This window comes from Streptomyces sp. NPDC046831, assembly GCF_040645305.1.
GTDB lineage: Bacteria > Actinomycetota > Actinomycetes > Streptomycetales > Streptomycetaceae > Streptomyces.
Map to the genome: position 1 here is coordinate 57672 of NZ_JBEYXZ010000021.1, position 56592 is coordinate 114263.

The following is a 56592-nucleotide window of genomic DNA, read 5'->3' on the forward strand; positions in this document are numbered from 1 at the left end:
GCGGTGAAGGGGTTGTCCCAGCCTCTGGGCACCGCCGTGCGCGCGGCGGCGTACGACGGCGACACCCCGTTCGAGGAACGGGAGTGGATCCGCCAGTACGCCACCTACGTGCTGACCAACCCGGACATGCTGCACCGCGGGATCCTGCCCTCGCACCCCCGCTGGTCGTCCTTCCTGCGCGCGCTGAAGTACGTGATCGTCGACGAGTGCCACACCTACCGGGGCGTCTTCGGCTCGCACGTCGCCCAGGTGCTGCGCCGCCTGCGCAGACTGTGCGCGCGCTACGGCGCCTCGCCCGTCTTCCTGCTGGCCTCGGCGACCGCGGCGGAGCCCGCCGTCGCGGCACGCCGGCTGACCGGCCTGCCCGTCGTCGAGGTGGCCGACGACGCCTCGCCGCGCGGTGAACTGGTGTTCGCGTTGTGGGAGCCGCCGCTCACCGACCTCCACGGCGAGCGGGGCGCACCCGTCCGCCGCACCGCCACCGCCGAGACGGCCGACCTGCTGACGGACCTGACCCTGCAGGGCGTGCGCTCGGTCGCCTTCGTCCGCTCCCGGCGCGGCGCCGAGCTGATCTCGGTGATCGCCCAGGAGCGGCTGAGCGAGGTCGACCGGTCGCTCGCCCGGCGCGTGGCGGCCTACCGCGGCGGCTACCTCCCCGAGGAGCGCCGCGCTCTGGAACGCGCCCTGCACTCCGGCGAACTCCTCGGCCTCGCCGCGACGACCGCCCTGGAACTCGGCATCGACGTGTCGGGCCTGGACGCCGTCGTGATCGCCGGTTACCCGGGGACCCGCGCGTCGCTGTGGCAGCAGGCGGGCCGGGCGGGCCGCGCCGGGCAGGGAGCCCTGGCGGTGCTGGTCGCCCGCGACGACCCGCTGGACACCTTCCTCGTCCACCACCCCGAGGCCCTGTTCGACCAGCCGGTGGAGTCCACCGTCCTCGACCCGGACAACCCGTACGTCCTGGCCCCTCACCTGTGCGCGGCCGCCGCCGAGCTGCCGCTGACGGACGAGGACGTCGAGCTGTTCGGGCCGGCCAGCAAGGAGCTGCTGCCGCAGCTGGAGGCCGCGAAGCTGCTGCGCCGCCGCACGAAGGCCTGGCACTGGACCCGCCGCGAGCGGGCCGCGGACCTCACCGACATCCGGGGCGAGGGCGGGCGCCCGGTGCAGATCGTCGAGGCCGGCACGGGGCGGCTGCTCGGCACGGTCGACGAGGGCGCCGCGCACGCGACGGTGCACGAGGGCGCGGTCCACCTGCACCAGGGCCGTACGTACCTGGTGCGCCACCTCGACCTGGACGACTCGGTCGCACTGGTGGAGGAGGCCAGCCCGCCGTACACCACGGTCGCCCGCGACACGACGGCGATCTCCGTCCTGGAGACGGATGTCGAGATCCCGTGGGGCGACGGCCGCCTGTGCTACGGCTCCGTCGAGGTCACCAACCAGGTGGTCTCCTTCCTGCGCCGGCGGGTCATCACCGGTGAGGTGCTGGGCGAGACGAAGCTCGACCTCCCTCCCCGGACGCTGCGCACGCGCGCGGTGTGGTGGACGGTCACCGAGGACCAGCTGGACGAGGCCCGGATCAACCCGGAGATCCTCGGCGGCTCCCTGCACGCCGCCGAGCACGCGTCCATCGGCATGCTGCCGCTGTTCGCGACCTGCGACCGCTGGGACATCGGCGGTGTCTCCGTTCCGCTCCATCCCGACACGCTCCTGCCGACGGTGTTCGTCTACGACGGCCACCCCGGCGGCGCGGGCTTCGCCGAGCGTGCCTTCCACACCGCGCGGGCCTGGCTCAGCGCCACTCGCGAGGCCATCGCCTCCTGCGAGTGCGACTCCGGCTGCCCGTCCTGCATCCAGTCCCCCAAGTGCGGCAACGGCAACGACCCGCTGCACAAGCGAGGGGCGGTGCGTCTGCTGACGGTGCTGCTGAAGGGGGCGCCGCAGGAGAGGGACGAAGCCGACGGGACGAAGGAACAGCAGAAGTCGGAGGGCCAGAAGACGGAGGGCCAGGAGGCGGAGGCTCGCGCGGAGGGCGTCACCGGGGCTGCCGAGAGGAGCGGGCGCTGAGGACGGCGACGCCGGGCGCCGCCGCACCGGCGGACGGCCACCGGGGACGGCGTGCGCCGGCGGGCGCGGGCGGAACGCAGGTCAGCCGGCGAGGGACGGTGCCGACCGTCGGCCTCTGAGTGCACACCCCCTCCAGGGTGATGTCCGTGGCCGGCTGTCCTACGGAGGCGGCGCGGGCGGAGGTGGACCCGGTGACGGAGGCGCCAGCGACCCCGGGGAGCCGGGTGAAGGCGGGACCGATGAGCCAGCCGGCAGCAGTCCCGGTGGGCCGGGCGGAAACGAACCCGATGAGCCAGCCGACAGCGGCCCGGGTGGGTCGGGTGGGCCGGGCGGCGGAAGCGGATCCGGTGGACCGGCCCGTGCCCTCACCTCCGCCGAGAACGGCCCCCTGTCCGACACCGCCGTGACGTCCGAGGTCTCCCCCACGACGGCGCACCGGAGGAGCCGCGTCCCCTGCGCCCACGCCACCCGGTCCGCCCGGGCGCAGGCCGCGGCGCCGCCCTCCGCCCAGTGGTCCGCCGCCGCGAGCGCCGCGAGATCGGCGGCGCCGGCCGCACGGTGCCGGGTCACCACGGCCTGCCCGAGGGCCAGCCCGACGCCGAACACCACACACAGCACGGCGATCGCGCCGACACTCCAGACGGTGGCGGAACCGCGGTCCGTGAAGCGCTGCCTCGCGCCGGCCGTGGCCGCCTCCGGACGGCCTCCCGGGGTTGCACCCTTCCCGACGGAGCCCTTCATCGCCCGGCCCCCACCGTCTCCTCTGCGTCCGCCACCGCTTCCTCCCGCAGTTCGAAGGGCAGGACGCCCATCCCCGGCGGGGTGGCCTCGACGACCACCCGGACGTGTCCTCCGCCCCTGGTCACCGTGACCCTCGCCCCATGCGGCGCAGCCTCGCGTGCCACCCGCGTGACGGCGCTGTCCGGGTCCTGGCGGGCGGCGGCCCGGGCACCCACCCGGGCCGCGTCCACGCACTGGATCTGCGCGAGTACGACCAGCAGACCCCACACCAGCGTCGTGACGACCAGTACCAGCACGGGCAGGGCCGTGGCCGCCTCCGCCGTCACGAAGCCGCTGTCTGCCCGGCGTTCATGTCCGGGCACTGAGCGCTCGCTTCACGATGTTCTGCAGTTCCGTCTTGACCTGTCCGCTCGTCACCACCTCGTACAGCAGCACGGCGAACGCCACCGCCGCGATGATGCCCATCGCGTACTCGGACGTGACCATTCCCGCGTCGCGGCGCAGCAGGGCACGCAGCCGTGCCCCCACCTTCCTGTACATCTGAACTCCCCTGAGGTCTCGTTTCGGTCGATCCGTCTGCCGGTGCGTCCGTCGACACTCGTCGTCGCGGATTTGTCACCGTCGTGCGCGGCCGGTCTCTCCCCGGCTCGTCCCGTCCCGATCAGCCCACTCAGCCACCCCCTCCTCGCAGCACCCCACCCGCCAGGCCGATCACCACGGGCAGCACGCCGACCGCGACGAAGGCGGGCAGGAAGCACAGCCCCACCGGCGCGGTGACCAGGACGGCCGCGCGGCGGGCGCGGGCCGTCGCGGCGCGCGCCCGGTCGGCGCGGGCGTCGGCGGCGAATCTCGCCACCGGACCGGCCGCGGGGAGCCCGGACTCGTCCGCGCGCTGCAGCAGCCGCGCCAGCGCTTCGGCGCCCGGCAGCGAGGCCAGCCGCCGCCAGGCTTCGGCCGGTTCACCGCCGAGCCGTACCTCCGCGGCTCCCCTGGCCAGCCCGTCCCCGACGGGCCCCGCCAGCGCCTCGCCGACGGCCTGGGCGGCGATCACCGGGCCGGCACCGGCCGCGATGCACGCCGCCAGCAGGTCGGCGGCGAGCGGAAGCATCCGGGCGGCCTCGGCCGCGTCGCGTGCTTCCCCGGCGCCGGCTGCCGTCCGGCGCAGACTCCACCACCTCAGCCCGGCCGCGGCGGCCAACCCGAGCGCGACCCCGAGGAACCCGCCGACGAGCACCCATCCGGTGCCCACCGCCCCTGCCGCGGACAGCCATCTCCGGGCACCGGACCGCGCCCGGCCCCACGCCCCCGGGCACGGCCCGCCACGCGCGGGCCTCGTCGGCCGTCCGCTCGCCCCCGGCGCGGCACCCGGCGCCGACCCGGTCCGTCTCGCCCCGGCTCGCAGCCATGGCCACGTGCCCGGCCCCGCCCCGGCCCGTGGCGTCTCTGCCGCCGATGCCCGCCCCGGGCCCGGTACCGCCCCGTCCGCCGACGTCCGCCCCACGGCGGGCACCACGCCCGCCGAGCCCGGCCGCGTCCCGGCCGCCGCGCCCGTCGTCACCCCTCGCGCCGCGGCCGTCACCGGCCTCCCGTCCGGGAGGGATTCCGCCCCCGCCGGCACCCCCGGCAACAGCAGGCCGCCCAGCCGGCGCCGCGCTCTGCGCTCCCGGCGGGCCGCCGCCAGCCAGCGTGCCGGCAGCCCCAGGGCGAGCAGCAGGCCCAGCATCGTCCCCAGCCTGTGGACAAACTCCGCACTCATGCCGCCTCCGCCCTCCGTACGACCGCCAGGGCCCACCACAGGCCCGCGCCCTCCAGCACCCCTCCGACCACCAGGCAGCCCAGCCCCGCTCCCGTGTGCAGCAGCACGCGCAGAGGATCGGCTCCCATGGCCGTGCCGAGCAGCAGGCCCAATGCGGGCAGGCCCGCGAGCATCACCGCCGTGGCCCGGGCGCCCGCCAGTTGGGCGCGCAGATCGGCACGCTGGTCCCGTTCCGCCCGCAGCGCCGCCTCCAGCCGGTCCAGTCCGGCCGCCAGGCCCGCGCCCTGGTCCACGGCGACCCGCCAGCAGGCGGCCAGGCCCAGCAGTCCTTCGGCTCCCGGCTGCCGGGCGGCCGCCGCGAGCGCACCGGGCACGTCCCCGCCGAACCGGGCCGCAGCCAGCACCGCCGCCTGCCCGTCCCCGAGGCCGCCCGCGTCCCGGGCCGCGTGCCGCAGCGCCTCACCCGGTTGCCGGCCGGCCCTCACCTGCCCGGCGAGCGCCCCGCACAGCGCGATCACCGCGTCCACGCGCCGCTCCGCCTCCCGTCGCGCCGCCCGCGCGAGCCGTGCCCGGCGCAGCCACGGCACACCGGCCACCCCCGCCACGGCCGGCAGCACCGAGGCGCCCAGCACTGCCAGGACCAGCCCGGCGGCCGGCGCCCACCACTCCGCCCCGCACCGCCCGCGAACCCACCGCAGCGCGCCGGGGACCCGGTCCCGCCAGGGCGGCCCGGTGGCCACCGACCCGCCGCCTGCGCACAGCAGCCGGGTCCGCCGCGCCGCACCGTGCCCGCCGCCCAGCCAGAGCACCGCCCCGGCACAACCCACCGCCGCCGCCAGGAGCAGCCGGCCCCAGGACAGGTCACCCATCGCGCTCACCGCCGCCTTCGGATCCGGCATCAAGGAGCTCCCGCAGCCGCTCCCAGCCCCGCTCCCGCACGAACGACTCCGCGCCCCAGCGCAGCGCCGGCACCGTGCGCACCAGTCCGGACGCGTCCCGCTCCAGCACCCGCACCTCGGCGATCCGACGGCGTCCCGAGCGGTCGCGCACCAGGTGCAGCACCACCGACAGGGCGGCCGCGAGCTGGCTGTGCAGCGCGGCCCGGTCCAGGCCGCCGGCCGTTCCCAGCGCCTCCAGGCGGGCGGGGACGTCCGCGGCCGCGTTGGCGTGCACGGTGCCGCAGCCGCCCTCGTGGCCCGTGTTCAGCGCGGCCAGCAGATGGACGACCTCACCGCCGCGCACCTCGCCGACGACCAGCCGGTCCGGCCGCATGCGCAGCGCCTGCCGCACCAGGTCCTCCAGGGTGACCAGGCCCGCGCCCTCCTGGTTGGCCGGTCTGGTCTCCAGCCGGACGACATGGGGGTGGTCGGGCCGCAGTTCCGCGGAGTCCTCGGCGAGCACGATCCGCTCGCCCGGTCCGGCCAGCCCCAGCAGCGCACTGAGCAGCGTCGTCTTGCCGGTGCCGGTCCCGCCGCTGACCAGGAAGGACACCCGCGCCTCCATCAGCGCGCGCAGCACCCGGTCGCCACCCGGCGGAACCGTGCCCGCCGCGACCAGTTCCTCCAGCGTGAACGCGCGCGGCCGGACCACCCGCAGGGACAGGCAGGTGCAGCCGACGGCGACGGGAGGCAGCACCGCGTGCAGCCGGGTGCCGTCGGGCAGCCGCGCGTCGGCCCACGGCCGGGCGTCGTCGAGCCGTCGTCCGGCCACCGCGGCCAGGCGTTGCGCAAGGCGTCGCACGGCCGCCGCGTCGGGGAAGACGACGGTGGTCCGCTCCAGGCCGCCGCCCCGGTCCACCCACACCTGGTCCGGGGCCGACACCAGGACGTCGGTCACCGAGGGATCGGCGAGCAACGGCTCCAGCGGCCCGCTGCCGATCAGCTCGGACCGCAGCTGCTCGGCCGCCCAGAGCACCTCCGCGTCACCCAGCACGCGCCCCTGCTCCCGCAGCGCCTGGGCCACCCGGGCGGGCGTCGGATCGGCCCCGCTCTCGGCGAGCCGGCGCCGCACGCCGTCGAGCAGATCGGCGCGCATCCCCGGCCCGGCGGACCCGGGCCCGGCCCATTCAGGCCGCACGGGTCCGTTTCCGGCGCCCACCGGCGTACGGAAGACAGCAGTCCCGTTCCCACGGCTGCCCGCCGGGCCGGGCCCCGCGGCCCCCTCACCACGCCCACCGGACCACCCGGCCGGCACCGGCCCGACTCCCCGCCCGCCCGACCACCCTGATCCCGCCGTCCCGTTCGCCGGGCCACCGGTCGATCCAAGCCCCACAGACCCACCGCCCGAGCCACCCGCCCCCTCGGATTCTGCGGACCCACCTCCAGGGCCGCCCGGCCACCCAGTCCCCATGGACCGGCCGCCTGAGCCACCCCACCACCCCGATCCCACAGGCCCACCGCCCGAGCCACCCGCCCCCTCGGACCCCGCAGACCCACCTCCAGGGCCGCCAGGCCACCCGGGCCCCGCATCGTTCCGGGGGTCGCCCGACGGCCCATGTCCCACAGCCCCGCCCCCGGAGTCGTCCGCCGAGCGGGGACCCGCAGGTCCGGTTCCGGGACGGCCCGGCGACCCGGGCCCCGCAGCCCCGTACCCACGGCCACCCCGCCACGCGGGCTCCCCGGCGCGGGCCGGTCCGGCCGGCGCCTTCATGCGGCACCCGCCTCGGTCAGCGCCCGCTCCCAGAACGCCGTGCAGAACCGGGCCAGCGGTCCGCGCGCGGCGGCGCCGGGTGGCCTCCCCCCGTCTCCCGAGCGCCGCAGCCCGGACTCCACGGGCACCTCGCCGGCCAGCGGCAGCCCCAGCAGCCGGGCCACCTCACGGTCGTCCAGTCCCGGCGTGTACGGCCCGCGCACCGCCACCCGCAGGTCGCGCAGGACCATCCCGACCGCGGAGGCCACCCGCCCGGCCGCCGCGACGGCGCGCAGCTCCGCCGGCACCACGAGCAGTCCGACGTCGAGTTGGGCGAGGACCTCGGCGATCCCCTCGTCGACACGGCGCGGCAGGTCCACCACCACCGCACCGCCGCGCCGGCGGGCGGCGGCCAGCACCGCCCGGACGGCCTGGGGCGGGACGGCGACGCAGTCGCCGCGGTCCCAGCTGAGCACCCGCAGCCCGTGCAGTTCGGGCAGCGACTCCTCCAGGGCGCCGCCGCCGACCCTCCCGCGCGAGGCGGCGAACGCGGGCCAGCGCAGCCCCTCGGCCGCCTCCCCGCCGAGCAGGACGTCCAGGCCGCCGCCGAGCGGGTCCGCGTCCACGAGCAGAGTGCGCAGCCCCTCGCGGGCGGCGGTGACGGCGAGCGCGCAGGCCAGTGTGGACGCCCCGGCGCCGCCGCGGCCGCCGATGACGCCGACGGTGAGCGCGGGCCTGCCGACGCCCTCGGCGACGTCGGCGATGCGGTCGACCAGCCACTGCTCGCCGTCGGGCAGCACCAGCACGTGGTCGGCGCCGATCTCCACGGCACGCCGCCAGACCCCGGAGTCGTCCTGGTCGCGGCCGACGAGCACCACGCCGTTCCGGCGCACGGCGCCGCGCACCCGGCGCGCGGCGTCGTCCCCGACCAGGACCAGCGGCGCGGCCTCCCAGGCGCCTCTGCGTTCGGGCACCCCGTGATGGACCTCGGGTGTGGCGCCCGCCGCCGCGCACAGGCGCAGCAGGTCGTCGAGGAGTTCGGTGTCCTCCGTGACGATCAGCGGTCCGCCCTGCCGGCCTCCGGCGGCGGGCGGTGGGTCGTGTGTGACGGTCCCGGGCACGGGCTCCCCCTTCGCTGCTCGGCTCGCACGGCCCCTGCGGCCCCGCGAATCACGACCATGTGAAGAACCGGCAAGCGGCCTTCATATGGACGGCCGATACGAATCGGCCATACGCGCCCGGCAATCGGGAAGCGGCTGAAAAGTCGCCGGAAGCGGAGCGCGCAGGAATCACCGTGCAGCGCTGCGGGAAATCATGCGGATCTTGGTCGAAATCTGTGGACAACCCCAAGGCTGTGAATATCGCCATCACCCATACCGGTGACCCCCGGACCACTCGCCACTGGTATCCACAGAGCAGCACATCGACTACCCACCGTGACCATCGAGGGTCAGGAGGCAGGCGGCGTCCACGGCCGTCGCACAACGGGGCGCGGCCGCACAGGCGGGAGGGGAAATGTGTCCGGACATGCGACGACCCCCGCCGGGGGGGAGAGCGGGGGTCGTCTCCACGGCCGACTCGGGGGGGGAGGAGTCGGACCGGGTTAGCACGGTCGCGAACGATCCGTGACTTCCATGGTGTACCCGAGAGCCCTCTCAGGCAAACCCACACGCCCACCTTACGCCGAATGGGCTGCCCCTATGCTCAGGGGCGTGGAAAACCACTCCTCGCCCCGTACGGCGGCCTTCTTCGACCTGGACAAGACGGTCATTGCGAAGTCGAGCACGCTCACCTTCAGCAAGTCCTTCTACCAAGGCGGACTGATCAACCGAAGGGCCGTCCTGCGCACCGCTTACGCGCAGTTCGTGTTCCTGGCCGGCGGCGCCGACCACGACCAGATGGAACGCATGCGCGCGTACCTGTCCGCGCTGTGCCGTGGCTGGAACGTGCAGCAGGTCAAGGAGATCGTCGCCGAGACGCTGCACGACCTGATCGACCCGATCATCTACGACGAGGCCGCGTCCCTCATCGAGGAGCACCACACGGCCGGACGCGACGTCGTCATCGTGTCCACGTCCGGCGCCGAGGTGGTCGAGCCGATCGGCGAACTGCTGGGAGCCGACCGCGTCGTCGCCACCCGGATGGTGGTGGGCGAGGACGGCTGCTTCACCGGCGAGGTGGAGTACTACGCCTACGGTCCGACGAAGGCCGAGGCGATCCGGGAGCTGGCCGAGTCGGAGGGCTACGACCTCGGCCGCTGCTACGCCTACAGCGACTCGGCGACCGACCTGCCCATGCTGGAGTCGGTCGGCCACCCGCACGCCGTCAACCCGGACCGCGCGCTGCGGCGCGAGGCGCTCACCCGCGGCTGGCCGGTCCTGGACTTCCACCGGCCGGTGCGGCTCAAGCAGCGGCTGCCCGCCTTCTCCGTGCCGCCGCGGCCCGCCCTCGTGGCGGTCGCGGCGATAGGCGCGGCGGCGGCCACCGCGGGGCTCGTCTGGTACGCGAGCCGGCGCCGGGGCGCGGTGCTGTAGACCGGCCGTCAGGCCGGTCGGCCGCCCCCTCACCATCCTTTTCCTGCCACTTCGCACCAGAAAGTAAAGAAGTGCAGGCAGGGGTTCCCCTTGCTCCGCCCGTGCAGTACAAAGGAGTCAACGGCCCGCGAGACCGGAGGGACATCCGAGAGGATCACCTTCAAGACGCATCAGGCCCCACGGACCGAGCGTGAACATCGGGCACCCACGCGACGTCGACCCGTCGATTACGGGCCAGCCGCACCAGGTGACGGGCATCGATCCCGACCTGATGGGCGACATATCGAGGACGCCTGGTAACTCGGTGATCATGCCAGCGGCGGTACGAGAACTCGTACCGCCGCATCTCTGCGCAGCTCACGCAGCGCCCTTCGCGCAGCTCACGCAGCGCCCTTCCACGCAGCGCCCTTCGCGCAGGTCACGCCGCGCCGCGCTGCAGCGCCTCGCACACCGCCGTGGACTCGCGCGCGCCGAGTTCCACGGCGCGGCCGCAGTGGGCGATCCAGGCGGCCATGCCCTGCGGGGTGCCGGAGACGTAGCCGTCGAGCGCCTTCCGGTAGGCCGCGCGGCCGAGTTCGGCGTGGCCGACCTCCGCCGGGCAGACCGACTTCGGGTCCAGACCGCTGCCCACCAGTACGACGCGCTCGGCCGCGCGCGCGACCAGGCCGTTGTGGGAGGTGAAGGGACGCAGGGCCAGGATCTCGCCGTGCACGACGGCCGCCATGACCAGCGCGGGCGCCGAACTGCCCGCGAGGATCAGTTCCGACAGGCCCTCCAGCCGCCCGGAGACCTCGGCCGCGCCCGGCAACGGCAGTTCGATCAGCGGCTCGTCGGCCTGCTCGCCGTCCAGGCGCGGACGTCCGACCGCGTCCGCCTCACCGGCCGCGGCCACCAGGTGCAGCCGGGCCAGGACCCGCAGCGGCGACTGCCGCCAGATGGACAGCAACTGCCCCGCCTCGGCCGTGAGCCGCAGCGCCGCGCCCATCGCGCGCGCCTCGCCGTCACCGCTGAAGTCGGTGCGCCGGCGCACCTCTTCGAGGGCCCAGTCGGCGCCGGACAGCGCCGCGGAGCCGCGGGCGCCGCGCAGCGCCGCCTCGGAGGTGATCTCGTTGCTCCGACGCCGCATGATCCGGTGGCCGTAGACCCGGTCCACGGCCTTGCGAACGGACTCCACGGACTCGGCCACACCGGGCAGCGAGCCCAGCGCCGCAAGGGGGTCCTCCTTGCGTGAGCCCGCGCGAGAGCCCGGGGAAGGATCAGCGGTCCCGCCTGTCGTACTCATGAGTACGACCCTACGCGCCCGCACCCGGCACGCGGACCCCTCCCCCGGACGCCCACGCCCGCTTCCGGCGCCCTGCCTCACGAAGGAGTGGTCTTTCGCCACGGTCGGTCACTTCACGCGACGCCTCCACTACTGTTGGTGAACATGAAAATTGCTTTCGTCGGGAAGGGCGGCAGCGGCAAGACCACTCTGTCGTCCCTGTTCATCCGCCATCTGGCCGCGGCCGGCGCACCGGTCGTCGCGGTCGACGCCGACATCAACCAGCACCTCGGAGCCGCCCTCGGCCTCGAGGAGGCTGAGGCCGCCGCACTGCCCGCGATGGGCGACCGGCTGCCGATGATCAAGGACTGGCTGCGCGGCACCAACCCGCGCATCGCCTCCGCGGAGACGATGATCAAGACCACCCCGCCCGGGGAGGGCTCGCGGCTGCTGCGGGTCCGGGAGGGCAACCCGGTGTACGAGGCCTGCGCGCGCGAGGTGGAACTCGACGGCGGCCCCGTCCGTTTGATGGTCACCGGCTCCTTCACGGAGGCCGACCTGGGGGTCGCCTGCTACCACTCCAAGACAGGAGCGGTGGAGCTGTTCCTCAACCACCTGGTGGACGGCCGCGACGAGTACGTCGTGGTGGACATGACGGCGGGTTCGGACTCCTTCGCCTCCGGGATGTTCACCCGCTTCGACATCACGTTCCTCGTCGCCGAGCCGACCCGGAAGGGGGTCTCCGTCTACCGCCAGTACAAGCAGTACGCCCGCGACTTCGGCGTGATCCTCAGGGTCGTCGGCAACAAGGTGCAGGGCCAGGACGACGTCGACTTCCTCCGCGCCGAGGTCGGCGAGGACCTGCTGGTGACGGTCGGGCACTCGGACTGGGTGCGCGCCCTGGAGAAGGGCCGGCCGCCCCGGTTCCCCCGCCTGGAGGACGCCAACCGCCGCGCCCTGCGGACCCTCCAGGTCGCCGCCGACGCGACCTACGAGCTGCGCGACTGGGAGCACTACACCCGCCAGATGGTGCACTTCCACCTGAAGAACGCCGCCTCCTGGGGCAACGAGCGCACCGGGGCCGACCTGGCGGCGCAGGTAGACCCCGGTTTCGTCCTCGGCGAGGGCGTCACCGCCTCCGTCTGACGACGGCCGCCCGGGCCCGGCCCCCGACCGGTCCGGACGGGCCGCGGCGTCCGGCGCGGCGCCCCAGCGGCGCCGGACCGCCCGCGGACCCGGCCGTACCCGGGTGGCGCACTCAGGGCCTGGGCGCCCCGGGGACCCCCTTGGGCGCCGGGGCGGGGCCGTCCGGCAGGAAGGACGCCCAGCCCTGCTTCGGGGCCTCACCGACCCCCAGGCCGCGCAGTCTCTCCAGCGTCTGCGGGTCCTGGGCGTCCAGCCAGTCGGCCAGCTGCCGGAAGGAGACGCAGCGCACGTCGGGCTTGTTGCACACCTCCTTCACGACCTCCTCGACGGCCCGCATGTAGGTGCCGCCGTTCCAGGACTCGAAGTGGTTGCCGATGATCAACGGCGCCCGGTTGCCGTCGTAGGCGCGGTAGAAGCCCCTGAGCAGGCCGTCCCGCATCTGGTCACCCCACTGGCCGAACTTCGCGGGGTCGCCCTGGGTCTTGGTGCCGGACTGGTTGACCATGAAGTTGTAGTCCATGGTGAGCTGTTCGAAGGTGCGGCCGGGGAAGGGCACCAGCTGCATCGACAGGTCCCACAGGCCCTCCTTCTTCCCGGGCCACACCTGGTTGTTGACGCCGCTGGTGTCGTAGCGGAAGCCCAGTTCAGCGGCCGCCCGCAGGAAGTTCTGCCGGCCCTCGAGGCAGGGCGTGCGGGCGCCGACGAGCTCCTTGTCGTAGTCGAAGGGCAGCGGAGCCGCGCTCTTCATGCCGGTGTTGGTCTTCCAACGCTTCACGAATTCCTTGGCCTGCGCGATCTCGCTCTTCCAGTCCTCGACCGACCACTGGCCGACCCCGCCGTTCTCGCCGCAGAAATGGCCGTTGAAGTGGGTGCCGATCTCGTTGCCCTCCAGCCACGCCAGGCGCAGCTGTTCGACGGTGTCGGCGATGCCCTTCTCGTCGTTGAAGCCGATCTCGGAGCTGCCCGCGGTGTGCTGGGGCGGCTGGTAGAGGTCGCGCCTGTCCTCGGGCAGCAGGTACACGCCGCTGAGGAAGTACGTCATCGTGGCGTTGTTGGCTTTTGCGACCTCGCGGAAGCGGGAGAAGAGCTTCTGGCTGTCCTCCCCCGCGCCGTCCCAGGAGAAGACCACGAACTGCGGGGGTTTCTGACCGGGCCGCAGCCGCTCCGGTCTGGGCAGGTTCGGCTGCGCTCCGGTGTAGGCGGTGGAGCCGTCGCCGATCAGGCGGACGATGCCCCTCGGCGCCTGGGGGGCGTTCTGGGGTCCGTGCACTGCCTGTGGGGAACCGTCGGTGCCGCTCGCGCACCCGGCGAGCGACGAGGCGCAGGCCGCGGCGACGACGGCGCCGACGGCGAACCTCTGGGTGGCGGCCATGCTCCGCCCACCTTCTTCCTTCTCTCGTCCAACGCCGAGACGGCGTCTGCTGGGGGTGCCGGGGCTGACCGGCAGCGCCGTCAACGTCGCACGGGGCGGAGCAGGAATTAGTACGACAAGCCGACAAAACGATCGCTTCACTCGTCGAGGTGAAGCGATGCCCCATTCGCGCCGATAATCCATGCATGGCCTTTACTCGGCATTACGATCGTTTTACCGAGCGTTGATTCAGTTGATCCATCCCGCCGCTGCACGCCGTGACCCACGGCCGCGACCCGACCCCGCCACACCGCGGGGACCACCTGTTCCGCGACCGCGCCGCCCCGGAGGAGACGGGAACCATGTCAGCCTGCGTTCCGACCCGCGCCGCCGACTCGCCCCGGCACCAGCGCCCCCACCAGCCCGATGGCGCGCCGCCCGGCCGCCGCCGCTTCCGCGTCGCGGGCGCCGACGTGTCCGCCGCCATCGCGGTCTTCCTGATCGCCCTGCCCCTGTCCCTCGGCATCGCCCTCGCCACCGGCGCCCCGCTCCAGGCCGGCCTCGTCGCCGCCGCCGTGGGCGGACTGGTCGCCGGCCGGCTCGGCGGCTCCCCGCTCCAGGTCAGCGGCCCCGCCGCCGGCCTCACGGTCGTCACCGCCGACCTGATCCACCGTTACGGATGGCGTACGACGTGCGCCATCACCGTCCTCGCGGGGCTCGCCCAACTCGGGCTCGGCTGCCTGCGGGTGGCGCGCTCGGCACTGGCGGTGAGTCCCGCCGTGGTACACGGGATGCTGGCCGGCATCGGCGTCACCATCGCCGTCGCCCAGCTCCACATCGTCCTCGGCGGCAGTCCGCAGAGTGCCGTGATCGACAACCTGCGTGCCCTGCCCGCCCAGTTGGCCGGGCTGCACCTCGACTCCGTGTCCGTGAGCGTGCTGACCCTGGCCCTGCTGCTGCTCTGGCCGCGGCTTCCCGGACGGACCGGACGGCTCCTGACCAAGGTGCCGGCCGCGCTCGTGGCGGTCTCCGGGGCCACCGCCGCCGCATCGCTCCTGGGGCTGACCCTGCCCCGGGTCGACCTGCCGTCGTGGAGCAGCCACGCCCTGGCCGGCCTGCCCGAAGGACCGGCGCTCGGCCTTGTCACCGCCGTCCTCACCACCACGCTGGTGTGCAGCGTGCAGTCGCTGCTCGGCGCCGTCGCCGTGGACAAGCTGGCCGCCGGCCGTGCCGCGCCGGCCGCCGGCGTCGGGCGCTCCGACCTGGACCGGGAACTGCTCGGGCAGGGCGCCGCCAACGTCGTGTCCGGGTCGCTGGGCGGGCTGCCGGTGGCGGGGGTGGCCGTCCGCAGTACGGCGAACGTCCGCGCGGGCGCCGTGAGCCGCAACTCCACGATGCTGCACGGCGCTCTGGTGGCCGTCGCCACGCTGCTGCTGGTGCCGGTCCTGGAGTTCATCCCGCTCGCCTCGCTCGCCGCCCTGGTGATGGCCGTCGGCATTCAGATGGTGTCCCTGCACCACATCCGCACGGTGACCCGGCACCGGGAGGTGCTGGTCTACGCGGTCACGACCCTCGGCGTGGTGGCCTTCGGCGTCCTGGAGGGCGTCGCCCTGGGCGTCGCCGTGGCCGTCGGCGTCGCCCTGAACCGCCTCGCCCACACCCGCATCACCCACGAGGAGAGGGAAGGAGTCCATCACGTCCACGTCCGCGGGCAGTTGACCTTCCTCGCGGTGCCGCGGCTCAGCCGGGTCCTGCACCACGTCCCCCAGGGCGCCGACGTCGTCGTGGCGCTGGACGGCTCGTTCATGGACCACGCGGCCTACGAGTCGCTGCAGGACTGGCGCCGGACGCACACCGCGCAGGGCGGCTCCGTCGAACTGACCGGCCGCCGGGCCGGAGTGCGCCTCGCCGAGCCGGCCGACTCCGGCGGCTGCCGTTGCCGGCCGTGGACGCCCTGGCGCAACCACCAGTGCGGACGCCCGCTGCCGGCGGCGCCCGAGGGCGGCACGGACGCGCCCGGGCCGGCCGTCTCGGGTCCGAGCGGGCAGGCACTGGCGCGCGGCATCAGCGCGTTCCACCGCAACACCGCGCCGCTCGTGCGGGACGAGCTCGCGCGACTGGCGCGAGAGGGCCAGCAGCCCTCCCAGCTCTTCCTCACCTGCGCCGACTCGCGGCTGGTGACGTCGATGATCACCTCCAGCGGCCCGGGCGACCTCTTCGTCGTGCGGAACGTGGGCAACCTCGTGCCGCCGGCCGGCGAGGAGAGCGGCGACGACTCGGTGGCGGCGGCGATCGAGTACGCCGTGGACGTGCTGCGGATCCGGTCGGTCACGGTGTGCGGGCACTCCGGGTGCGGGGCCATGCAGGCGCTGCTCGGCTCGGCTCACGAGCAGCCCCGGTCACCGCTCGGACGCTGGCTGCGGCACGGGCGGCCCAGTCTGGAGCGGCTGGCCGACGACGGCCGCCCCCGGCCCCGCCTGTCGGGGCGCCCGCCGGCCGACGAGGTCGAGCAGCTGTGCCTGACCAACGTCGTGCAGCAGCTGGAGCATCTGCGCGCCCACGACTCGGTGGCACGGGCCCTGCGGGCCGGGACGCTGGAGCTGCACGGCATGTACTTCCACGTGGGCGAGGCGCAGGCCTACCTGCTGGCGGGGGCGGAGGACGGCCAGGAGGTGTTCACCGACGTGGAGGCGGCTGAGGGCCTGCCCAGCCCGGCCTGAGGGCTCCGGTGCGCCCGTGCCGGTGGCCCGTGCGGACGAGCCGGAGCGTGCGCCGCCCGTGCGACGCACGGCGGCGCCGTCCGCCCGCCGCGCGCACCCCGGCGACACGCCCGGACGCGCGCGGCGCCCGCCGGGCCGGCCGGCGGGCATGCTGAACTGGGGCGGCCCGCCGTCCGTGGGAACGGATGACACCGACCGTCGGAGCCGACGCACGCGCCGCTCACGGGCACCGGTACGCCCGTGAACGCCGTGTTCACGACCCCGCAGAGGTCTAAACCAATTTCCCGTCGACCCTTGTCATCGGGCCCCCGGGTCTGATGAGCTGTGGCCGGGACACAACGGACACCCTGAGAAAGGGAGATGTCGTGAGCAACGAAAGCCTGGCCAACCTCTTGAAGGAGGAGCGACGCTTCGCGCCGCCCGCTGACCTGGCCGCGAACGCCAACGTCACGGCAGAGGCGTACGAAAAGGCCAAGGCTGACAGGCTCGGCTTCTGGGCCGAGCAGGCCCGCCGCCTGACCTGGGCCGAGGAGCCCACCGAGACCCTCGACTGGTCGAACCCGCCGTTCGCCAAGTGGTTCAAGGACGGCACGCTGAACGTGGCGTACAACTGCGTCGACCGGCACGTGGAGGCCGGTCACGGCGACCGCGTCGCGATCCACTTCGAGGGCGAGCCCGGCGACAGCCGCGCCATCACCTACGCCGAACTCAAGGACGAGGTGTCCAGGGCCGCCAACGCGCTGCTGGAGCTCGGCGTGCGCAAGGGCGACCGGGTCGCGATCTACATGCCGATGATCGCGGAGACGGCGATCGCGATGCTGGCCTGCGCCCGGATCGGCGCCGCGCACTCCGTGGTCTTCGGCGGCTTCTCCGCCGACGCGCTCGCCACCCGCATCCAGGACGCCGACGCCCGGGTCGTCATCACCTCCGACGGCGGCTACCGCCGCGGCAAGCCGTCCGCGCTGAAGCCGGCCGTCGACGAGGCGGTCGAGCGCGTGGACAACGTCGAGCACGTGCTCGTCGTCCGCCGCACCGGCCAGGAGGTCGCCTGGACCGAGGGCCGGGACATTTGGTGGCACGAGCTCGTCGACCGGCAGTCCGCCGAGCACACGCCCGAGGCGTTCGACGCGGAGCACCCGCTGTTCATCCTGTACACCTCCGGCACGACGGGAAAGCCGAAGGGCATCCTGCACACCTCCGGCGGCTACCTCACGCAGGTGGCCTACACCCACTGGGCCGTCTTCGACCTGAAGCCGGAGACCGACGTCTACTGGTGCACCGCCGACGTCGGCTGGGTCACCGGGCACTCGTACATCGTGTACGGCCCGCTGGCCAACGGCGCGACGCAGGTGATGTACGAGGGCACGCCCGACACCCCGCACCAGGGGCGGTTCTGGGAGATCGTGCAGAAGTACGGCGTGACCGTCCTCTACACCGCGCCGACGGCGATCCGGACGTTCATGAAGTGGGGCGACGACATCCCCGCGAAGTTCGACCTGTCCTCGCTGCGCGTCCTGGGCTCGGTCGGCGAGCCGATCAACCCCGAGGCGTGGGTCTGGTACCGCAAGAACATCGGCGCCGACCGCACCCCGGTCGTCGACACCTGGTGGCAGACGGAGACCGGCGCGATGATGATCTCGCCGCTGCCCGGCGTCACCGAGGCCAAGCCCGGCTCGGCCCAGCGTCCGCTGCCCGGCATCGCGGCGACGGTCCTCGACGACGAGGCCAACGAGGTGCCCGACGGCGGTGGCGGCTACCTGGTGCTCACCGAGCCGTGGCCGTCGATGCTGCGCACCATCTGGGGCGACGACCAGCGCTTCATCGACACCTACTGGTCCCGTTTCGAGGGCCGGTACTTCGCCGGTGACGGCGCCAAGAAGGACGAGGACGGCGACATCTGGCTCCTCGGGCGCGTCGACGACGTGATGCTGGTGTCCGGCCACAACATCTCCACCACCGAGGTCGAGTCCGCGCTGGTGTCGCACCCGTCGGTGGCCGAGGCCGCCGTCGTCGGCGCCGTGGACGAGACCACCGGCCAGGCCATCGTCGCCTTCGTGATCCTGCGCGGCACGGCCGCGGAGACCGAGGAACTGGTCGCCGAACTGCGCAACCACGTCGGCAGCACGCTCGGCCCGATCGCCAAGCCGAAGCGGATCCTGCCGGTGGCGGAGCTGCCGAAGACCCGGTCCGGCAAGATCATGCGCCGCCTGCTGCGGGACGTGGCGGAGAACCGGCAGCTCGGTGACGTCACGACGCTGACCGACTCGACGGTCATGGACCTCATCCAGTCCAAGCTCCCGTCGTCGTCCAGCCAGGACTGAGCACGGGGCGAGGGGGCACCCGGTGACCGCCGGGTGCCCCCTCCCGTGTCCACCCCGAGGATCACGGGGCAGCGCCGGCTCCTCCCGGGTGAACCGGGAACAACGTCATACGAGAAGATCGTCCAAGGGTGCGCCGGGAAGTCTGGTCGGCATGCGATGCGTGCTGCCCACCGACCGGAGGTCTCCGACGTGACCACCCCCACCCCCACCCCCACCCCCAACGCCGCCCGCAGGGCTCTCGGACGCCTGTCCCTGCCCGAGCGGACGTTCGTCGCGGACGCGCTGCGCACCGAGACCGTCGGCGGGGTGCTGCTGCTCGTCGCCGCGGTCGCCGCCCTGCTGTGGGCCAACGTCCCCGGACTGCATCACAGCTACGAGACGGTCTCCCACTTCGCCTTCGGCCCTTCCGCCCTCGGCCTGCGGCTGTCCGTCGAGCACTGGGCCGCCGACGGACTGCTCGCGATCTTCTTCTTCGTCGCCGGCATCGAACTCAAGCGCGAACTGGTCGCCGGTGACCTGCGCGATCCCAGGGCGGCCGTCCTGCCGGTGGTCGCCGCGCTCGCCGGCATGGCGGTCCCCGCCGTCGTCTACGCGGTCACGAACGCCGCCGCGGGCGGATCGCTCGCCGGCTGGGCGGTGCCCACGGCGACCGACATCGCGTTCGCGCTCGCCGTGCTCGCCGTCATCGGCACCTCGCTGCCGAGCGCCCTGCGCGCCTTCCTGCTGACGCTCGCCGTCGTCGACGACCTGTGCGCCATCCTGATCATCGCCGTCTTCTTCACCGAGCGGCTGGACTTCGCCGCGCTCGGCGGGGCGGTGGCCGGCCTGGCCGTCTTCTGGCTGCTGCTGCGCAGGGGCGTGCGCGGCTGGTACGTGTACGTCCCGCTGGCCGTGGTCGTCTGGGGGCTGATGTACACCAGCGGCATCCACGCCACCATCGCCGGTGTCGCCATGGGCCTGATGCTGCGCTGCACCCCGCGCGAGGTCGCCGGGCCGGACGGGCCGCGCCCGGAGGAGCACTCCCCCGGCGAGCGCGTCGAGCGCCTCGTACGGCCGCTGTCGGCGGGCCTCGCGGTGCCGCTCTTCGCGCTCTTCAGCGCCGGCGTCCCCCTCTCCGGCGACGCGCTGTCCGACGTGTTCACCAGGCCCGAGACGCTCGGCGTGGTCCTGGGTCTCGTCGTCGGCAAGACGGTCGGCGTCTTCGGCGGCACCTGGCTCACCGCGCGCTTCACCCGGGCCTCGCTCGGCGAGGACCTGGCCTGGGCCGACCTGTTCGCGGTGGCCACGCTCGCCGGGATCGGCTTCACCGTCTCGCTGCTCATCGGCGAGCTGGCGTTCGAGGGCGACGCGGTGATGACGGACGAGGTCAAGGCCGCCGTCCTGACCGGCTCCCTGATCGCCGCGACGCTGGCCACGGTCCTGCTGAAGCTGCGCAACGCCCACTACCGCCGGATCTGCGAGGCCGAGAACCGGGACGAGGACCTCGACGGCGTCCCCGACGTCTACGAGGAGGACGATCCCGCGTACCACCTGCGGATGGCCGAGATCCACGAGCGGAAGGCCGCCGAGCACCGCCACCTCGCCGCGGTCAGGGCCGCCGAACGGGAGAGACGGCTTGCCGAAGTACCGGGCGGGGCAGGCGAGGAGAACCACGGTCCGGCATGATCTGACGGGACGGTACAAACGTCAGGACCGTTTCCAGCCGGACAGACGCAGACAGATGAGGGAGACCGCGATGAGCGCACCCGACGGCGGCCCGGTCGGTGCCGAACGCAGCATCGGCCAGCTGGTCGCTTCGGCGACGACCGAATTGTCGGCGCTGGTGCATGACGAGATCGCCCTGGCCAAGGCCCAGCTGAAGCGGGACGTCAAGCGCGGCGCGACGAGCGGCGGCGCGTTCAGCGCGGCGGGGGTGCTGCTGCTGTTCTCCCTGCCGATGCTCAACTTCGCCCTCGCCTACGGCATCCGGACCTGGAGCGGCTGGAACCTCGCGGTCTGCTTCCTGCTGTCCTTCGCCGCCAACGTCCTCGTCGCCGCCTTCCTCGCGCTGATCGGCGTCGTCTTCGCGAAGAAGGCCAAGAAGGGCAAGGGGCCGCAGAAGGTCGCCGCGTCCGTGAAGGAGACGGCCGGCGTGCTGCAGAAGGCCAAGCCGCACCCGCGCCCCGAAATCCCGGCTTTGGAGGAGCGGGCCCCGGAGGCAGTCGAGGCTGTGGCACGCTCGTCGTCATGACGGACCCAGCCACCCCTTCGGCGCATCCCACCTCGGTCGTCCGGATCGACCTTCCCGGCGGGACGAAGGTGACCCACCGCGACGTCGCCGCCAACGGCGCGCGCTTCCACATCGCCGAGCTCGGCGACGGACCGCTGGTGCTGCTGCTGCACGGCTTCCCGCAGTTCTGGTGGACCTGGCGCCACCAGCTCGTCGCACTCGCCGACGCGGGCTTCCGGGCCGTCGCCATGGACCTGCGGGGCGTGGGCGGCAGCGACCGCACACCCCGCGGCTACGACCCCGCCAACCTCGCCCTCGACATCACCGGCGTGATCCGCTCGCTCGGTGAGCCGGACGCCGCCCTGGTCGGCCACGACCTGGGCGGCTACCTGGCGTGGACGGCGGCCGCGATGCGCCCCAAGCTGGTCCGCCGCCTCGCGGTCGCGTCGATGCCGCATCCCCGGCGCTGGCGCTCGGCGATGCTGACCGACGTCCGGCAGACCGCCGCCGGCTCCTACATCTGGGGGTTCCAGCGGCCCTGGATCCCCGAGCGGCAGCTCACGGCCGACGACGGCGCGCTCGTGGCCCGCCTGCTCCGGGACTGGTCGGGACCGCGGCTGCCGGACGACGACGCCGTGGAGATGTACCGCCGCGCCATCTGCATCCCCTCCACGGCGCACTGCTCGATCGAGCCGTACCGCTGGATGGTGCGCTCCCTGGCCCGCCCCGACGGCATCCAGTTCTACCGGCGGATGAAGCGGCCCGTGCGCGTGCCCACACTGCACCTGCACGGCTCGCTGGACCCGGTGCAGCGCACGCGCAGCGCGGCCGGTTCCGGGGAGTACGTCGAAGCGCCCTACCGCTGGCGGCTGTTCGACGGACTGGGCCACTTCCCGCACGAGGAGGACCCGGTCGCGTTCTCCACCGAACTGGTCAACTGGCTGAAGGATCCCGAACCCGACCGGTGACGGCTCCGACGCGGGCGGTGCCCTGACGCGAACACCTGTGCCCTGTTCGGCCATGTGCCCGGCGCATAGGCCAATTGGGGAGCCGGCGGGCGGTTATCGACCTTCGGGCAGGGGCACAGGTCCGGGTATGGGCTGGACGCACGACTACAGTGACGCGGCACGCGACCACCGCTCGACGGGTGGTCTCAGTTCCCACCGGCGGGGGGCACCGCAGATGCCGGGCACGGACCGGGTGGGGATCCCGCACATCCTGCGCCGCCGGGCACGCTGGGTCTCGGTACGGCTCCGCCACGCGCGCGACTGACCTCCCGCCCCTGTCGCGGAAACGGGCCGCCCGGGCGTCACGCGCCCGGCTGAACCTCGTGGCGGCGGGCCGCTCGCGCCTCACAGAGCGCAGGCGTCGCTGCCCACCTGCCGGTTCGCGGTGCGCCCCTCGGCGATGTCCTGCCGGATTTCGTCGGCCGTGAGCGCGTAGCCGGTCTCCGCGTCGTCGAGGGACTTCGCGAACACCACGCCGTAGACCTTGCCGTCGGGCGTGAGCAGCGGGCCGCCCGAGTTCCCCTGGCGGACGATGGCGTAGAGCGAGTACACGTCACGGCGGACGGTGCCGCGGTGGTAGATGTCCGGGCCGTTGGCCGTGATGCGTCCCCGCAGGCGCGCGGCGCGGACGTCGTACGCGCCGTTCTCCGGGAAGCCGGCGACGATCGCGCTGTCGCCGCCGCTCGCGTCGGCGGAGGCGAACTTCAGCGCGGGCGCCTTCAGGTCCGGCACGTCGAGGACGGCGATGTCGCGCCGCCAGTCGTAGAGGACAACCTTCGCGTCGTACTTCTCGCCCTCGCCGCCTATCTGGACGGTGGGCTCGTCGACGCCGCCGACGACGTGCGCGTTGGTCATGACCCGCCGGTCGTCGAAGACGAAGCCACTGCCCTCGAGGACCTTCCCGCAGCTCTCGGCGGTGCCCATCACCTTGACCACGGACCGCTTGGCCCGGGCGGCGACGACGCTGTTCGCGAGGGCCGCGTCCGGCGGGCGGACCTCGTTGATCGGCTCGTTCGCGAACGGGCTGAAGACCTGCGGGAAGCCGTTCTGCGCGAGGACCGAGGAGAAGTCGGCGAACCAGGTGTCCGCCTGCGCGGGCAGCGCCCGCGAGACGCCGAGCAGCACCTTGGAGGTGCGCACCTCCCTGCCCAGCGTCGGCAGCGTCGTGCCGGCCAGGGCGGAGCCGATGAGCCAGGCGACCAGCAGCATGGCGACGACGTTGACCAGGGCGCCGCCGGTGGCGTCCAGGGCACGGGCCGGGGACCAGGTGATGTGCACGCGCAGCTTGTTGCCCAGGTGCGTGGTGAGCGCCTGGCCGACCGACGCGCACACGATGACGACGACGACCGCGACGACGGCGGCGGTCGTGCTGACCGCCGAGTCGTCCGTCAGGGCGTCCCAGATGACCGGGAGGGCGTAGACGGCGACGAGGCCGCCGCCCAGGAAGCCGATCACCGACAGGATGCCGACCACGAAGCCCTGGCGGTAGCCCACGACCGCGAACCACACAGCGGCGACCAGCAGCAGGATGTCCAGCACGTTCACCGCTTCGAGCCTCGCCTCATCTTCTTCCGTCTCACCACGGGCCGGCCGGGGACCTGGGATGCGTCCCTCCGGCGGGACGGCACGGACCCCACCCTGTCATGACCGCCAGTCGAGTGGGACCTGCTTGCCCCGGTCCCAGGGCAGCTCCCAGCCCGCGAAGTGGAGCAGGCGGTCGATGATCCCGGCCGTGAACCCCCACACGAGGGCCGATTCGACCAGGAATGCCGGGCCGCGGTGGCCACTGGGGTGGACGGTCGTGGCGCGGTGCGCCGGGTCCGTGAGATCCGCCACGGGCACCGTGAACACCCGGGCCGTCTCGGCCGGATCGACGACGCCGACCGGGCTGGGCTCGCGCCACCAGCCGAGCACGGGCGTCACGACGAAGCCGCTGACCGGGATGTAGAGCCTCGGCAGCACGCCGAACAGCTGCACCCCGCCGGGATCGAGTCCGGTCTCCTCCTCGGCCTCGCGCAGGGCGGCCCGCAGCGGCCCGTCGCCCTCCGGGTCGCCGTCCTCCGGGTCGAGGGCGCCGCCGGGGAAGGACGGCTGGCCGGCGTGCGAGCGCAGCGAACTGGCCCGCTCCATCAGCAGCAGCTCCGGCCCCCGCTCCCCCTCGCCGAAGAGGATGAGGACGGCGGACTGGCGCCCCGCGCCGTCCTCCGGCGGCAGGAAGCGGCTGAGCTGGACCGGCTGGACCGTCTCCACCGCGCGCACCACCGGATCCAGCCAGCCGGGCAGGCCCTCCTTGCTGAGCACCACCTGGCCACCCTGGGTCTCGCTCGCGCGCGTCATCGCCACCCCCGTCGTCCTGCTGCGTCCAACGCCCGGTCGCCGGAGTTCGTTCCACCGGTCCGCGCACCCGCGGCCCGCCGGCCGACCGGACCGCCTTCCGGCCGGGGCGGGCCGGCCGGTGGTGTTCCGTGGCCGGAACGGGCCGGCCGCCGTATCCCGTGGCGGCCTGGACCGGGCTGCCATGTCCAATGGCCGGCCCGAACCGCGCCGCCGTGTCCGGTGCCCGCCGCGGGACGGTCCTCCGCCTGCCTCATCCGGCCCCCAGCGGCGGCGCCGGCCTGCCGCCCGCGTCCAGGTACGCCTGCGGCGGCTTCAGTCGCTGGCCGGGGAAGCCGCCCTTCTCGTACTTCAGCAGCTTCCTGGCCTTCTCCGGGTCGGTCTCGCCCTCGCCGTAGGCCGGGCAGAGCGGGGCGATCGGGCAGGCACCGCAGGCGGGCTTGCGGGCGTGGCAGATGCGGCGGCCGTGGAAGATCACATGGTGCGACAGCATCGTCCAGTCGCTCTTCGGGAAGAGCGCGCCGACGGCTGCCTCGATCTTGTCGGGGTCGGTCTCGTCGGTCCACCGCCAGCGCCGCACCAGCCGCTGGAAGTGCGTGTCCACGGTGATGCCGGGGCGGCCGAAGGCGTTGCCGAGGACCACGAACGCGGTCTTGCGGCCGACCCCGGGCAGCTTGACCAGGTCCTCCAGCCGGCCCGGCACCTCGCCGCCGAACTCCTCCACCAGCGCCTTCGACAGACCCATCACCGACTTGGTCTTGGCGCGGAAGAACCCGGTGGGCCGCAGGATCTCCTCGACCTCCTCCGGATTGGCGGCGGCCAGGTCCTCGGGGGTGGGGTACGCGGCGAAGAGCGCGGGCGTGGTCTGGTTGACCCTCAGGTCCGTGGTCTGGGCGGACAGGACCGTGGCGACGAGCAGCTGGAAGGGGTTCTCGAAGTCCAGCTCGGGGTGGGCGTACGGATACACCGTGGCGAGCTCGCGGTCGATTCGGCGGGCGCGGCGGACGAGAGCGGTGTGCGACTCGTTCTTCCACGGCTTCGGGGCGACGGTCCTCTCGGCGGACACCTGCTTCACGGGGGCCGTGGCGGCCTCGGGAGCGACGGTCACCTTCCGCGGCGGCCTCGCCTTCTTCACGAGGGCGGCGCCGCCGGCGGTCTTCCTGGCGGTGGTCCTCTTCGCGGCGGGGGACGCAGCGGTCTTCTGGGCGGCGGTGGCCTTCTTCGCGGCGGTCCTCTTCGCGGGAGCCGCCTTCCCCGACGCGGGGGTGTCCTTCGCGGCGGCCCTCGTCGCGGCGCTCTTCCTCACCGGCGCCGGCTTCTCCGCGGGCGCCTCTTTCGCCGCCTTCGCGCCTTTCGCGCGACCCTCGGGCTCTTGTTCGCCCACAGCGCAACCCTTCCGTGCAACCACCCGCGCAGCCCCCTCGTTCTGTGCTCTCACCGGCGATTTGGACACCCGGCCAGCCTAAGGGTCGGCGCCGGGATCCGCTTCGGACCTGGAAGATCGCTCCCCAATCGGCCCCCTGCCGCTTACCCCGGGACACCTGTGCGGCATCCTTGTGACAGATCACACTGTTCGGACCGTCCGGCAAAATGGGGAACCCGGTCCCCTGGCACACCTGGGGAGCGAGACTCCCCTGAGCAGGTCGACAAGGAGAGAACTCGTGGACGACGTTCTGCGGCGCAATCCGCTCTTCGCGGCGCTCGACGACGAGCAGGCCGCGGAGCTCCGCGCCTCCATGACGGAGGTGACCCTCGCACGCGGCGACTCGCTGTTCCACGAGGGCGACCCGGGCGACCGTCTCTACGTGGTCACCGAGGGCAAGGTCAAGCTGCACCGCACGTCCCCCGACGGCCGCGAGAACATGCTGGCCGTCGTCGGCCCCGGCGAGCTCATCGGCGAACTGTCGCTGTTCGACCCGGGCCCGCGCACCGCGACGGCGACCGCCCTGACCGAGGTCAAGCTGCTGGGTCTCGGCCACGGCGACCTCCAGCCCTGGCTGAACGCGCGGCCCGAGGTGGCCGGCGCCCTGCTGCGCGCCGTCGCGCGGCGCCTGCGCAAGACCAACGACCAGATGTCCGACCTGGTCTTCTCCGACGTGCCGGGCCGTGTCGCCCGCGCCCTGCTGGACCTCTCCCGCCGCTTCGGCGTGCAGTCCGAGGAGGGCATCCACGTCGTGCACGACCTGACGCAGGAGGAGCTGGCCCAGCTGGTCGGCGCCTCCCGCGAGACCGTGAACAAGGCGCTGGCCGACTTCGCCCAGCGCGGCTGGCTCCGGCTGGAGGCCCGCGCGGTCATCCTGCTGGACGTGGAACGACTCGCCAAGCGCTCCCGCTGACCCGGCGCCCGGCGGCCGTACGCCGATGTGGTCCCGTCTCGTACGAGGCGGGACCTTTGCCGTCCCCCGTCGCTCACGCCCGATGCCGTCCGGGCCCGCCGCCAGAGCGGCCCGTGCCGCGCGGGGCCCGGCCGGCCTCCGGTGGGCGAGGCGCCGGCGCCGGGCGGGCGGCGTCAGATGAGTCCGTGCTCGCACAGGTATTCGAGCTGCGCCCGCACCGACAGCTCCGCCGCGGGCCACAGGGACCGGTCAACGTCGGCGTACACGTGGGCGACCACCTCGCTGGGGGTGCGGTAGCCGTCCTCGACCGCCGTCTCCACCTGGGCGAGCCGGTGGGCGCGGTGGGCGAGGTAGTACTCGACCACGCCCTGGGCGTCCTCCAGGACGGGCCCGTGGCCGGGCAGGACCGTGTGCACGCCGTCGTCGACGGTCAGCGACCGCAGCCGCCGCAGGGAGTCCAGGTAGTCGCCCAGCCGGCCGTCGGGGTGGGCCACGACCGTCGTGCCGCGCCCGAGCACGGTGTCACCGGTCAGGACCGCCCGGTCGGCCGGGAGGTGGAAGCAGAGGGAGTCCGCGGTGTGGCCGGGGGTCGGCACGACCCGCAGTTCGAGGCCGCCGACCACGATCACGTTCCCGGCGGCCAGGCCCTCGTCGCCCAGCCGCAGCGCCGGGTCGAGGGCGCGCACCTCCGTGCGGGTCAGTTCGGCGAAGCGTCCGGCGCCGTCGGCGTGGTCCGGGTGGCCGTGCGTCAGCAGGGTCAGGGCTATGCGCTTGCCCGCCTGCTCCGCGGTCTCGACGACCGTGCGCAGGTGGCCCTCGTCCAGCGGACCCGGGTCGATCACGACGGCCAGGTCGGAGCCGGGTTCCGAGACGATCCAGGTGTTGGTGCCGTCCAGGGTCATGGCGGAGGCGTTGGGCGCGAGCACGTTGACGGCCCGCGCGGTGGCGGGTCCGGAGAGCACGCCGCCCCGGGGCTGCCCGGGGAGCGCTGCTGCGTCCGTCATGCGGGGGACCTTCCTGGACGTCGGTGATGCCGGCCGAGCGGGTCGTGCTGGTCGTGCGGCTTGTCCGGGCCGCGCTGGTCGGGCGCCGCCGGGCCGGGAGGCGTCCCGGCCCGTCCGGTGCGGATCGTCACGCGGGTGGTGCCGCCCCGGTGGGGACGTGCCGGGTGAACTCGTCATGGCCCGGCCAGGACAGGACGATCTCGCCGTCCACCAGACGGGCCTGGGCGAGGACGGGGGTGAGGTCGCGTGTCCGGGCCGCCGCCAGCGCCTCGGCGGGGGTGGCGTGCGGGGCCAGCCGGCGCAGGGTCGCGATGGTGGGCGGCATCATCAGCAGCTCGCCCCTGTCGTACGCGGCCGCCGCGTCGCCGGGACGGATCCACACCGTGCGGTCGGCCTCCGTGGAGGCGTTCCGGGTGCGCTGGCCCTCCGGGAGCGCGGCCACGAAGAACCAGGTGTCGTAGCGGCGGGACTCGAACTCGGGGGTGATCCAGCGGGCCCAGGGGCCCAGCAGGTCCGACCGCAGGGCCAGGCCCCGCCGGTCGAGGAACTCGGCGAAGGACAGCTCCCGCGCCACCAGGGCGGCGCGGTCCGCCTCCCAGTCGGCGCCCGTGGTGTCACCGACGACGGAGTCCGGCGTGGGACCGGCGAGCAGGACGCCCGCCTCCTCGTACGTCTCGCGCACGGCCGCGCAGACGATGGCCTGGGCGCCGGCCTCGTCGACGCCGAGCCGTTCGGCCCACCACGCGCGCGTGGGGCCCGCCCAGCGGATGTGGTGGTCGTCGTCGCGCGGGTCGACGCCACCGCCGGGGTACGCGTACGCGCCCCCGGCGAAGGCCATGGAGGCCCGCCTGCGCAGCATGTGGACGACCGGACCGGCGCCGGTGTCCTTCAGGAGCATGACGGTGGCCGCACGCCTCGGAACGACCGGGGTGAGGGTGCCGTCGGCCAGCGCGCGGATGCGGTCCGGCCAGTCCTCGGGGAACCACTGCCCATTCGCCATGGGCGGAGGCTATCCCGTGGTGAGCGAATGTTCGAGAGGCGCCCGGGGCCGGGGCCGGCTCCTCACGGAACCAGCTCGACCTGGACCTCGACCTCCACCGGCGCGTCCAGCGGCAGCACCGCCACGCCGACCGCGCTTCGCGCGTGCACGCCCTTGTCGCCCAGCACCTCGCCCAGCAGCTCGCTGGCGCCGTTGACGACGCCGGGCTGGCCGGTGAAGTCGGCGGCCGAGGCGACGAAGCCGACCACCTTCACCACGCGCGCGATGCGGTCCAGGTCGCCCGCGACGGACTTCACGGCCGCGAGGGCGTTCAGCGCACAGGTGCGCGCCAGCTCCTTGGCCTCCTCCGGCGTGACCTCCAGGCCCACCTTGCCGGTGACCGGGAGCTTGCCCTCCACCATCGGCAGCTGGCCGGAGGTGTAGACGTAGGGGCCGGACTGCACGGCGGGCTGGTAGGAGGCCAGCGGCGGCACGACCGCGGGCAGCGTCAGGCCCAGCTCGGCCAGCCTCGCCTCGACCGCGCTCATACCTGCTTCTCCCGCTTCAGATAGGCCACCAGCTGCTCCGGGTTCGGCCCGGGCACGACCTGGACGAGCTCCCAGCCGTCCTCGCCCCAGGTGTCCAGGATCTGCTTGGTGGCGTGGACGAGCAGCGGCACGGTTGCGTATTCCCACTTGGTCATGGGGGCGACTGTAGCCGCTGTTGTCCACAGCCTCCCGCGTAGGCCGGGCGCTGACTGGTTAGGCTCGAAGACGTGAGCAGGCTCCAGGTCGTCAGCGGCAAGGGCGGGACCGGAAAGACGACGGTCGCCGCCGCCCTCGCGCTGGCCCTGGCCACGGCGGGGAAGCGAACGCTCCTCGTCGAGGTCGAGGGCCGGCAGGGCATCGCACAGCTCTTCGAGACGGAGGCATTGCCCTATGAGGAGCGAAAGATCGCGGTGGCTCCCGGGGGCGGGGAGGTGTACGCACTCGCCATAGACCCCGAACTGGCCCTTCTGGAGTACCTCCAGATGTTCTACAAGCTCGGCAGCGCCGGCCGGGCCCTGAAGAAGATCGGCGCGATCGACTTCGCCACCACCATCGCGCCCGGCGTGCGGGACGTCCTGCTGACCGGCAAGGCGTGCGAGGCGGTGCGGCGCAAGGACAGGAGCGGCGGCTTCGTCTACGACTACGTCGTCATGGACGCACCCCCGACCGGGCGCATCACCCGCTTCCTCAACGTCAACGACGAGGTCGCCGGCCTCGCCAGGATCGGCCCCATCCACAACCAGGCGCAGGCGGTGATGCGGGTGCTGAAGTCGGCGGAGACCGCCGTGCACCTGGTGACGCTGCTGGAGGAGATGCCCGTCCAGGAGACCGTGGACGGGATCGCCGAACTGCGCGCCGCCCGCCTGCCGGTGGGACGGGTCGTCGTGAACATGGTCCGGCCGCGGATACTGGACGGCGCCGACCTCGACCTGGTCCGCACCGTCCCCCGCGCCGGCCTCGCCCGGTCACTGTCGGCCGCCGGGCTCGGCGGCGCGCGGCGCGGCGGGAACGCCGAGCGGCTGGTGGACCCGCTGCTGGAGCAGGCCGAGGAGTACGCCGAGCGGTACCTGCTGGAGGAGGAGCAGCGCTCCGCCCTCGGGGAACTCGGACTGCCGTTGCACGAACTGCCGCTGCTCGCCGAGGGCATGGACCTCGCGGGCCTGTACGAACTGGCGACCGAGCTGCGGAAGCAGGGGATGTCATGAGCCCGGATCCGGCCCCCGCGCGGGAGACCGCGGTGCCCTCGACCCACGCGCACGACCCGTCGCGCCCGCACACGCACGACTCCGCCCGCCGGCTGGCGCCGACGCGCGTGCTGGACGTCGATCCGCTCCTGGACGACCCGAAGACGCGGATCGTCGTGTGCTGCGGCTCCGGCGGGGTGGGCAAGACCACCACGGCGGCGGCCCTCGGGCTGCGCGCCGCCGAGCGCGGCCGCAAGGTGGTGGTCCTCACCATCGACCCGGCCCGCCGGCTCGCCCAGTCCATGGGCATCGACTCCCTCGACAACGTCCCGCGCCGCGTGAAGGGCACGGAGGGCGACGGGGAGCTGCACGCCATGATGCTCGACATGAAGCGCACCTTCGACGAGGTCGTGGAGGCGCACGCGGACCCCGACCGGGCGGCCGCGATCCTGGCCAACCCCTTCTACCAGTCGCTCTCGGCGGGCTTCGCGGGCACGCAGGAGTACATGGCGATGGAGAAGCTCGGCCAGCTGCGGGCCAGGGACGAGTGGGACCTCATCGTCGTCGACACACCGCCGTCGCGGTCGGCGCTGGACTTCCTGGACGCGCCGAAACGGCTCGGCTCCTTCCTCGACGGCCGGCTGATCCGTCTGCTGACGGCCCCGGCCAAGCTGGGCGGCCGCGCGGGCATGAAGTTCCTCAACGTCGGCATGTCGATGATGACCGGCACCCTCGGCAAGCTGCTGGGCGGTCAGCTGCTCAAGGACGTCCAGACGTTCGTGGCCGCGATGGACACCACGTTCGGCGGCTTCCGTACGCGCGCGGACGCCACGTACAAGCTGCTCCAGGCACCCGGGACGGCGTTCCTGGTGGTCGCGGCCCCGGAGCGGGACGCGCTGCGGGAGGCCGCGTACTTCGTGGAGCGGCTGGCCGCGGAGCGGATGCCGCTCGCCGGTCTGGTGCTCAACCGGGTGCACGGCAGCGGCGCCGACGGGCTGTCGGCCGAACGGGCTGTCGCCGCCGCGGAAAATCTTGAGGACGCCCGCATTGTGGATCAGGGGGACGGGAAAGCAAGACTTCGTAACTCTCCCGACACGTACGGCGGTTCGTACTCTCCCGCATCCGGCGCACCGGTTCCCGACGACGGCTCCCCCGCCGACCAGGACCTCTCCGGCGCGCACGGCACGGCTGGGCGGGACGCGGCCGCGCAGGAATCCGACACGCTGGAACCGGACGCGCAGGCCCCGGGTGGGAAGGGCTCGGAGAAGGACTCGGACCCCGGCCGGGACCGCGCCGGCCTGGCGGACCCCCAGGAGGCCGGGCTCGACGGGTCCGGCGCACCTGACGAGTCCGTCGACCGCGTCGCGGCGGGCCTGTTGAGGCTGCACGCCGAGCGCATGCACCTGCTCTCGCGCGAGCAGCGCACCCGCGACCGCTTCACCGCGCTGCACCCGGAGGTCGCGGTGGCCGAAGTGGCCGCGCTGCCCGGCGACGTGCACGACCTGGCGGGACTGCGGGACATCGGGAACCGGCTCGCGGACAACCGGCGCGAGCTTCCCGACCCGACCGGCTGACCGCGAAGGCGGCCCCGGCTGCCTTCACCTCACCCCGGCGGGCGCGCGCGTCCCGCGCCGATCAGGGGCGCGCGTCCAACGCCCCTGTCTCGGCACGCACCCGGCCGCCGGCTCCGGACGCCGCGTGCCGAGGCCCCGGCAGGAAGCGTCTCCCGGGGCCTTAGCGACGCACCCGGCACCGGCTCCCGCCTTCCGCAGTTCCGGACGGGGCGCCCTCAGGGGGCCGGGTAGGCTCCCTCAGCCCACGGCCGCGAAGTCCTCGTACACCTGGTCGTCGTCGAGGGGCACCAGGCCGACCCCGCGCTCGTACTCCGTCCGAGCCGTCTCCAGCAGCCGGCGCCACGAGGTGACGGTCGGCCGCCGGCGCAGCAGCGCACGGCGTTCCCGCTCCGTCATGCCACCCCACACGCCGAACTCGACACGGTTGTCGAGCGCGTCGGCGAGGCACTCGGTGCGCACCGGGCAACCCGTGCACACCGCCTTGGCCCTGTTCTGCGCTGCTCCCTGTACGAACAGTTCATCCGGATCGGTAGTGCGGCAGGCCGCCTGCGCACTCCAGTCGGTTACCCAGCCCATACCGGCGCCGTCCTCTCCCGAATCGAGGCTCCCCCACGGCGGCAGCGGCATATTCACCGCCGCCAGTTGAGGACGTTACGGAAGGCGGGCACAGCGCAACACCCCCAGCGGGCCCAATCTTGAATGGTCCGAACGGACTATGGGTAAGCGGCAGATCACCCGGGGGAGTGAGCTGGCGACATGCGCGACGTTCCAGGCATCGCGGGATGATTCCGTCGCGCCGCACCGGATGCCGCACGGCACTCGAGACGGTTTCCGGGCACGCTCTCCACCCGGCCTCAGCGCGCTCCGGCACCCCCGGACACGCCCGGCGAAGAAAACCGGGCCGGACGCGGAACGTTCCGATGCCGTCACACGTATTGATAGGTGGCCGCACAGCTGTGACAGTCGAGAGCAGCTTAGGCCAATGCCTTCGCGCGTGTCCGGCGATTGAGAACGTAGACACCTCACGTTGCTATGCCGTCAAGCGGGTCGGCCGTGAGGGCCGGGGTCTTCGAACAGTTCTGACCGGGCTTGGAGAGAATCCCGGCATGGCGATGGCACGGCACTGGTACTCCTCTTCGCCCGTCGTGGACGGGCACCCGCTCTTGGATGAGCCGGGCTTCTGGCCTGCGTACTTGGCGGACCTGGCCGAGGGGTTCGCGCCCGAGGCCTTCGGGGCGGACGCCGGCGACGCTGACGCCGCGCTGGAGACGCTCCACGACCCGTCGGCGTGGCCCATGTTCACGGTGCCGCTGGTCGGCGGCTTCGCGATCGTCGTGCACTTCAACAGCGGCGAGGAGTTCACGACCACGGACTACTTCCTCACGCATCCCGACTGGAGCCAGGACCTCGTCCTGGCCAGTGACGATCAGGACCGCATCGGCCCCGGGCTGTGCTGGCCCGAGCTCGCCGCCCTGGTGGAGGCACCACCGGGTGCGGCAGGAGTCACCGACCCTCACGCCCGTCTCCTCCTTCTTCTGCCGGTCCTCGGCGACACGGCAGTTCCGGAGGGGGCCGTTTCGGCAGTGGTCGAGGCTCTGGTCGAACAGGGTGCGCCCGAGGCGAGCGAGGCGTTGGCCAGACAGCTGCTTCAGGGGCATCCCATGTGGGGCGCCGAGGAGTGGTGGTTCGACGACGACGAGCAGAGCTGGCTCTGCGAGGGCGAGCACAGCCCCCGCAAGACCCCTCTGGGCGACCATCTACCGCCACGACAGCGAGCCGCTCTCGAAGCCTGTCTCACTCCCCGCTGACCGGTCCAAGCCGCCGTGACAACGGCCTCGGTGGAAGAGGCCCCGAAGGCGAGCGACTCGTCGTAGGTCGTGCCCTGCTCCAGGCAGTGGTAGAGCTGTCCGATCATACGGTTGAAGAGGTTGCGCTGGGCGGCTGCGTGCCAGTCGCCTTGTTCGCGTCGGCGCCGGTAGTGGGCGTTGGCCCCGGTGGATGCTCGTAGGGAGGCGAAGGCCCAGAGGTAGCCGGCGTGATTGAGCCCGTCGTTCTTCACCCAGCGTCTGGTGATGGCGGACTTCTTGCCGGAGGCGCGGGTGATGGGTGAGGAGCCGGCGTAGGCCTTCAGTCCGCGGGCGACGGCGAAGCGGGTGCGGTCGTCGCCGATCTCGGCCAGGACACGGGCGGCGAGCTGGATGCCGAGGCCGGGGAAGCTCAGCAGGACCTCCGCGTCCGGGTGCTGCGGGAAGGCCTCTTCCACCGCTTCGGCGAGCTGGTCGGCGGCGGTGCAGGCGGCGTGTAGCCGGCCGCGTCGTCGGTGATGTGCCGCTTGGCGAGCAGCTGGCCGGTGTCGTCGACCAGGGCGACGTCGTGGGTTCGTTCCGCCCAGTCGATTCCGCAGTAGATCAAGGTTCACCTCCCCAGAGTTCGGTGTTTGCGCTGGTCACGAGCGCATGCGGGCCACGCAGCGACCTAATCCCAGGCCTCGACCGCACCACGGCCGGGCCGCCACCTCACTAGCCGTTCGTGGCACCAGCGCATCCCACGGGCCCCCGTCTATGCGGGAGCTCAGACGGCTCGGGCGTATCAAGAGGGCACCGTGCGATGGGCTCGCACCACCAAAGCCAACGAGTGATCAAGACGCTTGGGATTGACGACGCCAGGTCTCAGCCGAGGCCTCATGGGCCAGGCTGGCTTCAGGAATCCGTCCGGCGCCGACGAAGGTAGTGGCGGCCACGAGAACGCCGGGCGCCGCACGGTCTGCCATTAGGCATCGAAGCCCGGCATGCATCAGGCATCCGCCCAGCGCCCACGTGACCGCCACCACCATTCGCACCAGACCGAGCACCGATCTACGTTGAGGCCTCGACAGCCCGGCTGCACCTGGATGTCACGGTCTGGTACTCGAACGCTCCGAGAAGCACCCGCTCCTGCGGAACGCTCATAACTACGGATTAGGCTGCCCCCATGCCAAAGAAGCGCTCGGGCGGTGGTCAGTCGCCAACGCAGCAGGCCGCCAAGTTCCTCGGTGTCAGTGTGCTCGCGGGAGCGGTCATGGCGGGCATCGCGCTGCCCGCGGCCGGCGCGCTGGGACTGGCGGCCAAGGGGTCGGTCGAGGGATTCGACGAGATTCCGGCCAACCTCAAGCGCCCGCCGCTGAGCCAGCGCACCACCATCCTGGACAGCAAGGGCGGCCGGCTCGCGCAGGTGTACTCGCGCGACCGCACGGTGGTCGAGCTCAAGGACATGTCGCCGTACATGCAGAAGGCGATCGTCGCCATCGAGGACTCGCGCTTCTACGACCACGGCGCGATCGACCTGAAGGGCATCCTGCGCGCGCTCAACAAGAACGCGCAGAGCGGCGGCGTCGCCCAGGGAGCCTCCACCCTCACGCAGCAGTACGTGAAGAACGTCTTCGTCGAGGAGGCCGGCGACGACCCGACGAAGGTCGCCCAGGCCACCCAGCAGACCCTCGGCCGCAAGGTCAAGGAACTGAAGTACGCGATCCAGGTCGAGCAGGAACTCGGCAAGAAGAAGATCCTCGAGAACTACCTGAACATCACCTACTTCGGTGAGCAGGCCTACGGCGTCGAGGCCGCCTCCCAGCGCTACTTCTCCAAGCACGCCAAGGACCTGAAGCTGCAGGAGGCGGCGCTGCTGGCCGGCATCGTCCAGTCGCCGAGCCGCTACGACCCGGTCAACGACGTGGCCGAGGCGACCAAGCGGCGCAACGTCGTCCTGCAGCGCATGGCCGAGGTCGGCGACATCTCCCAGGCGGAGGCCGACAGGGCGAGGAAGACGCCGGTGGAGCTGAAGGTCACCCAGCCCCGCAACGGCTGCATCACGGCCGCCAAGGGCGCCGGCTTCTTCTGCAAGTACGTCGAGCAGATCTTCCTCAACGACCCGGTCTTCGGCAAGACCCGGGAGAAGCGGGCCAAGGTCTGGAACCAGGGCGGCCTGACCATCCGTACGACGCTGGACCCGCAGGCCCAGGAATCCGTGCAGGCCTCCCTGAAGCAGCACGTCTACAAGTCGGACAAGGTCGCGGCGGCCGCCGTGCTGGTCGAGCCCGGCACCGGCAGGGTCGTCGGAATGGGCCAGTCCAAGCCCTACGGCTACGGCAAGAACGAGACCGAGATCAACTACTCGGTCGGCAGCGACCGGGGCGGCTCGAACTTCGGCTTCCCGACCGGTTCGACGTTCAAGCCGTTCGTCGCGGCCGCCGCGCTGGAGCAGGGCAAGCCGGTCACGCAGGAATACCCGTCGCCGTACAAGATGGAGTACCCGAGCCCGGTCCGGGCGTGCGACGGCAAGCGCTGGGTCAACGACAAGCGCTACACGGTGGAGAACGAGAGCGAGACCGAGGTCGGCCCCTACCGGATGAAGGAGGCGATGGCCAAGTCCGTCAACACCTACTTCGTCCAGATGATCTCCGACGTCGGCCTCTGCCCGGTGGTCCGGATGACCGACAAGCTGCACGTGGTGCAGGGCAACGGCGACAAGCTGCCGCAGGCGCCCGCCATCGCGCTCGGCTCGAAGGGCATCTCCCCGCTGACCATGGCGACGGCGTACGCCACCTTCGCCAACCGGGGCACGTACTGCTCGCCGGTCGCCATCGAGTCGATCACGCAGCGCATCGCCGACAAGGAGAAGTCGCTCGCCGTGCCGAAGTCGACGTGCGAGCGGGCCATGTCCGAGAGGACCGCGGACACCGTCAACACGCTGCTGCAGGGCGTGGTCGACTCCGGCACGGGCCAGCAGGCCGGCCTCTCCGACCGCGACAACGCCGGCAAAACCGGTACGACGGACGAGCGGAAGAACGCCTGGTTCGTCGGCTACACGCCGAACCTGTCGGGCGCGGTCTGGGTGGGCAGCGCCTCCCAGCAGGTCAAGATGACCAACATCAGCATCGGCGGCGTCTACAACGCCCTCGTCTACGGCGGTCAGGTCCCCGGCCCGATCTGGCGGGACGCCATGAACGGCGCGCTCGCGGGCAAGGACGCGCCGTCCTTCCACCTCGTCGACATCCCGGACCTGGACAAGGACAAGGACCGGGAGAGGGGCCGGGACCGGGGCCGGGGCGACGACCGCCACGACCGGGACGACGGCGGCAACGGCGACGCCGGCGGCATCGGCGGTTTCATCGGCGGCCTGACCGGCGGCGGCACGAACGGCGGCACCGAACCCGAGCCCACCATCTCCCTGCCGGGCGGCTTCTTCCAGGGCCAGGACGGCGGCGGCTTCGGCGGCAACGGCAACGGCGGCCGCCGCTGACCACAGCGCCCCCGGCCACGACGACGGCCCCTCCCCCTCCGGTGACTCGCTCGCCGGGGAGGAAGGGGCCGATGTCGTCGGGGGCTGCCGCGCCGCACCCGCCGGCCGGGCCGGGGCGGCGGCCGAGGAGGCCACTCGACCGGAGGCGTCCTGGAACGTCAGGGGCCCGTCTGCGGCCGGAGACGTCCTGGAACGTCAGAGGCCCGTCAGCGGCCGGAGAGGCGCTGGAACGTCAGGAGCCCTCTGCGGCCGGAGACGACCTGGAACGTTCCGGCGTCCCGCAGCGGCCGGAGGCGTCAGCCGGCCAGCAGCTTCTTGACCACCGCGGCGACGCGACCGCCCTCGGCCTGCCCCGCCACCTTGGGATTCACGATCTTCATGACCGCGCCCATGGCCCGCGGCCCCTCGGCGCCGGCCGCCTTCGCCTCCTCGACGGCCTGTGCGACGATCTCGCCCAGCTCCTCGTCGGTCAGCTGCTTGGGCAGGTACGCGGCGAGGACCTCACCCTCGGCCTTCTCCCGCTCGGCCTGCTCGGTCCGGCCACCCTGCGCGAAGGCCTCCGCCGCCTCACGGCGCTTCTTGGCCTCCTTGGTGATCACCTTCAGCACCTCGTCGTCGGAGAGCTCGCGCTTCTCCTTGCCCGCGACCTCCTCCTTGGTGATCGCGGCGAGCGTCAGCCGGAGCGTCGAGGAGCGGAGCTCGTCGCGCTCCTTGATCGCGGCGTTGAGGTCGTCGTGCAGCTTCGACTTGAGCGTGGTCATGCATCGATTGTCGCAGCTCCGAAGACGCGGCCGCGCGCCGATTTCCCCCGGCCCACGGGCGGGTTGACCACCGGGCGCTCCCCTGGCTGATTACCGCTGCGTCCCGCGGGCCTGACACGATGGACTCATGCGCGCGCGATACGGAGTTCCCCTGGGCATCACGGCGGTCGCAGCCGCCGGTCTTCTCTACTCCGCGGGCTTCGAGGCCCGCTCCTTCCGCCTGCGACGGGTGACCGTCCCCGTCCTGCCCTCCGGGATGCGTCCCCTGCGTGTACTGCAGGTCTCCGACATCCACATGGTCGGCGGGCAGCGCAAGAAGCAGCGCTGGCTGCGCTCGCTGGCGGGTCTGCGTCCCGACTTCGTGATCAACACCGGGGACAACCTGTCCGACTCGGAGGGCGTGCCGGAGGTCCTGGACGCGCTGGGCCCCCTGATGGAGTACCCGGGCGCGTACGTCTTCGGCTCGAACGACTACTACGGCCCCAGGCCCCGCAACCCCGCCCGCTACCTGGTCGAGAAGGTGCAGGGCCGCCACGGCCTGAACGGCAACCCGCCGGCCGTCGGCGTGGTGCACAACCCGTGGGAGGACCTGCGCGACAGCTTCGACGCGGCGGGCTGGCTCAACCTCACCAACACCCGGGGCACCCTGAAGATCGAGGGCGTCTCGGTGGAGCTGACGGGCCTGGACGACCCGCACATCAAGCGCGACCGGTACGCGCGGGTGGCCGGCGGCCCCTCGGGCGCGGCGGACTTCTCGATGGGCGTGGTGCACGCGCCGTACCTGCGCGTTCTCGACGCGTTCGCCGCGGACGCCTACCCGCTGATCCTCGCCGGCCACACCCACGGCGGCCAGCTCTGCGTTCCCTTCTACGGGGCGCTGGTGACCAACTGCGACCTGGACACGGACCGCGTGAAGGGCCTGTCCACCCATACGGCCGAGGGCCACACGTCCTACCTCCACGTCTCGGCGGGCTGCGGCACCAACCGCTACACCCCGGTCCGCTTCGCCTGCCCCCCGGAGGCGACCCTGCTGACACTGGTGGAGCGGGACTGACGGGGCCGGGGCGGTACGGGGCGGCTTGGAGAAACGTAACGGCTGTACGGGGCGAAGACGCGACCAGCCGAGCGGGGCAAGGACGCGGGCCGGCCGGACGCCGGGGGCATGACCTCGCCTACGGCCATGGACATGCGGAGCCTCCCCGCAGGGCCGGCGAGTCGCGGCTGATGCCTCCCTCCCCGTCCCGGCGCTCGCCGGCGCGCCGCGGCGATCACACCCGTCCGCCCCCCTGACGACGGCCGCCGCCTGCGGGTCACCGCCGCAGCAGTCGGCGCGGCACCCGCCCACTGGGCCTCATCCTCCCCGCCCTCGCCCACGCGCTGGTGACCCTCGGCGCGGCCCGCCGCATCCCGGCCCGCCGTCGCCGCAACAACCGGATTTCGTCTCCGGCCCCCGGTGGGCTAAAGTAAACGTCGTCGCCGCGAGAGCAGCGACGATCGGGGTGTAGCGCAGCTTGGCAGCGCGCTTCGTTCGGGACGAAGAGGTCGTGGGTTCAAATCCCGCCACCCCGACACAGGTCAGAGGCCCATTCACGTGATCGTGAATGGGCCTCTGAGTGTTTGTACAGCAGCGGAGTACAGCAACCGTTATGGCTCTTGAAGGCCGTCCCCGTCCGGCCGCTCCTCCCGCTTGCGTTTGCCCTTCTTCTTGCCGTCCCTCTGCTTGCTGCCGCCCAGAGCCTTCCCGAGCTTCCGGAGGGCCCGCCGGGTGTCCGCCGAGGGCACGTGCGTGTAGACCTCCATGGTCACCGCGATCTCGGAGTGGCGGAGGATCTGCATCGCGATCCGAGGGTGGACGTCGAGGGCGGCGAGGAGCGAGGCGCACGTGTGGCGGGTGTCGTGCACGCGGATCCGCCGGACGCCGGCACGCTCGCAGCGGCGGTCAAACTCGCGAGTGAAGTTCCGAGGCTCCACCGGGGTGCCGTTGCGGGTGGTGAAGACGAGGTCCGATTCCGTCCAGAGATCCGCGGCCCGCTCCCTCGCCACCTCCTGCTCCTTCTTACGGAGCCGAAGCGCCGCCAAGCAGATGTCCGGCAGCGGAAGCACCGCCTCGGACGCCTCTGTCTTGGCCGTGTCGGTGTGGAGCAGGCGCCGGCGAACTCGCTGCAGCTGGTGGCGGATGTGCAGCTCTCCCGTATCAAGGTTCACGTCCGACCAGGTCAGTCCCAGAACCTCACCCTTGCGCAGCCCCAGGACGAGGATCAGCACGTACGCGGCGTACAGGTAGTCACGCCACATCTGCGCGTTCTCCAGGAAGGAGCAAGCCTCCTCGACGGACCACGGGTCCGGCCGCTTGCGCCGGGCCCGCTGCACCTTCACGAGCTGGGCGACGTTCTTCGAAATACGCTCTTCCACCATGGCGTTGGTCAGCGCGCTGCGGAGGATCGTCCGGGCATCGTTGACCGAGCGCTTCGAAAGCGTCTGCCTGCAGCACTCCCCCTTGGCACAGCAGCGCTGGCGCTCCTCGGGCCGCTTGGCGTCCTTGCCCTGGGCGCAGCACTGGCAGGTCTCGGCGAGCCTGTTGAGCCAGCCCCGCATGTCCTGAACGGTCAGCCGGTCGAGCCGCTTCGCGCCGAGGAGCGGGACGACGTACAGGCGCACGGTCGTCTCGTACGTGGCGGCGGTGAGCGGCCGGAGGTTGGGTTCCACGACCTCCTTGAGCCAGTACGCCAGGTAGTTCGCGAGGGTCGGCGTGCTGGTCGCCACCGGCCCCTTCTTGGCCTCGTTGTGGAGCTTGAGCCACTTCTCGTGGACGTCCTTGCGGGTGGGGCCGTAGACGTACTTGCGCTTGCGGTTGCCGTCCGGAGTGGTCACCCAGACGTAGGCAGCGAAGCCGTTCCTGTACGGGTAGATGGACCCCTCGCCGTTGCCTCGCTTCCCACTCACGCGGACCATCCCTCGACGGCTTCGGAGGTGCAACGGCTCACATACTCGTCCACCCAGTCCGGGAGGATGCGGCGGTTCCGGCCGATCTTGACCGAGCGGATCTCGCCCGTGAGCACGAGCATCTTGGTCTTGGAAAGGCTGAAGCCCAGCATCTCGGCGACCTCAGCCGTCGTATGCCATTTCCGCTGGATCATCACCGAGGTCATGCGGTCGGTCCTCCTTCACTTACAGGGGCGGATTGACGAGTAGCGGCGAGCCAGGTCTCTGCAGCCGTCAGGCCAGTGCCGGCGAAGACCCAGTGCGAGAGGACGAGCACGGTGTCCGGGTCGGGTAGCGGGTGGCCGGCCTCGACGGCGCGTTCGCGGGCCAGGGCTTCGTTGTGGTCGGCGCGTTCCTGGCGGAGGGCGCCGAGGGTGACGGAGTAGGCGCGGGACTTGGTGGAGAAGTGGCCGCGGAAGCCGAGCATGTGGGCCCACTTGCGCAGGCGCAGAGGCTCGAGTTCGGGCAGCGCGCCGAGGTGCCAGCAGGTGAGGATCATCCGCCGGGCGTGGTCGGTGACGCCGGAGCCGATCAGGTCGGTGATCGGGTTGCGGATGGGCCGGTCGAGGGTGCCGGCGGTTTCGGCGCCCTTGGTGGCGTACTTGGCGATGTAGGCGGCCACGGCGCGGCTGGACAGTTCCGAGGTGCCCGCGAAGTCGGCGGAGAGGATGGGGCGGATGTCGAGCTGTTCGCCGAAACAGAAGGCGCATTCGTGCCCGTCGAGGACGGGACCGGGTGCCTCGGCCATCCGGGCCGCGGAGCGGATCGCGTCGGTGAGCAGTTGCGTGGTGGCCCAGGCCGGCGGGGTGTCCTCGGCGCCGTCCGGGCCGTCGAGGCGGATGACGGCGTGGAAGTGGACGGCGCCGCGCCGCTGGTACTCGGCGACCTTGGCGTAGGAGACCTTGAGGCAGTCGCGCAGCTCCGTGCGGGTGAGGCCCGCACGGGAGGCGAGGTGCTGGCGCAGGTAGGTGGTGAAGCGGGCCCACAGGGCCCCGGCGTGCGCGTTCCACAGGACGGCCGCGCGGTAGTCGTAGCGGTCCGGGTCCAGGGGCGTGCCGAGGGCGGGGTCGTCGTCGGGGTGGAGGCGTCCGCAGCGGCACCGGCCGCCGCCGGGGCGGTTGTGGACGGGGCCGAAGGACGGGGCGGTGAAGGTGGCGAAGACGCGCGGGTGCTGGGCGACGGACGGGCCGATGCCCTTGCCGCCGCTCAGTCCGGCGGTGACCAGGTGGAAGGTGTCTTTGCGGTAGATCTCGGCGCAGGAGGCGCACCGGGTGGCGCGGCGGTTGTTGCAGCGGATGAGGAGTTGTCCGGCCGGGAGGTCGCGGTCGGCGATCTCGCGGACGATCTCTCCGGTGGCGGCGTGGACGTCGAGCCGGTGGCCCTCCATCCGGACGGGCCGCTCGCAGCCGCCGAGGCGTTGGATCTGGTGGGCGTAGGCGCTGAGGTCGCCGTGCTGGGCGAGTGCTGCCAGCTGGCGGATGGCTGCGGTCGGAGCCGCAGGGGGCATGGGCGGGTTCCTCCTTGCAGGGAGTGGACGTACGGTGCGGAAGCCCGGCCTGTCGAGGGGGCTAGACAGCATGGGCAGGCCGGGCGGGCGGAGCTACGAGGTCAGCGGCGGGTGAGGACGGAACGGATGACGACGGCGCACACGGCCACGGACGCGGCGGTGACGGCTACGGCGAGGAGCATGGAGACCAGGACGGCGCCGACGACCAGGACCACGGCGGTGCCGCCGCCGACGAGAGCGAGCACGGTGCCAGGCGTGAGCCGGACGGCCGGACGGGCCGGGGCCGGGGCGACGAAGGCCGGCGGCGGGGCCGGGACGCCCGGCGTGACGGTGGTCGGTTCGACGACGGCGGGCAGGGCGACGAGGCCGGTGGGCTGCGGCATGGTCGGGATCTTCGGCCGGAACATGAACGGGTCTGCCTTCGCGGTTACTTGAGGAAGCTGTCGATGACGGGGGCGAGCAGGCTGTCGGCAAGGAGGTAGCCGCCGACTAGCAGGACGGCGATGAGCCACCAGGGCGGACGGATGAGCTTGACGCCGAGGACCCCGACGACGAGCAGGGCGAGCCAGAGCGGAACGTCCATTGCGGTGATCTCCTGTCAGGCCGGGCAGCGGTGGGTACGGGCGGCGAGTTCGGCGGCGGCGCGGCTGTCGTACTCGGCGGAGAAGTCGCAGCGGGGTGCGGTGCAGGCAGCCAGGTGGCGGTTGCGGCCGCGGTCGACGTAGGAGGCGACGGTGACGGGGCCGATGCGGCGGACGTTGCGGAAGCGCCGGTTCATGGTGGTGCTCCTTTCAGAGGTGCGCGGCAACGGACGGGGTCATGGACGGGGGCAGGCCGAGCCGGGCGCGTACGGCGTCGGGGTCGGCGGGGTGGCCGGTGGCCGAGTGGTGTTCCTCGGCCAGGGCCCGGACGCGGTCGACGAGGGCGGGCGGAAGGGAGACGGCGGGAGCAGGCGCCGGGGGCGGAGCAACGACCGGTTCGGGGGTGGGCTCTGGAGCTGGTTGGGGGTCGGAGGAGGGTGCCGGAAGTGCGTCGCGGCCGGGCCCGTCGACGGCGGCGGAGGCGGGGTGCGGGTCTGCATCCGCGTCCGCCGTCGAGGAGGAGACCGGCGCCGCCGGCACTTGCGGGCCGTGCGGAGCGTGGGCCAGCAGCGTTCCGCCGAAGAAGGCGACGGCGGGCCAGCCCGCGACGACCACGCGGAGCGAGGCCGGTACGTGGTCGAGGTCGAGGAGGCCGGCGGTTGCGACGTTGGCGCCGAGGGATGCGGCCAGGGCCACCAGGAACCACAGCCGCGGACTCCCGGCCGCCTGTCCAGCTCGTTGCTGCTGTCGCATTCGGCGCCAGGCGGCGACCAGCAGCAGGTCGACGCTCACCGGGTAGGCCCACGCCTTCCAGCCGCCCTGTCCGACCGCCGCGGCGAGGTCGTGCAGGTGGGAGAAAGACAGGGCGCCTGCGATGACGGCCTGGACGACCACGGCGTCCACTCGGGCCAGGTGGGCACGCATCGGCACGGCTCCTTCCGGCGCGATCAGTCGGCGGACTTGAGGGAGTCGGCACGCTCACGGGCGAGGCGTGCCACCTCGGCGGCCTCGGCGTCGCCGGGCGTGTGAGTGACGATGCGTTCCAGCAGATCCGCCTTACGGTCCATGAGCGCGGCGTACTCGGCGGAGGTGCGGTCCTGGCGGAGCGCGGCCAGGTCGGCGATGAGCGCACTGACCTCGGTGATGGAGGGACGTGACACAGGTCTTCCTTCCGGTTTCAGGCATGGGAGGGGCAGGGACGCGGCGCGGAGGCGGTCACGCCGGCCGTGGGAGAGGGAGCGCGGTTACTCGGGCACCGGGCGAGCGGTGGGCGCGACGGGGACGGCAGGAGAAGGCCCGGCGGGCTCCGCAGCGACGGCGGGCCGGAAGGGGTCGAGGCGGGACAGTGCCGGTACCAGGCCCGAGGTGTCGCGGCAGACGGCCGCCGCGTCGTCGAGGGTGAGGTGGGGTGAGCGGACGCGGGACCATCCGCCGGAGGAGTCGCCGACGACCGCGACGCCGGGCCGTTCGGCCGGGATGGAGGTTGCGGCCAGCACTGCTTCGGGTGCGATGTCGCCGAGCGCCATGTTGGCGGAGGTCTCGTCGTTGACGCGGTGGCAGACCCGGCCAGTGAGCTGGGCGCGGAGCATCGTGGCGCCCTTGCCGAGTTCGGCGCCGAAGCGCTGCCCGCACACCTCCAGGTAGATGCCGGCCGCGCGACCGAGCTGGGCGAGGCGGATGAGCTTGGTGACCATGGCGTCCCGCCGCTTCTCCTCGTCCTTGCTCGCGGCGAGGAACAGTTCGGCGACCTCGTCGACGACGATCACGACCGGCACCGGCCGTACCTTCTCCGGCAGGCCCCACACGTCCGAGGTGAGCACCGCGTCCGGACCGGCCCCGCTCCTCACGCCGATCAGGCGGAACCGCGCTTCCATCTCTTCCACCAGGACGTCGAGGAGGTCGTTCGCGCGGTCCGGCGTATCGGCGAGCGCCGACAACCGCGGGGCGAACGGAGCCAGTTCGACGCCCCATTTGCAGTCGATGCCGACGAGCGCGACGGGTTGTCGGGCCAGCCCACACAGCAGGTTGCGCAGGTAGACAGACTTGCCCGACTGCGTGGCGCCGAGGATGAGTTCGTGCGGCACGGTGCGGAAGTCCCGGACGTGCCAGTGCCCGTCCTCACGCAGCGCCAACGGCAGGGACAGCGGGCCGGTCTGCAGCCACCGACGAGCGGGCCGGACGTCGGCGAGGACGTCCCAACCAACCAACCGCAGTTCCAGCCGCCCCGGCTTGGTGGGGTGGACGTGCACGGCATGCGCGCCCCAGGCGTGCCGCAGCCGATCGGCCGAGGCGGTGAAGTCCTCGGGCGCCTGCCCGGCCGCCATCCGCAGCCGCATCACGAGCCCGGAGCCAGTCGGCCGGGGCAGCGACCGGCGGGGCGGTACGGGCGGGGCCTGCCGCCCCATCATCCGGGCGGTGGCCCGACGGACGGCCGAGGCCGGCACCGTCAGGCCGCAGGCATCCATGGTGGCCCGGTACGAGGTGAGCACCCGCAGCGTGACGACCGGGTATCCGACCAGCCACCAGAACAGGACCGGCAGCCGACGGCGCACCGCAGCCAGCGCGGCCACCGTCAGCAGTAACGGCACCAGAAGCCCCAGGGCATCGGTCATGGTGCTCAGCCCCGCGCCGCCGCCGGGGCGCCGACCATGACGGCGTCCGCCCGGTAGGCGATGCCGTGCCGGGAGCGGCCGCCGAACTCGCTCTCCCAGGGCCGTGCCACCAGGCCGGACAGGAAGACCGGCGTACCCATCACCAGGCCCTCACCGATGCCCTTCTCGGGGACGGTGACCTTGATCATGTCCGAACCGCCCTCGGCGATGAACACCAGCTCCAGGACCATGAGCCGATCGTTGGTCACCGGGTCCACGGCCACCTCACCGGTCTGCCGGTCCTTGACCTTGACCTCGGGCAGCTTCGTGACCAGCAGAGTGGCGGCCGAAGTGTCGACGGGAATGACGCGCATGGTGTGCGTACCTCACTTGGTCGGGCGCCCGTTACGAGCGCCGAATCAGTTGGATACCCCCCTAGACAGCAAGGAGGTAACCCACCTCAACTGTCTAGGGGGGTTGACGACTGCCGTAATCGACGCCCCGTCAACTGTCTAGGGGGGTATACGAGTGTGCAGTCCGAGCCGGTGGGGTGCGCTAACGCATGACCCAGTGCAGCGCGGTCGCATCGTCGCGGGTCTTGCCCCGCGGCCAGCGCCGACCGTCGGGGTCGTCGGCTTCGGCTTCGCGTACGCGGCGGATCAGCCCATCAGGACCCGACGAGTTGAGGATGCCCAACGCCTCACTCCAGCCGGCGAGTTCGAAGCTGTCCACGAGTCGCGTCGCCCCGTCGCTCAGCAGCGTTACGGAGGCCAGTGAATGAAGCGGGACAGTCCCCGTCAGGGCATGCTCGGCCGCTCGCGGGTCGGGGCCGGCGATCCAGAAGCCACCCGGCCGGTTACGGAGGCCGGTCAGAGCGTCCCGGTATTCCGCGAGGGCAACGGCGTGTTCAGGCGAACCGGTGGGCAGCGTGTCGACCGGTCCCCGCAGTCGCTTGCCGACGTCGTCCAGGCGCTGGTCGGTGATAGCGGTCGTTCGCCCGTCCCTCTCGGCGAGGAGGAGGGTCGAGTCACCCAGAACGAGGTACTCCAGAGCTTCCGCCTCGGCCCGGACAGCGACGACCGTACTGGTCGGGCTGGCCCGATAGGCCAGGTCGCATGTGTCCTCGTGCAGGGAGCGGACCGTTCGGATCGAGTCGGCGAGACAGTCGGCGAGCGGCCGGGCGGGGTGTGCCGCGATGCCGGCCAGCAGCAGCCCGCCCAGCGTGGAGGAGAACCAGGCGATCCCATGCACGCATCCGGTCTCCGCACCGGCTACGCCGGCGCCGTCGAGGAGAACGGCCGCACCGAAAGCAGCTGCGGCGAAGTCCTCGTTCTCCCGCCCCGGTTCGGCCGGCTGCGAGCCGAGGGCGACGTTCACCCCGTTGCCTCCTCGTCGTGCAGGTAGAGGGGGCAGAGCAGTTCGACGGATTGCGGCTCGTCCGTCTCCGGGTCGTATTCGACGCTCACCAGCGTGGAGAAGTGGCGCTCGCCCACCTGTCCCCAAAGCGTGTTGAGGTCGGACGTGAGCAGGTGGACCACGCCGAGGGAGCCTGCCGTGTGGACTCCGGCGATGGCGAGCACCGATCCGTTGCCGTCCGGTCGGGGCAGCCTGCCGAGGTATCCAACGTCGTGCGGACGGCGCGGCTCGACGTCCGCCCCCGCGTGGTAGACCGCGCCGGTGCGCCGGTCCACCAGCGCCCACGGTTCGCCCTCCGGATGTTCCCAGCCGAGTACCGGGTCCTGGGCGTACAGGTCCCTCATGGCCTCGGACATGCCCGGTCCGCAGACGACGATCAGGCCGTCACGGTTGAGGTCGATCTCACCGCTCACCTGTACGTGGCCGGAGCTGGCGGCAAGCCCGTAGGACTTGGCCAGCTCCTCCAGTCGCTTCCCGGAGTTCATGTCGGCCATGGCGACGACCGGGCGCTTCTTCTCGCCGTCCCACCGCAGCGGAGTAACCACGGTGACGGCACCCACACCGAGGAAGGCTCCCTCGGGTGCCGGGCCGGTGTGCCGGATCTGATGAATCCGCCCGCGGCTCAGACCGGCCTTTTCGGCGATCTGCGCGTAGGACAGTCCTTGCGCGTGGAGGTCCTGGACGACACGGCGGCGGAGCCTGGCGAGCTCAGTCACCTCCTGCTGCGCGTCGGCCAGCCTCTTCGTGACCTCACGCAGGAGCAGATACGGATCATCGATCCCCGTGATCCGCTGCAGCTCGTCCGACATGACCGCACCTCCTAGAAGTACCCAGGAGTCTAGGGCCCTAGACGGAATGGGCGGGAGGCGCCGCCCTGTATGAACGCCGACCACGAAGAACCGGGACCGCCGCCGAGGCACGCCCCGGGGGCTCACCTGCGACTGCCCACAGGGTGATCACCGACCAACGTCAGGCAGGGCGCGGTCACGCACCCTCCCGCGCCAGGTCAGCCCAAACGGAACGCCCGTCGGGCCAGTTCTTCACACCCCAGTCCTTGGCACAGGACGCGATCAGCAGCAGCCCGCGCCCGCTTTCTTCCTGGCTGGTTACGTCACACAGATGCGGCACGCGCTCGCCGCCCTGGTCGACCACCTCGATACGCACGAGATCATCGCCGAAGCGGATGATCACGAGGAACCAGCCGCCGGCCGAACCGCTCAGCGAGTGCCGTACGGCATTGGTCGCCAGCTCGCTCACGACCAAGACGGCATCGTCGACGGGGCCGCGCCCGTCGAGCAGGGCAGCGACGAAGTGACGGGCATGCGCCACCTCCTCGGCCACACCGGGAAACGCACGGCACCACTTGGACCGCATAGGAGACTCCTCACCGTCGTCTAGGGGGCTAGACACCCGAGTGGCAGAGTATTCCTGCGAGCGGCCAACAGACCAGGCATTGCCAGGAATTATTCCTCTAAGGGATGAGGGTGTCTCCCAAGTCGCGGAACTCCTTCATCACCCGCAACAGCAGGTCCCGTACTTCCCCACCGAAGACCGCAGCCCGCTCGAAGCGGTCGAACGTCTCCTCGTACGCGGCCACCTCCGCGGAGTCGACCGCCACCCGCTCAGCGCCGAACGTCTCGACCACGACCGCTCGCCGGTCGCACAACGTGAACCCATGGCGAGGCAGGACCGGCACCGGTCGACGCCAGGGGATGACCCCGAGCCGCACGGTGTTCAGACTCTCGACAGCCAGCAAACGGTCCAGCTGAGCGAGCATCAGCGCCGGTGTCCCGGGCCATGTCCGGAACACAGCTTCGGTCAGCACGAACACCGACTCCCGCCCCGGTTCGTACAGCACGCTCTGTCGCTCCACACGGGCAGCGACAGCCCGGCCGACCGACTCAGGCGTTGCATTCGGTGCACTCTCGAAGACGTGCCGGGCGTACTCGGCGCTCTGGAGCATGGCCGGCAGCACGACGCACTGGAACGAGCGCACCAGCCGAGCGGCACGAACCTCATCATCAACGGCCGCACCAGCCGGAGCGCTGCCCTCCGTTTGACCGGAGTCCGCAGCCGCCCCTACCGCGGCCAGGAGATCACGCACCTCACCGGCGGTCGCCTCATCGAGGCCGAGGGCACGCGAGAGCCGGTCAAGCACATCAAGGCTCGGAACCATGCGCCCGGTCTCAACCTTGGACACAGTCGGCTGCCCGACACGGGCCCGCTGCGCCAACACAGCACCCGTCAGGCCGGCCTCTGTACGAAGCACACGAAGGCGCGCCCCAAGGGCCCTCATCCGCTCCCGCCGTTCACTCCCCATGCCCAGGGTTCTACACCACTAGCCAGCAGTCATCAGGCACGAGAGCAGCATCAACGCCCAGCAGCCCGAGCGTGATTCAAACTCTCCCTACTGGTTCAAGCACCCGTCGTCGCTTCGCTCCTCCGGGCGGGCGCGGGCGGCCGGCGGCGCCCGCGCTCATGTCTCCGCCCCGCTCGGCACCGCCGGCCGCCCGCTCCCGCCCAAGAGGACAGGCACACGGAGCATGAGGTCAAAACACGTCGTGGCTGGGGCAGTCAGCTCCACGGCTTTACGGAGCCACCTTGGCGCGAGCCTCGAAGATCACGGCCCCAACGTCGTGCTTTACCGGGCAGGTCCACAGACTGCTCGACGCGCCGGAAGCTTACGGGGCCATGATCACTCGCGCCAAAGCAGCGCCACCCCAAAGCCGCTACGCCGACCGCGTACCCATGCACGGGCTCTGGATCATCCACGGAGATGACGGTCACTTGGCGCTGGGGAGTCAGTCCCACCAAAACGACCAGTGCGTCCGCAGCGGCAAACTCTCCGCGTACTCGGGGAAGGGTGTCGGCGGATCATCGACGATGTTGTCAGCGGTCGACAGGACATGCTCCAGGGCAAGCAGCTCCGCGTGCGCCGCGGTCCGCGGTGGGCGGGCAACGGAGACGAACAACTCGCCTCCCATTCCCACCACCCGAGCGCCGAACCGCTCCTCCCAGCTGCGCAGCAGCGCGCACACGAGCGGCAGCGGAGCCTCCGCATTCCAGCCGAGAAGTGCCGGTATATCGGCGCTGCGCTGTGCGGGGACCAGCACGAGGCTGCATCCGGCCAGCTGGTACGGGTCTGTGGCTATGAGGTGGCCGATCGTGCGCGCTGCAGCGTCCGCCGAAGAGGGATCAGCGTCCGTGACCGAAGTCGCCGGCGTCAGGCCCGGCCATGTCCCGAAGGGTGGGCCCGGATCGTGCGGCCACGGCGCCATACCCTCGGGCACCGGCACCGGCTTCGGGTCCGTCCAACAGGGCAGACGGCGGCGCCGGTACTCGGCGAAGTCCGAGGCCAGGACGTTCTCCACACGGACAGCGGATATCTCGGCCAGGTCCGTCGGACGGCCCAGGAACGGTCCGCTCAGCAGTGGTACCAGCCCGGTGTCTTCCTGCCCCTGCAGCAGGGGTCGCCACACGCCATCGACGTCGGACGGCAGTTCGTCCGCAACCCAGACGCACACCGACCCCGAGGAGACGAACCGCCCCGGGGGAAGACCCTCTGGTAAGGCGAAACCCATGCTCGGACGATAGACCTTGACCCCCTTCGGTCGCACACCGCCCCATACGGCCGGGCTGCGTGCGTCGCCACTCGAGCCGTGCCCGTTGCGTGCCCGGTCCGGCAGGATGCAACGGGGACTCACGGGGAACAGCGGCGCCGATCACGCTCCGGCCCAGGTCAGTGCCCCGCCAGGTCAGCCGCCACCCGCATACGGTTCTTCCAAACTGGTGCACCGGGACCCCAGTGCGGCGGCGCTTGACTGAGTAATTGAAACTCCAGCCCAAAGCCGCTCCGCCGACCTCGGATTCCCCCGAACGTTATCGGAGGGAATTACGCTCCAAAATCGAAAGCGTTACTCCGAGTCCCGAGATAAGCAGGCCAATCAGACTTGCAAAGCCAGCTGCAACGACCAGCACTGATAGCACAGGGTTCCCCTCACGCCCCGCATCCGCTCCAATGCCAATGGTGGACGCGACAAGGATCACCATGAGAAATGCACTCGTCACAAGCAGACACTTCGCGATGTCACTGCGCGCCTCCGCTAGCTCTTCTTCCTTGCGGCGATTCCTGCCTTGTCCATCGATCTTGGGCGCAAAGGCAGCGAGGATTGCCACTGCGGCTAGAGCGAATCCGAGTAGCCCGCTAGAAGAACCGGTCAATGACGAGTAGATATCCTTGCGCAAATCCGGTTTCACGGCAGCCAGGAGACATGTCCCGTCGAACACGGAGACCAAGAACAAGCATGCCGCCGCCACAATAAAAGCCACTATGGGGAAGATCCACCAATTTCGATTAATCTTCTCTGACAGATCAGACATGCCGCCCCCTCACGCCTCCGTGTCACCCTCTCCGCATCAACTCCGCTGTCGAGGTCGTCTCAAACACCCCTCGGCGCTTGAAGTCCTTGTACGCCTGCTCCAGCTCGAAGAAGACGGACTCCACACGAGGTGCTGATGGGATGTCAGTCCGTTGGGGCAACTCGACCTCTGTGCTCAGTCGATCTGTGAGCAGGTTGACCTCTTCGACTCGGTTGGTCCTCCTGCTCCTCCCCCTGACAACCATTCCAGTGAGTAGGTCACTAGCCTGAGCTGCAAGCTCCAGCAGTTCCTCCTCGATGTGTTGGTCGATGTACCGGTCCTTCGGCCCGTAACGGCCCATGCCGAGGCTTACTCGCACAGACGGCAGCTCCTCCCCAGCTACCGCCGGCCACAAGTTCCCGAACGTCCCCCTCCCTCTCGTTGCATATTCCGGTTTGGTCATCGCTAGCTCAAAGGATCGGAACTGTCCTTCCATCTCCTTCAGCCTGCGAAATGCCTCCTGGTCGTACAAGGGGTCGAACTGAACGTACTCTCGCAGACGCTGCCGCAAGAAGAACGCGAGGCGTGAAAGCCTCGGCGAATACCTACCCATATCGTGAGCGCAGTATCCGTCGGGCCAGATCGAGATGTGTGTGGCATCGGCCGGATATTCGTTGGCCAACAATGATATTGGGCCGATCGAACCGTCTGGATCCCACTTGAATGGTCGATCTTCCTCCCCCCTGAGCGCCAGAACGCGGAACTTAGCGGGGTCCCTGTCGCCTCCCGGTTCAACTACTTCTACAGCTGTGATCACCCCGTCCTTTTCCACCATTTGGGACGACCTATCAGCCGCGATTTCTTGGGCTAGGCGCTGAGCTACTGCCGGGGGATCGAAGACAGTCCGCCCCGCCACAGATGCCCAGCGATAGAAGACAAGCTTTCGCTTCAGCATCCCCCCAGCTTACGAGAGTTGACGCTGCCTCGGCACCTGAACCGCGTCATGATTCGCAACGCCGCGCCCATGATCCTTCTGGCCATCACCTCGCCCCCAGCCAGCTCCTTGAAACCTTCTCCAGTATCGAGGAAGGGTCTGACAACCGGTCGAGTAAGCACGTCTTCCCAGTTGGGAGCGGTGCGAAGAGCTACCCGCCTGGCCGACGAGCGTCTTCAAGGCCGCGGGTTCGATCTCTGCCATCAACGCGCCGAAGGACGAGAAGGGTAGCTTCTGGATCAAGCAGGTACGACGGGTTCACGAACGCCACGGGGCAAGGCTGTCCCCGGCCTGAGCGGCACCCCTCAGTGTCTAACTGCGTGACAGCGCCCACGAACGCCGGCGAACAACCGTGAGCCTCTACCGACCATCAGCACAGGTAGGAGCCACACCAACCCCAATACGGCACCCCGTCCCAGTTGCTTCGCGACGAATAGACACACCCCGATAGCGTGGCTGAGGCCGGTGGGGGTGAAGCGAGGCACACGCGTGCGTGGTCGGTCGGCGCACCCGCCGTCGTGGCTGGCTGTCGCTGGCTGAGTTCGTGCCACTACTAGATACAGGGGTGAGCCCCGGTCAACCTAACTGTGTCGCAGTCGAGTTCTCGGCAGCCTGACCAGGTATCGAAGCTCCAGGTCAGTGCCCCCACTCCCCAACCTCTCTCCTCAAAGCGGCTACCACAGAACCTCAAAAACCCAGCTGCTGATCGACCGCTGCTTCGTAGAAGGCATCCGCGAGAGCGACGATGATCGTGTTGATAGCCGGCCCGTCGGTGAAGAAGTAGTCAGCCATCGTGTTGTGGGCGTCCTGGTTGTCTGCGACCGCCTCCGTAACAGCTGCTTGGAAGTCTGGAGACTCCAGGAACTGCTTTTTGGAATTCACCTTGGTCTGGTTGATCAGGTTCGAGTCGGCGAGCAACCGCTGGACGAGCCCCTGTACGAACTCCCGGATCTGGTACTCGGCGAACGATGCGGCCCCGAAGAGGTCGTTCATCTTGTCTATGACGACCTGGAGCGCAACGTACTTCGGATCCTTCTTCGTGCCCGTGCCGGCGGCGCTGATGCCCTTCAGTCGCCCGTCGCCCACGAGTGAGATGTCGACCGCGTTCGCCTTGTTGTGCTTGACCCCGACCAGTACCACGTCGGAGAGGTCGACGTTGGCGGCCCAGGCGGACTCGGCGATGACCTTTTCCAGCAGGCGCAGGAAGATGGAGAGCATCTCCATGTAGGGGTCGCCGTAGTCGACGATCTGGGACATGAAGTCATAGAGGCGTACGTAGGTGGAGACGTCCTTGCGGAAGAGGTCGAGCGCGTTGAGGGCGACCTTATCCTCTTCCTCGATCGCTCGCGCATAGCGGCGCCGGAAATCGTGCTGCGCTGGGCTGATCGCCGCTGAGAGCGCGTTGTTGCCCTTGCGGGACACCCACAGTTCGGCGACCTTGCGGACGTCGTCGTCGGTGTAGATTCCGGCTTGGGCTAGCTTGTTAGCCAGGTGGATGACGATGTACGGGTCGGTCTCGGTCTCCAGGGTGGCGTTCTTGAAGTACGGCTCGAAGGCTGCCTTGATGTCTTCGGGGTTGTTGGCGAAGTCGATGACGAACGTCTTGCGCTTCTGCTCCCCACCGGCGGTGCGGTGGGTGCGGTTGAGCCGCGAGAGCGTCTGCACCGCGGTGAGCCCCGGTAGCTTCTTGTCGATGTACATCGCCGAGAGGAGGGGCTGGTCGAAGCCGGTCTGGAACTTATTGGCGACCAGCATGATCTTGTACGTGTCGCCCTTGAATGCGGCCGCCAGATCAGTCCCGGCGCCTGGGTTCATGTTGACCTCGGTGAACTCGTCATCCTTCGAGGGCTGCGGGCCCCAATCGCTGTGCCAGGTCTCGTCCTCAGCCATCGTCACCCCGGCGGAGAAGGCGACCAGGGTGCGGTAGTTGTAGGAGACGTCCTCGGCGCGGCGTTTGGCTATGTAGGCGTCGATGGCCAACTTGTACTTCACTGCGGACTTGCGGGAGTCGGTCACCACCATCGCCTTCGCCTTGCCTTCGAGCAGGTAGGCGACGTTGGTGTGGAAGTGCTCGACGATGATCTGCACCTTCTGGCTGATGTTCGTGGGGTGGAGCTTCACCCACCGCATCAGACCCTTGCGGGCGGTGGCCTCCTCGACCTCCCCTCCGTCGCCGCTCTCGGCCTTCCCGGCGATTTTCAGCGCGGTGTCATAGTGCTGGTAGCCCCTGAGCACGTCGAGGATGTAGCCCTCCTCGATCGCCTGCTTCATCGAGTACAGGTGGAACTCGTGCGGCTTCCCGTCGGCCCCCTTGCGGCCGAACAGCTCCAGCGTCTTGTTCTTCGGCGTCGCGGTGAAGGCGAAGTAGGAGATGTTGTCCGAGTCGGCCCGCTCGGTCATCTCAGAGGCCAGGATCGACTCCACATCGACCTCGCCGCCCTCCTCGATCTCCTTGACCTCCTCGGCCGTCAGCACCTGCTTCAGCTTCGAAGAAATCTGCCCCGACTGGGAGGAGTGCGCCTCATCGGCGATGACAGCGAACCGCTTGCCCTTCAGGCCGGCGTCGCTCCGGATCTCGTTCAGCGCATGCGGGAAGGTCTGCACCGTCACCGCGATGATGAGCTCACCGTTCTTCAACGCGTGCGCGAGCAGACCCGACTTCGACTTCAGGCCGGCCTTCCGGACGTCCTCGGGGCTGATCGTCTTGACGATCTTGTCGGTGCCGTCGATCTGCCGGATCGCGTCCTGCAGTTGGGCGTCGAGCACGGTTCGATCGACGACCACGATGACCGAGTCGAAGACCTTCTGATTGCCGACATGCAGCCGCGCCAGCCGGTGAGCCGTCCAGGCAATGGTGTTCGTCTTCCCCGACCCGGCCGAGTGCTCAATAAGGTACCGCTGCCCGACACCCTCCTCCTTCACCGCCTCAACGATGTTCGTGACGGCCTCCCACTGGTGGAACCGCGGGAAAAGCATGCTCGTACGCCGCACCGAGGTGCCGGCAATGACGTCCCACTCCTCCTTGGTCTCCACGATCATCAGCCGCCCAACGATGTTCAACCAGGCGTGCTTCTCCCAGACGCGCTCCCACAGGTACGCCGTCGACGACCGGCCGTCCGCACCAGGCGGGTTGCCAGCTCCGCTGTCGAAGCCCATGTTGAACGGCAGGAAGTGAGTCTTCTCCCCCTCCAGCCTCGTGGTCATCGCCGCCAGGTCGTTCGAGACCGCGAAGTGCACCAACGCCCGGTGCCCGAACGACAGCAAAGGCTCCGGCCGCCCGTTCGTCAGCGGATTGCGACGCTGCTTGTACTGGTTTACCGCCTCGTCCAGCGACTGGGTGAAGTTGGTCTTCAGCTCCACCGTGGCCACCGGAAGCCCGTTGATGAAGAACACCAGATCGATGTTGCGCTGGTCAGCGGTCGAGAAGTGCACCTGCCGCACCACCCGCACCCGCATCGCCTCGTAGAGCGCCGTCGTGGTCTCGTTGAGCGACGTCTCCGGTCGGAACTGCGCCATCTTCAACCGGCCACCGCCGATGTACTGCACCCCGTTGCGCAGGATGTTCAGCGTCCCCCCGCCGTGCTCCAGCGGCCGGTCGAGCGCCGCGGTCAGCACGTCCAAAAACTTCGCCGGCGAGCCAGCTGCCTTCAACGCCTTCTCGTATGCCGGCTTCTGCGTCGCCTCCAGCCACGCGAACAGGTCCGCCGGGAACAGCGCCCGCTCCCTGTCGTACTCACCACCATCATGGTCATTCTTCGAGTACAGCCAACCGTGATCCCACAGATACTCACAGATCTCCGTCTCGAAGACCACCTCGTTGTGGTCCGCCATCACGCCACCCCTCGTACGCCGATCTGCCCCGTCACCGCCGCCGTGATCAACACCGACCGGCGCTCCCTGGACAGCTGAACGAACCGCTCCGTCTCGGCGATGAGCGAGTCGATCTTCGCGGTCTCCTCGTCCAGGTATTCGACGATGCGGCGCTGCTCGTCGAGCGGCGGGAGCGGGATGCGGAAAGCCTTCAGGTCCCCCATCCCGATCGTTCGGATCGTCGAGCCGTTCTGGAACGAGTCGAAGAAAGGCTGCATCGCATCCCCGAACAAGACCCAGAGGTACTCAGGGTCAAGATCCGGTCCGCACACCCACGCCGCGAAGTGCTGAGATGTCGCCATCGGCACACCCATGATCGCCGTACGACCGACAGTCGCATCTCGAGAGAGGACAACGGTCCGTGCCGGAAGGAGCCGGGCAGAGCTGTTGGCGATCCCAGCGTCGCTGATGCGCTGTGCCGTGTCGTGCAGGTACTTGACAGACCGCATCGTCCCGACGTCGTGGAGGCTTACCCACGGGATATAGCAGTCCCGCCACCAGTCCTCGCGGGAGCGGCTCGGCGTGTGCCCGCTTGCCAGCTTAGCGACTGACGT

General features: G+C 71.3%; 51 protein-coding genes, 1 tRNA gene and 2 pseudogenes (2 of these 54 running past the window's edge). 15 read left to right on the plus strand and 39 right to left on the minus strand.

Annotated features, from left to right (window positions below; all coding sequences use genetic code 11):
* Positions 1-2067: the 3' portion of a DEAD/DEAH box helicase gene (locus ABZ920_RS19115; protein WP_361505903.1), read on the plus strand. Its footprint begins 504 nt before the window's first position; the window shows 2067 of its 2571 coding nt (coding positions 505-2571); its start codon lies off the left edge, out of view; its stop codon occupies positions 2065-2067.
* Positions 2068-2412: 345 nt separating this feature from the next.
* Here ABZ920_RS19115 and ABZ920_RS19120 read toward each other — a convergent pair.
* From ABZ920_RS19120 to ssd, 7 genes and pseudogenes are all read right to left on the minus strand, one after another.
* Positions 2413-2727: pseudogene (locus tag ABZ920_RS19120) on the minus strand (Rv3654c family TadE-like protein); the annotation flags it as partial.
* A gap of 77 nt (positions 2728-2804) precedes the next feature.
* On the minus strand, positions 2805-3170 hold the full coding sequence (locus tag ABZ920_RS19125) for a TadE family type IV pilus minor pilin (protein WP_361505906.1): 366 nt from the start codon (positions 3168-3170) through the stop codon (positions 2805-2807).
* Positions 3157-3348 carry a DUF4244 domain-containing protein gene (locus tag ABZ920_RS19130; RefSeq protein WP_361505909.1) on the minus strand — a complete coding sequence of 64 codons (192 nt, stop codon included), beginning with the start codon at positions 3346-3348 and terminating at the stop codon, positions 3157-3159. Before ABZ920_RS19130 ends, ABZ920_RS19125 begins: the two co-directional genes overlap by 14 nt.
* Positions 3349-3478: 130 nt before the next feature.
* Positions 3479-4210, minus strand: coding sequence for a type II secretion system F family protein (locus ABZ920_RS19135; RefSeq protein ID WP_361506055.1), 732 nt, complete (start codon positions 4208-4210; stop codon positions 3479-3481).
* Between the two features lie 350 nt (positions 4211-4560).
* Entirely contained in the window at positions 4561-5433 is an 873-nt protein-coding gene (locus ABZ920_RS19140) for a type II secretion system F family protein (protein ID WP_361506058.1), read from the minus strand.
* Entirely contained in the window at positions 5426-6598 is a 1173-nt protein-coding gene (locus ABZ920_RS19145) for a TadA family conjugal transfer-associated ATPase (RefSeq protein ID WP_361505912.1), read from the minus strand. Before ABZ920_RS19145 ends, ABZ920_RS19140 begins: the two co-directional genes overlap by 8 nt.
* A gap of 611 nt (positions 6599-7209) precedes the next feature.
* Positions 7210-8313: a septum site-determining protein Ssd gene (gene ssd, locus ABZ920_RS19150; protein ID WP_361505915.1), complete on the minus strand. Its 1104-nt coding sequence runs from the start codon at positions 8311-8313 to the stop codon at positions 7210-7212.
* Between the two features lie 579 nt (positions 8314-8892).
* On the opposite strand from ssd, the gene ABZ920_RS19155 reads away from it, so the two are divergent.
* A complete protein-coding gene (locus ABZ920_RS19155; protein ID WP_361505917.1) occupies positions 8893-9726 on the plus strand; it encodes an HAD-IB family hydrolase in 834 nt (277 codons plus the stop codon).
* A gap of 418 nt (positions 9727-10144) precedes the next feature.
* Here the strand turns inward: ABZ920_RS19155 and ABZ920_RS19160 are convergent, their stop codons facing one another.
* Positions 10145-11008 carry an oxidoreductase gene (locus tag ABZ920_RS19160; protein WP_361505920.1) on the minus strand — a complete coding sequence of 288 codons (864 nt, stop codon included), beginning with the start codon at positions 11006-11008 and terminating at the stop codon, positions 10145-10147.
* 144 nt (positions 11009-11152) lie between these two features.
* Here ABZ920_RS19160 and ABZ920_RS19165 point away from each other — a divergent pair, with 144 nt between their 5' ends.
* Entirely contained in the window at positions 11153-12133 is a 981-nt protein-coding gene (locus ABZ920_RS19165; RefSeq protein WP_361505923.1) for an ATP-binding protein, read from the plus strand.
* A 112-nt stretch (positions 12134-12245) separates the two neighbouring features.
* On the opposite strand, the gene ABZ920_RS19170 is transcribed toward ABZ920_RS19165, so the two are convergent.
* Positions 12246-13505 (minus strand): hypothetical protein, encoded by a 1260-nt coding sequence (locus tag ABZ920_RS19170; protein WP_361505926.1) that lies wholly within the window; start codon positions 13503-13505, stop codon positions 12246-12248.
* 341 nt (positions 13506-13846) lie between these two features.
* Here ABZ920_RS19170 and ABZ920_RS19175 point away from each other — a divergent pair, with 341 nt between their 5' ends.
* From ABZ920_RS19175 to ABZ920_RS19195, 5 genes are all read left to right on the plus strand, one after another.
* Positions 13847-16204, plus strand: coding sequence for a SulP family inorganic anion transporter (locus tag ABZ920_RS19175; protein WP_361505929.1), 2358 nt, complete (start codon positions 13847-13849; stop codon positions 16202-16204).
* A gap of 365 nt (positions 16205-16569) precedes the next feature.
* Positions 16570-18525 (plus strand): acetate--CoA ligase, encoded by a 1956-nt coding sequence (gene acs / locus ABZ920_RS19180; protein WP_361505931.1) that lies wholly within the window; start codon positions 16570-16572, stop codon positions 18523-18525.
* Positions 18526-18714: 189 nt separating this feature from the next.
* Positions 18715-20190: a Na+/H+ antiporter NhaA gene (gene nhaA, locus ABZ920_RS19185; protein WP_361505933.1), complete on the plus strand. Its 1476-nt coding sequence runs from the start codon at positions 18715-18717 to the stop codon at positions 20188-20190.
* Between the two features lie 70 nt (positions 20191-20260).
* On the plus strand, positions 20261-20755 hold the full coding sequence (locus ABZ920_RS19190; RefSeq protein WP_361505936.1) for a phage holin family protein: 495 nt from the start codon (positions 20261-20263) through the stop codon (positions 20753-20755).
* The gene (locus ABZ920_RS19195; protein WP_361505938.1) at positions 20752-21702 is read left to right on the plus strand and encodes an alpha/beta hydrolase; all 951 of its coding nucleotides are present in this window, start codon (positions 20752-20754) and stop codon (positions 21700-21702) included. The genes ABZ920_RS19190 and ABZ920_RS19195 overlap by 4 nt, the downstream gene beginning before the upstream one ends.
* Positions 21703-22086: 384 nt before the next feature.
* On the opposite strand, the gene ABZ920_RS19200 is transcribed toward ABZ920_RS19195, so the two are convergent.
* From ABZ920_RS19200 to nth, 3 genes are all read right to left on the minus strand, one after another.
* Positions 22087-23286, minus strand: coding sequence for a MarP family serine protease (locus tag ABZ920_RS19200; protein WP_361505941.1), 1200 nt, complete (start codon positions 23284-23286; stop codon positions 22087-22089).
* 96 nt (positions 23287-23382) lie between these two features.
* The gene (locus ABZ920_RS19205) at positions 23383-24078 is read right to left on the minus strand and encodes a CoA pyrophosphatase (RefSeq protein ID WP_361506061.1); all 696 of its coding nucleotides are present in this window, start codon (positions 24076-24078) and stop codon (positions 23383-23385) included.
* A gap of 250 nt (positions 24079-24328) precedes the next feature.
* Positions 24329-25381 (minus strand): endonuclease III, encoded by a 1053-nt coding sequence (nth, locus tag ABZ920_RS19210; RefSeq protein WP_361505944.1) that lies wholly within the window; start codon positions 25379-25381, stop codon positions 24329-24331.
* Positions 25382-25736: 355 nt separating this feature from the next.
* On the opposite strand from nth, the gene ABZ920_RS19215 reads away from it, so the two are divergent.
* The gene (locus ABZ920_RS19215) at positions 25737-26411 is read left to right on the plus strand and encodes a Crp/Fnr family transcriptional regulator (protein ID WP_355895905.1); all 675 of its coding nucleotides are present in this window, start codon (positions 25737-25739) and stop codon (positions 26409-26411) included.
* Positions 26412-26584: 173 nt separating this feature from the next.
* Here the strand turns inward: ABZ920_RS19215 and ABZ920_RS19220 are convergent, their stop codons facing one another.
* From ABZ920_RS19220 to ABZ920_RS19235, 4 genes are all read right to left on the minus strand, one after another.
* Positions 26585-27415: an MBL fold metallo-hydrolase gene (locus tag ABZ920_RS19220; RefSeq protein WP_361505947.1), complete on the minus strand. Its 831-nt coding sequence runs from the start codon at positions 27413-27415 to the stop codon at positions 26585-26587.
* Between the two features lie 127 nt (positions 27416-27542).
* Entirely contained in the window at positions 27543-28415 is an 873-nt protein-coding gene (locus ABZ920_RS19225) for an NUDIX hydrolase (RefSeq protein WP_361505950.1), read from the minus strand.
* 62 nt (positions 28416-28477) lie between these two features.
* Positions 28478-28942 (minus strand): RidA family protein, encoded by a 465-nt coding sequence (locus ABZ920_RS19230; protein WP_361505953.1) that lies wholly within the window; start codon positions 28940-28942, stop codon positions 28478-28480.
* A complete protein-coding gene (locus tag ABZ920_RS19235) occupies positions 28939-29097 on the minus strand; it encodes a DUF4177 domain-containing protein (RefSeq protein ID WP_361505956.1) in 159 nt (52 codons plus the stop codon). The genes ABZ920_RS19230 and ABZ920_RS19235 overlap by 4 nt, the downstream gene beginning before the upstream one ends.
* 72 nt (positions 29098-29169) lie before the next feature.
* Here ABZ920_RS19235 and ABZ920_RS19240 point away from each other — a divergent pair, with 72 nt between their 5' ends.
* Together ABZ920_RS19240 and ABZ920_RS19245 are read left to right on the plus strand one after the other, a co-directional pair.
* The gene (locus ABZ920_RS19240; RefSeq protein ID WP_361505959.1) at positions 29170-30147 is read left to right on the plus strand and encodes an ArsA-related P-loop ATPase; all 978 of its coding nucleotides are present in this window, start codon (positions 29170-29172) and stop codon (positions 30145-30147) included.
* Positions 30144-31700 carry an ArsA family ATPase gene (locus ABZ920_RS19245; protein WP_361505962.1) on the plus strand — a complete coding sequence of 519 codons (1557 nt, stop codon included), beginning with the start codon at positions 30144-30146 and terminating at the stop codon, positions 31698-31700. The genes ABZ920_RS19240 and ABZ920_RS19245 overlap by 4 nt, the downstream gene beginning before the upstream one ends.
* A 237-nt stretch (positions 31701-31937) precedes the next feature.
* Here the strand turns inward: ABZ920_RS19245 and wblA are convergent, their stop codons facing one another.
* Positions 31938-32276, minus strand: coding sequence for a transcriptional regulator WblA (gene wblA, locus ABZ920_RS19250; protein ID WP_361505964.1), 339 nt, complete (start codon positions 32274-32276; stop codon positions 31938-31940).
* 530 nt (positions 32277-32806) lie between these two features.
* Between wblA and ABZ920_RS19255 the strand changes: the two genes are divergently transcribed.
* Positions 32807-33508 (plus strand): hypothetical protein, encoded by a 702-nt coding sequence (locus tag ABZ920_RS19255; RefSeq protein ID WP_361505967.1) that lies wholly within the window; start codon positions 32807-32809, stop codon positions 33506-33508.
* Positions 33509-33585: 77 nt separating this feature from the next.
* Here the strand turns inward: ABZ920_RS19255 and ABZ920_RS19260 are convergent.
* A pseudogene (locus ABZ920_RS19260) lies at positions 33586-34008 on the minus strand (transposase); the annotation flags it as partial.
* Entirely contained in the window at positions 33918-34112 is a 195-nt protein-coding gene (locus tag ABZ920_RS19265) for a hypothetical protein (protein ID WP_361506064.1), read from the minus strand. The pseudogene ABZ920_RS19260 and the gene ABZ920_RS19265, both read right to left, overlap by 91 nt.
* A gap of 558 nt (positions 34113-34670) precedes the next feature.
* On the opposite strand from ABZ920_RS19265, the gene ABZ920_RS19270 reads away from it, so the two are divergent.
* Positions 34671-36977: a transglycosylase domain-containing protein gene (locus ABZ920_RS19270; RefSeq protein WP_361505970.1), complete on the plus strand. Its 2307-nt coding sequence runs from the start codon at positions 34671-34673 to the stop codon at positions 36975-36977.
* 296 nt (positions 36978-37273) lie between these two features.
* On the opposite strand, the gene ABZ920_RS19275 is transcribed toward ABZ920_RS19270, so the two are convergent.
* On the minus strand, positions 37274-37738 hold the full coding sequence (locus ABZ920_RS19275) for a GatB/YqeY domain-containing protein (protein ID WP_361505973.1): 465 nt from the start codon (positions 37736-37738) through the stop codon (positions 37274-37276).
* A 127-nt stretch (positions 37739-37865) separates the two neighbouring features.
* On the opposite strand from ABZ920_RS19275, the gene ABZ920_RS19280 reads away from it, so the two are divergent.
* Complete coding sequence (locus tag ABZ920_RS19280) at positions 37866-38792, plus strand: metallophosphoesterase (RefSeq protein WP_361505976.1); 927 nt, start codon at positions 37866-37868, stop codon at positions 38790-38792.
* 441 nt (positions 38793-39233) lie between these two features.
* Positions 39234-39307 (plus strand) — tRNA-Pro (locus ABZ920_RS19285).
* 75 nt (positions 39308-39382) lie between these two features.
* Here ABZ920_RS19285 and ABZ920_RS19290 read toward each other — a convergent pair.
* The 19 genes from ABZ920_RS19290 to ABZ920_RS19380 form a co-directional block, all read right to left on the minus strand.
* Complete coding sequence (locus tag ABZ920_RS19290) at positions 39383-40690, minus strand: tyrosine-type recombinase/integrase (protein ID WP_361505979.1); 1308 nt, start codon at positions 40688-40690, stop codon at positions 39383-39385.
* The gene (locus tag ABZ920_RS19295; RefSeq protein WP_361505982.1) at positions 40678-40887 is read right to left on the minus strand and encodes an excisionase family DNA-binding protein; all 210 of its coding nucleotides are present in this window, start codon (positions 40885-40887) and stop codon (positions 40678-40680) included. The genes ABZ920_RS19290 and ABZ920_RS19295 overlap by 13 nt, the downstream gene beginning before the upstream one ends.
* Positions 40884-42227: a replication initiator gene (locus tag ABZ920_RS19300; protein WP_361505985.1), complete on the minus strand. Its 1344-nt coding sequence runs from the start codon at positions 42225-42227 to the stop codon at positions 40884-40886. Before ABZ920_RS19300 ends, ABZ920_RS19295 begins: the two co-directional genes overlap by 4 nt.
* A gap of 101 nt (positions 42228-42328) precedes the next feature.
* Entirely contained in the window at positions 42329-42634 is a 306-nt protein-coding gene (locus ABZ920_RS19305) for a SpdD-like protein (protein WP_361505988.1), read from the minus strand.
* A gap of 20 nt (positions 42635-42654) precedes the next feature.
* The gene (locus tag ABZ920_RS19310; protein WP_361505991.1) at positions 42655-42810 is read right to left on the minus strand and encodes a hypothetical protein; all 156 of its coding nucleotides are present in this window, start codon (positions 42808-42810) and stop codon (positions 42655-42657) included.
* A 15-nt stretch (positions 42811-42825) separates the two neighbouring features.
* Positions 42826-43005 (minus strand): mobile element transfer protein, encoded by a 180-nt coding sequence (locus tag ABZ920_RS19315; RefSeq protein WP_361505993.1) that lies wholly within the window; start codon positions 43003-43005, stop codon positions 42826-42828.
* 13 nt (positions 43006-43018) lie between these two features.
* Complete coding sequence (locus ABZ920_RS19320) at positions 43019-43732, minus strand: DUF2637 domain-containing protein (RefSeq protein ID WP_361505996.1); 714 nt, start codon at positions 43730-43732, stop codon at positions 43019-43021.
* Between the two features lie 23 nt (positions 43733-43755).
* Positions 43756-43968, minus strand: a complete 213-nt coding sequence (locus ABZ920_RS19325; protein WP_361505999.1) for a hypothetical protein — start codon at positions 43966-43968, stop codon at positions 43756-43758.
* An 84-nt stretch (positions 43969-44052) separates the two neighbouring features.
* Positions 44053-45420, minus strand: a complete 1368-nt coding sequence (locus ABZ920_RS19330) for an FtsK/SpoIIIE domain-containing protein (protein WP_361506001.1) — start codon at positions 45418-45420, stop codon at positions 44053-44055.
* A 5-nt stretch (positions 45421-45425) separates the two neighbouring features.
* Positions 45426-45773: a hypothetical protein gene (locus ABZ920_RS19335; RefSeq protein ID WP_361506004.1), complete on the minus strand. Its 348-nt coding sequence runs from the start codon at positions 45771-45773 to the stop codon at positions 45426-45428.
* A 181-nt stretch (positions 45774-45954) separates the two neighbouring features.
* A complete protein-coding gene (locus ABZ920_RS19340) occupies positions 45955-46776 on the minus strand; it encodes an integrase (protein ID WP_361506007.1) in 822 nt (273 codons plus the stop codon).
* Positions 46773-47624: a sigma factor-like helix-turn-helix DNA-binding protein gene (locus tag ABZ920_RS19345; protein WP_361506009.1), complete on the minus strand. Its 852-nt coding sequence runs from the start codon at positions 47622-47624 to the stop codon at positions 46773-46775. The genes ABZ920_RS19340 and ABZ920_RS19345 overlap by 4 nt, the downstream gene beginning before the upstream one ends.
* A gap of 175 nt (positions 47625-47799) precedes the next feature.
* The gene (locus ABZ920_RS19350) at positions 47800-48189 is read right to left on the minus strand and encodes an ATP-binding protein (RefSeq protein ID WP_361506012.1); all 390 of its coding nucleotides are present in this window, start codon (positions 48187-48189) and stop codon (positions 47800-47802) included.
* 97 nt (positions 48190-48286) lie between these two features.
* A complete protein-coding gene (locus ABZ920_RS19355) occupies positions 48287-49135 on the minus strand; it encodes a helix-turn-helix transcriptional regulator (RefSeq protein WP_361506015.1) in 849 nt (282 codons plus the stop codon).
* Positions 49136-49616: 481 nt separating this feature from the next.
* A complete protein-coding gene (locus ABZ920_RS19360) occupies positions 49617-50396 on the minus strand; it encodes a DUF4253 domain-containing protein (RefSeq protein ID WP_361506018.1) in 780 nt (259 codons plus the stop codon).
* A 298-nt stretch (positions 50397-50694) separates the two neighbouring features.
* Positions 50695-51195: a hypothetical protein gene (locus tag ABZ920_RS19365; RefSeq protein WP_361506021.1), complete on the minus strand. Its 501-nt coding sequence runs from the start codon at positions 51193-51195 to the stop codon at positions 50695-50697.
* Between the two features lie 22 nt (positions 51196-51217).
* A complete protein-coding gene (locus ABZ920_RS19370; protein ID WP_361506024.1) occupies positions 51218-52129 on the minus strand; it encodes a hypothetical protein in 912 nt (303 codons plus the stop codon).
* Between the two features lie 726 nt (positions 52130-52855).
* Positions 52856-55999 carry a DEAD/DEAH box helicase family protein gene (locus tag ABZ920_RS19375; protein ID WP_361506027.1) on the minus strand — a complete coding sequence of 1048 codons (3144 nt, stop codon included), beginning with the start codon at positions 55997-55999 and terminating at the stop codon, positions 52856-52858.
* Positions 55999-56592 carry the end of a restriction endonuclease subunit S gene (locus ABZ920_RS19380; RefSeq protein ID WP_361506030.1) on the minus strand. It continues 711 nt past the right edge of the window, so the window shows 594 of its 1305 coding nt (coding positions 712-1305); its start codon lies beyond the right edge, outside the window; its stop codon occupies positions 55999-56001. Before ABZ920_RS19380 ends, ABZ920_RS19375 begins: the two co-directional genes overlap by 1 nt.

Bases quoted from the DNA above. Each gene is read 5' to 3' on its own strand.
- ABZ920_RS19145 (WP_361505912.1), bottom strand. From the start codon at position 6,598: ATGCGCGCCGATCTGCTCGACGGCGTGCGGCGCCGGCTCGCCGAGAGC.
- ABZ920_RS19315 (WP_361505993.1), bottom strand. From the start codon at position 43,005: ATGAACCGGCGCTTCCGCAACGTCCGCCGCATCGGCCCCGTCACCGTC.
- ABZ920_RS19355 (WP_361506015.1), bottom strand. From the start codon at position 49,135: ATGGGGAGTGAACGGCGGGAGCGGATGAGGGCCCTTGGGGCGCGCCTT.
- ABZ920_RS19370 (WP_361506024.1), bottom strand. From the start codon at position 52,129: ATGCTGAAGCGAAAGCTTGTCTTCTATCGCTGGGCATCTGTGGCGGGG.
- ABZ920_RS19155 (WP_361505917.1), top strand. From the start codon at position 8,893: ATGCTCAGGGGCGTGGAAAACCACTCCTCGCCCCGTACGGCGGCCTTC.
- wblA (WP_361505964.1), bottom strand. From the start codon at position 32,276: ATGGGCTGGGTAACCGACTGGAGTGCGCAGGCGGCCTGCCGCACTACC.
- ABZ920_RS19360 (WP_361506018.1), bottom strand. From the start codon at position 50,396: ATGGGTTTCGCCTTACCAGAGGGTCTTCCCCCGGGGCGGTTCGTCTCC.
- ABZ920_RS19195 (WP_361505938.1), top strand. From the start codon at position 20,752: ATGACGGACCCAGCCACCCCTTCGGCGCATCCCACCTCGGTCGTCCGG.
- ABZ920_RS19365 (WP_361506021.1), bottom strand. From the start codon at position 51,195: ATGTCTGATCTGTCAGAGAAGATTAATCGAAATTGGTGGATCTTCCCC.
- ABZ920_RS19270 (WP_361505970.1), top strand. From the start codon at position 34,671: ATGCCAAAGAAGCGCTCGGGCGGTGGTCAGTCGCCAACGCAGCAGGCC.
- ABZ920_RS19295 (WP_361505982.1), bottom strand. From the start codon at position 40,887: ATGACCTCGGTGATGATCCAGCGGAAATGGCATACGACGGCTGAGGTC.
- ABZ920_RS19140 (WP_361506058.1), bottom strand. From the start codon at position 5,433: ATGGGTGACCTGTCCTGGGGCCGGCTGCTCCTGGCGGCGGCGGTGGGT.
- ABZ920_RS19305 (WP_361505988.1), bottom strand. From the start codon at position 42,634: ATGTTCCGGCCGAAGATCCCGACCATGCCGCAGCCCACCGGCCTCGTC.
- ABZ920_RS19220 (WP_361505947.1), bottom strand. From the start codon at position 27,415: ATGACGGACGCAGCAGCGCTCCCCGGGCAGCCCCGGGGCGGCGTGCTC.
- ABZ920_RS19130 (WP_361505909.1), bottom strand. From the start codon at position 3,348: ATGTACAGGAAGGTGGGGGCACGGCTGCGTGCCCTGCTGCGCCGCGAC.
- ABZ920_RS19345 (WP_361506009.1), bottom strand. From the start codon at position 47,624: ATGTCGGACGAGCTGCAGCGGATCACGGGGATCGATGATCCGTATCTG.
- ABZ920_RS19280 (WP_361505976.1), top strand. From the start codon at position 37,866: ATGCGCGCGCGATACGGAGTTCCCCTGGGCATCACGGCGGTCGCAGCC.
- ABZ920_RS19175 (WP_361505929.1), top strand. From the start codon at position 13,847: ATGTCAGCCTGCGTTCCGACCCGCGCCGCCGACTCGCCCCGGCACCAG.
- ABZ920_RS19170 (WP_361505926.1), bottom strand. From the start codon at position 13,505: ATGGCCGCCACCCAGAGGTTCGCCGTCGGCGCCGTCGTCGCCGCGGCC.
- ABZ920_RS19320 (WP_361505996.1), bottom strand. From the start codon at position 43,732: ATGCGTGCCCACCTGGCCCGAGTGGACGCCGTGGTCGTCCAGGCCGTC.
- ABZ920_RS19375 (WP_361506027.1), bottom strand. From the start codon at position 55,999: ATGGCGGACCACAACGAGGTGGTCTTCGAGACGGAGATCTGTGAGTAT.
- ABZ920_RS19245 (WP_361505962.1), top strand. From the start codon at position 30,144: ATGAGCCCGGATCCGGCCCCCGCGCGGGAGACCGCGGTGCCCTCGACC.
- ABZ920_RS19310 (WP_361505991.1), bottom strand. From the start codon at position 42,810: ATGGACGTTCCGCTCTGGCTCGCCCTGCTCGTCGTCGGGGTCCTCGGC.
- ABZ920_RS19230 (WP_361505953.1), bottom strand. From the start codon at position 28,942: ATGAGCGCGGTCGAGGCGAGGCTGGCCGAGCTGGGCCTGACGCTGCCC.
- ABZ920_RS19330 (WP_361506001.1), bottom strand. From the start codon at position 45,420: ATGACCGATGCCCTGGGGCTTCTGGTGCCGTTACTGCTGACGGTGGCC.
- ABZ920_RS19160 (WP_361505920.1), bottom strand. From the start codon at position 11,008: ATGAGTACGACAGGCGGGACCGCTGATCCTTCCCCGGGCTCTCGCGCG.
- ABZ920_RS19165 (WP_361505923.1), top strand. From the start codon at position 11,153: ATGAAAATTGCTTTCGTCGGGAAGGGCGGCAGCGGCAAGACCACTCTG.
- ABZ920_RS19350 (WP_361506012.1), bottom strand. From the start codon at position 48,189: ATGCGGTCCAAGTGGTGCCGTGCGTTTCCCGGTGTGGCCGAGGAGGTG.
- ABZ920_RS19300 (WP_361505985.1), bottom strand. From the start codon at position 42,227: ATGCCCCCTGCGGCTCCGACCGCAGCCATCCGCCAGCTGGCAGCACTC.
- ABZ920_RS19255 (WP_361505967.1), top strand. From the start codon at position 32,807: ATGGCGATGGCACGGCACTGGTACTCCTCTTCGCCCGTCGTGGACGGG.
- ABZ920_RS19335 (WP_361506004.1), bottom strand. From the start codon at position 45,773: ATGCGCGTCATTCCCGTCGACACTTCGGCCGCCACTCTGCTGGTCACG.
- ABZ920_RS19190 (WP_361505936.1), top strand. From the start codon at position 20,261: ATGAGCGCACCCGACGGCGGCCCGGTCGGTGCCGAACGCAGCATCGGC.
- ABZ920_RS19275 (WP_361505973.1), bottom strand. From the start codon at position 37,738: ATGACCACGCTCAAGTCGAAGCTGCACGACGACCTCAACGCCGCGATC.
- ABZ920_RS19225 (WP_361505950.1), bottom strand. From the start codon at position 28,415: ATGGCGAATGGGCAGTGGTTCCCCGAGGACTGGCCGGACCGCATCCGC.
- ABZ920_RS19205 (WP_361506061.1), bottom strand. From the start codon at position 24,078: ATGACGCGCGCGAGCGAGACCCAGGGTGGCCAGGTGGTGCTCAGCAAG.
- ABZ920_RS19290 (WP_361505979.1), bottom strand. From the start codon at position 40,690: ATGGTCCGCGTGAGTGGGAAGCGAGGCAACGGCGAGGGGTCCATCTAC.
- ABZ920_RS19235 (WP_361505956.1), bottom strand. From the start codon at position 29,097: ATGACCAAGTGGGAATACGCAACCGTGCCGCTGCTCGTCCACGCCACC.